General features: G+C 67.3%; 51 protein-coding genes and 1 pseudogene (2 of these 52 cut by a window edge). 31 read left to right on the top strand and 21 right to left on the bottom strand.

Translation table 11 applies throughout. The annotated features are described in order from the left end of the window. Both TV39_RS17095 and TV39_RS17090 read left to right on the top strand, forming a co-directional pair. Positions 1-88 carry the final stretch of a Gfo/Idh/MocA family protein gene (locus TV39_RS17095; protein ID WP_043483794.1) on the top strand. 1,115 nt of this gene lie to the left of the window's left edge, so 88 of the gene's 1,203 nt are visible here — the last part of the coding sequence; its start codon lies off the left edge, out of view; its stop codon occupies positions 86-88. Positions 89-102: 14 nt separating this feature from the next. Next, positions 103-1,122 (top strand): LacI family DNA-binding transcriptional regulator, encoded by a 1,020-nt coding sequence (locus tag TV39_RS17090; protein WP_043483951.1) that lies wholly within the window; start codon positions 103-105, stop codon positions 1,120-1,122. Positions 1,123-1,161: 39 nt separating this feature from the next. Here TV39_RS17090 and TV39_RS17085 read toward each other — a convergent pair whose 3' ends face one another. The 5 genes from TV39_RS17085 to acs form a co-directional block, all read right to left on the bottom strand. Next, entirely contained in the window at positions 1,162-1,953 is a 792-nt protein-coding gene (locus TV39_RS17085) for a DeoR/GlpR family DNA-binding transcription regulator (protein WP_043483792.1), read from the bottom strand. Between the two features lie 58 nt (positions 1,954-2,011). Further along, on the bottom strand, positions 2,012-2,926 hold the full coding sequence (locus tag TV39_RS17080) for a carbohydrate ABC transporter permease (protein WP_043483790.1): 915 nt from the start codon (positions 2,924-2,926) through the stop codon (positions 2,012-2,014). Next, positions 2,923-3,894 carry a carbohydrate ABC transporter permease gene (locus tag TV39_RS17075; protein ID WP_052500604.1) on the bottom strand — a complete coding sequence of 324 codons (972 nt, stop codon included), beginning with the start codon at positions 3,892-3,894 and terminating at the stop codon, positions 2,923-2,925. The genes TV39_RS17080 and TV39_RS17075 overlap by 4 nt, the downstream gene beginning before the upstream one ends. 120 nt (positions 3,895-4,014) lie before the next feature. Then, entirely contained in the window at positions 4,015-5,325 is a 1,311-nt protein-coding gene (locus TV39_RS17070) for an ABC transporter substrate-binding protein (RefSeq protein ID WP_043483788.1), read from the bottom strand. 225 nt (positions 5,326-5,550) lie between these two features. Beyond that, the gene (acs, locus tag TV39_RS17065; RefSeq protein ID WP_235347428.1) at positions 5,551-7,716 is read right to left on the bottom strand and encodes an acetate--CoA ligase; all 2,166 of its coding nucleotides are present in this window, start codon (positions 7,714-7,716) and stop codon (positions 5,551-5,553) included. 488 nt (positions 7,717-8,204) lie between these two features. On the opposite strand from acs, the gene TV39_RS22290 reads away from it, so the two are divergent. The 3 genes from TV39_RS22290 to TV39_RS17050 are packed head-to-tail and all read left to right on the top strand — an operon-like array spanning position 8,205 to position 11,216. Then, positions 8,205-9,698: an ABC transporter permease gene (locus TV39_RS22290; RefSeq protein ID WP_043483786.1), complete on the top strand. Its 1,494-nt coding sequence runs from the start codon at positions 8,205-8,207 to the stop codon at positions 9,696-9,698. A 49-nt stretch (positions 9,699-9,747) separates the two neighbouring features. Then, complete coding sequence (gene nth, locus TV39_RS17055) at positions 9,748-10,542, top strand: endonuclease III (RefSeq protein WP_043483782.1); 795 nt, start codon at positions 9,748-9,750, stop codon at positions 10,540-10,542. Next, positions 10,539-11,216: an NUDIX hydrolase gene (locus TV39_RS17050; protein WP_043483779.1), complete on the top strand. Its 678-nt coding sequence runs from the start codon at positions 10,539-10,541 to the stop codon at positions 11,214-11,216. The genes nth and TV39_RS17050 overlap by 4 nt, the downstream gene beginning before the upstream one ends. 90 nt (positions 11,217-11,306) lie before the next feature. Here TV39_RS17050 and TV39_RS17045 read toward each other — a convergent pair whose 3' ends face one another. Both TV39_RS17045 and TV39_RS17040 read right to left on the bottom strand, forming a co-directional pair. Next, positions 11,307-11,507, bottom strand: coding sequence for a YegP family protein (locus TV39_RS17045; RefSeq protein WP_052500603.1), 201 nt, complete (start codon positions 11,505-11,507; stop codon positions 11,307-11,309). A 161-nt stretch (positions 11,508-11,668) separates the two neighbouring features. Then, positions 11,669-13,375, bottom strand: a complete 1,707-nt coding sequence (locus TV39_RS17040) for a bifunctional 3'-5' exonuclease/DNA polymerase (protein ID WP_043483773.1) — start codon at positions 13,373-13,375, stop codon at positions 11,669-11,671. 287 nt (positions 13,376-13,662) lie between these two features. Between TV39_RS17040 and ssd the strand changes: the two genes are divergently transcribed. The 7 genes from ssd (at position 13,663) to TV39_RS17005 (ending at position 19,290) form a co-directional block, all read left to right on the top strand. Then, entirely contained in the window at positions 13,663-15,108 is a 1,446-nt protein-coding gene (gene ssd, locus TV39_RS17035) for a septum site-determining protein Ssd (protein WP_326942843.1), read from the top strand. Between the two features lie 23 nt (positions 15,109-15,131). Next, a complete protein-coding gene (locus TV39_RS17030) occupies positions 15,132-16,385 on the top strand; it encodes a TadA family conjugal transfer-associated ATPase (protein WP_043483771.1) in 1,254 nt (417 codons plus the stop codon). Next, positions 16,382-17,215, top strand: a complete 834-nt coding sequence (locus TV39_RS17025) for a hypothetical protein (RefSeq protein ID WP_043483769.1) — start codon at positions 16,382-16,384, stop codon at positions 17,213-17,215. The genes TV39_RS17030 and TV39_RS17025 overlap by 4 nt, the downstream gene beginning before the upstream one ends. Further along, entirely contained in the window at positions 17,212-17,829 is a 618-nt protein-coding gene (locus TV39_RS17020) for a type II secretion system F family protein (RefSeq protein ID WP_043483767.1), read from the top strand. The genes TV39_RS17025 and TV39_RS17020 overlap by 4 nt, the downstream gene beginning before the upstream one ends. Before the next feature lie 158 nt (positions 17,830-17,987). Then, the gene (locus TV39_RS17015; protein WP_043483765.1) at positions 17,988-18,281 is read left to right on the top strand and encodes a DUF4244 domain-containing protein; all 294 of its coding nucleotides are present in this window, start codon (positions 17,988-17,990) and stop codon (positions 18,279-18,281) included. 23 nt (positions 18,282-18,304) lie between these two features. Beyond that, positions 18,305-18,853 (top strand): TadE family type IV pilus minor pilin, encoded by a 549-nt coding sequence (locus tag TV39_RS17010; RefSeq protein WP_442853507.1) that lies wholly within the window; start codon positions 18,305-18,307, stop codon positions 18,851-18,853. Between the two features lie 59 nt (positions 18,854-18,912). After that, the gene (locus TV39_RS17005) at positions 18,913-19,290 is read left to right on the top strand and encodes an Rv3654c family TadE-like protein (protein ID WP_043483940.1); all 378 of its coding nucleotides are present in this window, start codon (positions 18,913-18,915) and stop codon (positions 19,288-19,290) included. Between the two features lie 75 nt (positions 19,291-19,365). Here TV39_RS17005 and TV39_RS17000 read toward each other — a convergent pair whose 3' ends face one another. Both TV39_RS17000 and TV39_RS16995 read right to left on the bottom strand, forming a co-directional pair. Further along, positions 19,366-21,795, bottom strand: coding sequence for a DEAD/DEAH box helicase (locus TV39_RS17000; RefSeq protein ID WP_043483763.1), 2,430 nt, complete (start codon positions 21,793-21,795; stop codon positions 19,366-19,368). A gap of 128 nt (positions 21,796-21,923) precedes the next feature. After that, the gene (locus TV39_RS16995) at positions 21,924-22,616 is read right to left on the bottom strand and encodes a GNAT family N-acetyltransferase (protein WP_043483762.1); all 693 of its coding nucleotides are present in this window, start codon (positions 22,614-22,616) and stop codon (positions 21,924-21,926) included. A gap of 152 nt (positions 22,617-22,768) precedes the next feature. Between TV39_RS16995 and trhO the strand changes: the two genes are divergently transcribed. Beyond that, on the top strand, positions 22,769-23,662 hold the full coding sequence (gene trhO, locus TV39_RS16990; protein WP_043483760.1) for an oxygen-dependent tRNA uridine(34) hydroxylase TrhO: 894 nt from the start codon (positions 22,769-22,771) through the stop codon (positions 23,660-23,662). Between the two features lie 17 nt (positions 23,663-23,679). On the opposite strand, the gene TV39_RS16985 is transcribed toward trhO, so the two are convergent. The 5 genes from TV39_RS16985 to TV39_RS16965 all read right to left on the bottom strand — a co-directional run bounded on the left by TV39_RS16985 (position 23,680) and on the right by TV39_RS16965 (position 27,522). Beyond that, complete coding sequence (locus TV39_RS16985) at positions 23,680-24,219, bottom strand: hypothetical protein (protein ID WP_043483758.1); 540 nt, start codon at positions 24,217-24,219, stop codon at positions 23,680-23,682. A gap of 73 nt (positions 24,220-24,292) precedes the next feature. Next, complete coding sequence (locus TV39_RS16980) at positions 24,293-24,859, bottom strand: hypothetical protein (RefSeq protein WP_043483755.1); 567 nt, start codon at positions 24,857-24,859, stop codon at positions 24,293-24,295. Next, complete coding sequence (locus TV39_RS16975; protein WP_144406450.1) at positions 24,859-25,746, bottom strand: hypothetical protein; 888 nt, start codon at positions 25,744-25,746, stop codon at positions 24,859-24,861. Before TV39_RS16975 ends, TV39_RS16980 begins: the two co-directional genes overlap by 1 nt. A 44-nt stretch (positions 25,747-25,790) precedes the next feature. Beyond that, a complete protein-coding gene (locus tag TV39_RS16970) occupies positions 25,791-26,252 on the bottom strand; it encodes a hypothetical protein (protein WP_043483749.1) in 462 nt (153 codons plus the stop codon). A gap of 88 nt (positions 26,253-26,340) precedes the next feature. Further along, entirely contained in the window at positions 26,341-27,522 is a 1,182-nt protein-coding gene (locus tag TV39_RS16965) for an NYN domain-containing protein (protein ID WP_043483938.1), read from the bottom strand. Between the two features lie 117 nt (positions 27,523-27,639). Here TV39_RS16965 and TV39_RS16960 point away from each other — a divergent pair, with 117 nt between their 5' ends. Then, positions 27,640-29,307, top strand: coding sequence for a DUF7059 domain-containing protein (locus TV39_RS16960; RefSeq protein WP_043483746.1), 1,668 nt, complete (start codon positions 27,640-27,642; stop codon positions 29,305-29,307). A gap of 57 nt (positions 29,308-29,364) precedes the next feature. Here the strand turns inward: TV39_RS16960 and TV39_RS22635 are convergent. Further along, positions 29,365-30,525, bottom strand: a pseudogene (locus tag TV39_RS22635) (MFS transporter); the annotation flags it as partial. 190 nt (positions 30,526-30,715) lie between these two features. On the opposite strand from TV39_RS22635, the gene TV39_RS16955 reads away from it, so the two are divergent. The 9 genes from TV39_RS16955 (at position 30,716) to proC (ending at position 41,152) form a co-directional block, all read left to right on the top strand. After that, the gene (locus TV39_RS16955; RefSeq protein WP_043483743.1) at positions 30,716-31,351 is read left to right on the top strand and encodes an ArsR/SmtB family transcription factor; all 636 of its coding nucleotides are present in this window, start codon (positions 30,716-30,718) and stop codon (positions 31,349-31,351) included. A 107-nt stretch (positions 31,352-31,458) separates the two neighbouring features. Continuing rightward, complete coding sequence (topA, locus tag TV39_RS16950) at positions 31,459-34,194, top strand: type I DNA topoisomerase (protein WP_043483740.1); 2,736 nt, start codon at positions 31,459-31,461, stop codon at positions 34,192-34,194. 135 nt (positions 34,195-34,329) lie between these two features. After that, positions 34,330-35,454, top strand: a complete 1,125-nt coding sequence (locus TV39_RS16945) for an endonuclease domain-containing protein (RefSeq protein ID WP_235347426.1) — start codon at positions 34,330-34,332, stop codon at positions 35,452-35,454. 119 nt (positions 35,455-35,573) lie between these two features. Next, entirely contained in the window at positions 35,574-36,047 is a 474-nt protein-coding gene (locus TV39_RS16940) for an SseB family protein (RefSeq protein WP_043483737.1), read from the top strand. A gap of 80 nt (positions 36,048-36,127) precedes the next feature. After that, positions 36,128-37,162: a Ppx/GppA phosphatase family protein gene (locus TV39_RS16935; RefSeq protein WP_043483734.1), complete on the top strand. Its 1,035-nt coding sequence runs from the start codon at positions 36,128-36,130 to the stop codon at positions 37,160-37,162. A 1-nt stretch (position 37,163) separates the two neighbouring features. Beyond that, the gene (locus tag TV39_RS16930) at positions 37,164-38,000 is read left to right on the top strand and encodes a sugar phosphate isomerase/epimerase family protein (RefSeq protein ID WP_043483730.1); all 837 of its coding nucleotides are present in this window, start codon (positions 37,164-37,166) and stop codon (positions 37,998-38,000) included. 114 nt (positions 38,001-38,114) lie between these two features. Further along, on the top strand, positions 38,115-38,456 hold the full coding sequence (locus TV39_RS16925) for a YciI family protein (protein WP_043483726.1): 342 nt from the start codon (positions 38,115-38,117) through the stop codon (positions 38,454-38,456). A gap of 18 nt (positions 38,457-38,474) precedes the next feature. Further along, positions 38,475-39,791, top strand: a complete 1,317-nt coding sequence (locus TV39_RS16920) for an RNA polymerase sigma factor (protein ID WP_043483723.1) — start codon at positions 38,475-38,477, stop codon at positions 39,789-39,791. A 527-nt stretch (positions 39,792-40,318) separates the two neighbouring features. Beyond that, a complete protein-coding gene (gene proC / locus TV39_RS16915; RefSeq protein ID WP_043483722.1) occupies positions 40,319-41,152 on the top strand; it encodes a pyrroline-5-carboxylate reductase in 834 nt (277 codons plus the stop codon). 50 nt (positions 41,153-41,202) lie between these two features. On the opposite strand, the gene TV39_RS16910 is transcribed toward proC, so the two are convergent. Together TV39_RS16910 and TV39_RS16905 are read right to left on the bottom strand one after the other, a co-directional pair. Beyond that, positions 41,203-41,841, bottom strand: a complete 639-nt coding sequence (locus tag TV39_RS16910) for a potassium channel family protein (RefSeq protein WP_198011609.1) — start codon at positions 41,839-41,841, stop codon at positions 41,203-41,205. Between the two features lie 40 nt (positions 41,842-41,881). Then, positions 41,882-43,315, bottom strand: a complete 1,434-nt coding sequence (locus TV39_RS16905; RefSeq protein ID WP_043483720.1) for a TrkH family potassium uptake protein — start codon at positions 43,313-43,315, stop codon at positions 41,882-41,884. A 104-nt stretch (positions 43,316-43,419) separates the two neighbouring features. Here TV39_RS16905 and TV39_RS16900 point away from each other — a divergent pair, with 104 nt between their 5' ends. Then, positions 43,420-44,643, top strand: a complete 1,224-nt coding sequence (locus TV39_RS16900; protein ID WP_043483718.1) for an acetoin utilization protein AcuC — start codon at positions 43,420-43,422, stop codon at positions 44,641-44,643. A gap of 39 nt (positions 44,644-44,682) precedes the next feature. Here the strand turns inward: TV39_RS16900 and TV39_RS16895 are convergent, their stop codons facing one another. Next, positions 44,683-45,177, bottom strand: coding sequence for a hypothetical protein (locus TV39_RS16895; RefSeq protein WP_043431000.1), 495 nt, complete (start codon positions 45,175-45,177; stop codon positions 44,683-44,685). 155 nt (positions 45,178-45,332) lie between these two features. Here TV39_RS16895 and TV39_RS16890 point away from each other — a divergent pair, with 155 nt between their 5' ends. Further along, positions 45,333-45,896 carry an ArsR/SmtB family transcription factor gene (locus TV39_RS16890; protein ID WP_043483933.1) on the top strand — a complete coding sequence of 188 codons (564 nt, stop codon included), beginning with the start codon at positions 45,333-45,335 and terminating at the stop codon, positions 45,894-45,896. A 102-nt stretch (positions 45,897-45,998) separates the two neighbouring features. Here the strand turns inward: TV39_RS16890 and TV39_RS16885 are convergent, their stop codons facing one another. Beyond that, positions 45,999-47,363, bottom strand: a complete 1,365-nt coding sequence (locus TV39_RS16885; protein ID WP_082049830.1) for an alpha-hydroxy acid oxidase — start codon at positions 47,361-47,363, stop codon at positions 45,999-46,001. 132 nt (positions 47,364-47,495) lie between these two features. Here TV39_RS16885 and TV39_RS16880 point away from each other — a divergent pair, with 132 nt between their 5' ends. Beyond that, entirely contained in the window at positions 47,496-48,203 is a 708-nt protein-coding gene (locus tag TV39_RS16880) for a FadR/GntR family transcriptional regulator (RefSeq protein ID WP_043483717.1), read from the top strand. 14 nt (positions 48,204-48,217) lie between these two features. Here TV39_RS16880 and TV39_RS16875 read toward each other — a convergent pair whose 3' ends face one another. Next, complete coding sequence (locus TV39_RS16875) at positions 48,218-50,716, bottom strand: beta-glucosidase family protein (protein ID WP_043483715.1); 2,499 nt, start codon at positions 50,714-50,716, stop codon at positions 48,218-48,220. Positions 50,717-50,941: 225 nt separating this feature from the next. On the opposite strand from TV39_RS16875, the gene TV39_RS16870 reads away from it, so the two are divergent. Next, a complete protein-coding gene (locus tag TV39_RS16870) occupies positions 50,942-51,532 on the top strand; it encodes a TetR/AcrR family transcriptional regulator (protein ID WP_043483714.1) in 591 nt (196 codons plus the stop codon). Positions 51,533-51,573: 41 nt separating this feature from the next. On the opposite strand, the gene TV39_RS16865 is transcribed toward TV39_RS16870, so the two are convergent. After that, on the bottom strand, positions 51,574-52,596 hold the full coding sequence (locus tag TV39_RS16865) for a LacI family DNA-binding transcriptional regulator (RefSeq protein WP_043483711.1): 1,023 nt from the start codon (positions 52,594-52,596) through the stop codon (positions 51,574-51,576). A gap of 202 nt (positions 52,597-52,798) precedes the next feature. Here TV39_RS16865 and TV39_RS16860 point away from each other — a divergent pair, with 202 nt between their 5' ends. The 4 genes in view from TV39_RS16860 to TV39_RS16845 are tightly spaced (at most 41 nt apart) and all read left to right on the top strand, a layout consistent with a single transcriptional unit that may run on beyond the window. Beyond that, positions 52,799-54,307: a Gfo/Idh/MocA family protein gene (locus tag TV39_RS16860; RefSeq protein WP_043483709.1), complete on the top strand. Its 1,509-nt coding sequence runs from the start codon at positions 52,799-52,801 to the stop codon at positions 54,305-54,307. Between the two features lie 30 nt (positions 54,308-54,337). Beyond that, positions 54,338-55,330 (top strand): NAD-dependent epimerase/dehydratase family protein, encoded by a 993-nt coding sequence (locus TV39_RS16855; protein WP_043483707.1) that lies wholly within the window; start codon positions 54,338-54,340, stop codon positions 55,328-55,330. Then, on the top strand, positions 55,327-56,232 hold the full coding sequence (locus TV39_RS16850; RefSeq protein WP_043483704.1) for a 5-dehydro-4-deoxyglucarate dehydratase: 906 nt from the start codon (positions 55,327-55,329) through the stop codon (positions 56,230-56,232). The genes TV39_RS16855 and TV39_RS16850 overlap by 4 nt, the downstream gene beginning before the upstream one ends. Before the next feature lie 41 nt (positions 56,233-56,273). Continuing rightward, positions 56,274-56,842 carry the 5' portion of a mandelate racemase/muconate lactonizing enzyme family protein gene (locus TV39_RS16845; protein WP_144406453.1) on the top strand. The gene runs 529 nt beyond the window's last position, so 569 of the gene's 1,098 nt are visible here — the first part of the coding sequence; its start codon is at positions 56,274-56,276; its stop codon lies beyond the right edge, outside the window.

Raw genomic sequence — 56,842 nt, 5'->3', positions numbered from 1 at the left:
TCCGGGAATCGTGGCCCATGCTTCGGCGCTGCAGGACGGCGCACGGCTGCCGATCCGCGATTTTGGCGCCGCTCCGCAGGGTGCATAGCTAGCATGTACTCCATGACCATTCCCGCAACGCACCCGCCCCGAGGCCCGGTAACCCGCAAGGATGTTGCCCGCTATGCGGGTGTGAGTACGGCGGTGGTCAGTTACGTTGTCAACGGCGGCCCGAAACGGGTCGCGCCGGCTACGGAAGCGAAGGTCCAGGACGCCATCCGCGTCCTGGGCTACCGCCCCAACGCCGCGGCACGGGCGCTGAAACTCGGGTCCAGCGAAACCATCGGCCTGATCATTCCGGACAACAGCAACCCGTTCTTCTCCTTGCTGGCGCACGCGGTGGAGGACGCTGCCGGCGAACTCGGCTACGCGTTGTTCCTGACCAACTCCGACGGCGACCTCGCCAAGGAACGCCGGCACATCCGCAACCTGGCCGCCCGCCAGGTGGACGGCGTGGTGCTCGCGAGCGTCCTCTCCGAACCCGACCTTGCGGATCTGGAATCGGCGGAGATCTCATCGGTCCTGCTCAGCCACAGCGAAAGGCCGGCGGGGGTCACGAGCGTCGGCGTGGACCTGGCTGCCGGCGCCCGCACCGCCGTCGAGCACCTTATCGGGCACGGCCACACCAACATCGGCCTGGCCATGGGCACCACCACGGCCAACGAGGCAGATGACCGTGAGCAGGGCTGGCTGCAGGCACTTGAGGCCGCAGGCCTGCCGGAGGGCCCGATCGCGCGCAGTGCCTTCACCCGGGATGGAGGCTACGCGGCGGGAAAACGCCTCCTGGCCTCGGGGCACCGGCCCACCGCTATCTTTGCGAGCTCCGACATGCAGGCCGTGGGCATCCTCCGGGCCCTCCATGAAGCCGGACTCTCCGCTCCGGAGGACATTGCGCTGGCCTCCTTCGACGGTTCAGTGGAGGCCGAATATTCGTGGCCCCCGCTGACCACGGTGGAACAGCCGGTGCGCGACATGGCGGAAGCCGCGGTGCGCGCGCTGGTTGGAGCGGGCCGCGGCGAGCCGCCCCGCCACCATGTCTTCCCCACGCGGCTGCTGGTCCGGCAGTCCTGCGGCTGCCCGTAGCGCCCGGGTCACCGGCCGTGAGCGGTGCCGGGCGCGCGGTTATCCCGCGTCGACGATCCGCAACCGGCTGACGCTCTCCTGCAGGATCCGGCGTGCGTCGGCGCTGAGGCCGGCATCGCTGATGACCTCGTCCGCCTCCTCGAACCCTGCAATGGTGCTCATGCCCTGGGTGCCCCACTTGGTGTGGTCGGCCACCACCACCACCTTGCGGGAAGCCGCCACGAACGCACGGTCCGTCTCGGCCTCCAGCAGGTTGGGCGTGGTGAAGCCGGCGTCGCGATCCATCCCGTGCACGCCCAGGAACAGCAGGTCCAGGTGCAGCTGCTTCAGCGCCGCCGTCGCAATCGGACCCACCAGGGCGTCCGACGGCGTGCGCTCTCCGCCGATCAGGATCACGGTGGAGCCGTAGCGCCCGGCCCCGGAGGATGAGCCGTGATGGAAGAGATCGGCGATGCGGATGGAATTGGTCACCACCGTGATGCGCGGCCCGTTGACGAGTTCCTTGGCCAGCGCCCATGTGGTGGTCCCGGCTCCCAGCCCTACGGCCATCCCCTCGTGGACCAGCGAAGCCGCTTCCAGGGCGATGGCCCTCTTCTCCGCCGTGAGCTGCGTTGACTTCTGCTCGAAGCCGGGTTCATGGGTGCTGGCATCGCCGGGGAGCTTGGCGCCGCCGTGGATCCTCTCCACCCGGCCGCCCTCCTCGAGCAGCTCGATGTCCCGCCGAACGGTCATGAGCGACACACCCAGCTGCTGGGCGAGGTCCGAGACGCGGACCACCCGCTCGCGCTGGACGGCGTCCACGATTGCCTGGTGGCGTGCTGCGGGGAGCATGGAGTTCCTTTCGGGCTGCGGCTGGGGGAGTGCTGTCCCCGTCAGCTTCCATCATGGTCTACCCCTTGCTGGAACCAAGAGTCAGCCCCGCAACAAACTGCCGCTGCAGGAGCAGGTAGATCACCAGGGTGGGGATGACCGTGATAACGGCGCCGGCGGCCAGGAGATTGTAGTTGTTCAGGAACTGGCCCTGGAGGTTGTTGATGGCTGTGGTGATCGGGAGCCGGTTGCCGCTCTGGATGAACAGCAGCGGCCAGAAGTAGTCGTTGTAGATGAAGATGACCTGCAAGGTGCCCAGCGCGGCGAACGCCGGCCGGCACAGCGGCAGGATGATCTCCCGGTACTGCCGCCAGATTCCGGCGCCGTCCACGAGGGCGGCTTCGGTGAGGTCGGCGGAGAGGGCCTTCATGTAGTTGGAGAGCACGAAGGTGCAGAACCCCATCTGGAAGGCCGTGTTGACGGCGATGACGATGATGTAGGTGTTCAGCATGTTGCCGGAGTCGCTGAACGAGTACGGCACCTCGAAGTGCTTGGCCATCTCGAACAACGGCGCTGCAAGGACCTGCGGCGGCAGCAGGTTGCCGGCCGTGAACATGATGAGCAGGGTGATGTTGAACTTCCAGCTCACCCGGCTCACGGCGAACGCCATCAGGGAGGCCAGGAACAGGGTCAGGAGCACGGCCGGAACGGTGATGATCACCGAGTTCCAGAAGTACGTCGCGAATCCGCCTTGTGTCCAGGCCTGGATGAAGTTATCGAAATTGAAGTCGCCCGCCAGGCTGAAGTAGCCGTGTTCGTTGGTGGACGCCACCGGGCGGAGCGCGGTGAAGACCGACCAGCCCAGCGGGATCAGCCACATGACGGCCATGACGGTGAGGAAAATATGTGTTCCGTAGTGGCGCTTGGGACGGCTGCCGGACCGGGGCGCGGCGGCCGTGTCTTTCGCGCCCGCGCGGACTGTTGCGGTGCTCATGCTTTGTTCTCCTTGCCAAAGGTGCGGCTGAGGTAGAAGACGATGGGGACGAGGGATATGACCAGCAGCACCACTGCCAGGGCCGAGCCGACGCCGATCACCTGGCCTTCGCCCACCAGGTTCTGGATCACCAGGGCACTGAGCATTTCCAGGCCGTTGGTGCCGCGGTTGATGACGTACACAACGTCGAAAGCGCGCAGCGATTCGATGATGGTGATGACCACGATCACGATGTTGATGGGCCGCATGGCCGGGAAAACCACCCGGAAGAACGTCTGGACGGCGCTCGCGCCGTCGATGGCGGCGGCTTCCTTCAGGCTGGGGTCCACGCCCTTGAGTCCGGCCAGGTAGAGGAGCATGACGTAGCCGGCATGCCGCCAGGTTGCTGCGATCATCGCGGCCCAGATGTTCACGGAGGAATCACCGAACCAGTCCACGGCCTGCGGCGTGCCGGCAGTACCCAGGAGGAAGTTCAGCAGGCCGTTGTCGCGCTGGTAGAAAAGTTGCCAGATGATGCCGATCAGGGCCAGCGACAGCATCACGGGGGCGAAGAAGATGCTCTGGTAGATCTTGCTGCCGCGGATGTTCTGGTCTAGCAGCACTGCCAGCAGCAGGCCCAGGGGCGTGGCGATGAGGGCCAGGAACAGGAGCCACAGCATGTTGTGCTGCACCGCCGGCCAGAACGGCGGGTAGTCCTGGGAAATAAATTGGTAGTTGTCCACGCCGGCGGGGCGGATGTCCCCAAGGTCAAGGCCGTTCCACCGGGTGAAGCTGAGGCCAACGGACATCAGCATGGGCAGCCATACCAGGGTCAGTTCGATCAGGGTGGGAATGCCCACCATCAGTGACAGGACCACTTTGTCCTGTCGGGACAGGCGGCGGACCCGGCCGCCTTTCGTCCGCTTCGCGGAATGGCCCTCAGGCTCCCGTGATTCCGGCGGAATCAGTTCTCTTGCAGTGCTGCTCATGGAAGTTTTCTCTCGATTGGTCCGGATTCCGGGAAGGAACGACGACGGCGGAAGGCTGTGCCGCCGTCGTCGTTCCTTCCTGGACGGTTGCCTGTGATACGCGGCCGGCGGGGGCCGGAACTACTGGGCGGCGTACAGCGTCTTGGCCTGTGCTTCGAGGTTTTTGACGTCCATCTTGCCGTCCTTGATGAAGCTCTGCAGGGCAGGGATCATCACGTTGTTGGCCATGGCCGGAAGGGCGTCGCGGTCGAAGAACTGGCTGATGTATTTTGCGTTCGCAATGGTGTCCGCGCACGTCTTGTTGAGCGGCGTGAACTTCGACGCGTCAGTGCCCTTTGCCGTGGCGATATTCGACGAATCCACCGCGGCGTAGGCGTCCTGGGCTTCGGCGGTTCCCAGGTATGCCATGAAGTCGCGGGCGGCCTTGTTCTGGCCGCCCTTCTTGGATAGCAGGAGGCCGTCGATGGGGGCTTCGACGGCGTCGCGGCCTTCCATCGCGATCTCCGGGAAGGCGAAGAATCCTATGTCCGCCAGGACGGCGGGATCGGTGAACTGCTGGGTCACGAAGGAACCCAGCAGGTACATGCCGGTCTTCTTGGCCTCCAGGGCCTTTGCTGCGTCCTGCCAGGTCTGGCCGAGGGCTGCCGGGTCCTGGAAGGGAAGGAGTTCGGACCACGTGTCAAAAACCTTGCTGACCTTCTGCTGGTCCCAGGATTCCTTGTGCGCGCAGAGGTCCACATGGAACTGGTAGCCGTTGAGCCGCATGTTGATGTAGTCAAAGGTGCCCATGGCGGGCCAGCCGTCCTTGTCGGCAAAGCCGATCGGAATGATGCCGTCGGCCTTCATCTTGGTGGCCAGGGCCTTGAGGGCGTCGAAGGTCTCCGGGACTTCGTAGCCCTTCTCCGCCCAGAGGCTCTTCCGGTAGAAGAAGCCCCACGGGTAGTTGTAGTTGGGGACGAAATACATCTTGCCGTCGGGTCCGGTGGAGGCCTTCTTCAGCGCCTCGGAGTAGTTGCCGCCGATGCTTTCCCAGACGTCGTCAATGGGCGCGAGCAGTCCCTTCTCCGCGTAATACTGCATGCGGTAGCCGGCAAACCACGTGAAGGTATCGTCCGGCGAACCCTGCAGGTAGGAATTGATCTTGTTCTGGAAATCGTTGTGCGGCACCACGTTGGTGGTGACTTTCTTGCCGGTCTTGGCGGTGAAGGCATCGGTGACGGCCTGGTACGCCCGCTTGGGGACATCGTCCGAGGATCCTGAACCGAAGGTGAGGCCGGGGGAGTCGGAACCCGTGGCCGACGGTCCGCTCCCGCCCGTACAGGCTGCGAGGAACGGAATGCCGGCCAGGCCTGCCGCGCCGACGCCGACGGTCTTGAGGATGGTCCGCCGGCTCGGATAAGCAGTTGCCGACGCATCAAACTGTGCTGCCATGTTCTCTCCCTTGAAAAAAGCTGCGTGTGAGGCACCTCACATGCTCTGACTATAACCTCTCAAAAGAGAACAGGAAAGAACGGGAAACAACATTTTGGGTGCATTCCGTGTTTGAAACGTCACAAAGCAGAACGGCCCCGCTTTTCCGCGCCGGAGCGGGGAAAAACGGGGCCTACTGTTGCCTGGAATCCGGGGTTTCCGGCGGTTGCTGCTTCCGGTCGACAGTTACTTTCTGAGCGACTGGGCGATCTGTGCCATCACGGTGTTGTCAGCCAAGGTGGTGGCGTCACCCACTTCGCGGCCTTCGGCGACGTCCTTGAGGAGGCGGCGCATGATCTTGCCGGAACGGGTCTTGGGCAGTTCAGGCACCACCAGGATGGTCTTGGGCTTGGCGATCGGGCCGATCTCCTTGCTCACGTGGTTGCGGAGTTCCTGGACGATTGCATCCCCGGAGTCCACGGCGTCCTCGCGGAGGATCACGAAGGCGACGACGGCCTGGCCGGTGGTTTCGTCGGCTGCGCCCACCACGGCGGCTTCCGCCACGGCGGGGTGGCTGACCAGGGCCGATTCGATCTCCGCCGTGGAAAGCCGGTGGCCGGAGATGTTCATGACGTCGTCCACGCGTCCCAGGAGCCAGACGTCGCCGTCGTCGTCCTTCTTGGCGCCGTCGCCCGCGAAGTACATGGTCTCGAACCGGGACCAGTAGGTTTCCTTGAAGCGTTCCGGGTCCCCCCAGATGCCGCGGAGCATGGCCGGCCAGGGTTCGCGGATGACCAGGAAGCCGCCGCGGCCGTTCGGCACGGATTCGCCGGCTTCGTCGACCACGTCCACTGCGATGCCGGGAAGCGGGACCTGGGCGGAGCCGGGCTTGGTGGCGGTGACTCCCGGCAGCGGGGCGATCATCTGGGCGCCGGTTTCGGTCTGCCACCAGGTGTCCACGATCGGGGCCGGGTTCTCCTTCTTTTCGCCGTTCTTTCCGGCGTTGGCGCCGATGACGTTCCGGTACCACATCCAGGCCTCGGGGTTGATGGGTTCGCCCACCGAGCCCAGGACCCGGATGGAGGAGAGGTCGAACTTGGCCGGGATTTCCTTACCCCACTTCATGAAGGTCCGGATCGCGGTGGGAGCGGTGTAGAGAATGGACACCTTGTACTTCTCGATGATTTCCCACCAGCGGCCCTGGTGCGGGGAGTCCGGGGTGCCTTCGTACATGACCTGGGTGGCGCCGTTGATCAGGGGGGCGTAGGCGACGTAGGAGTGGCCGGTGATCCAGCCGACGTCGGCCGTGCACCAGTACACGTCCGTTTCCGGATGCAGGTCGAAGACGGCCTTGTGGGTGTACGCGCCCTGGGCAAGGTAGCCGCCGGTGGTGTGCAGGATGCCCTTGGGCTTGCCCGTGGTGCCGGAGGTGTACAGGATGAACAGCGGGTGCTCGGAGTCATGGCCCACTGCGGTGTGCTCCGGCGAGGCCGCACCGACGGTGTCGGCCCACCAGTGGTCCCGGCCCTCGTGCCAGTCCACGTCCTGGCCGTTGCGCTTGACGACGACGACGTTCTCGACGGTGTGGCCGCTGCCGTCCCCTTCGTGGGACAGGGCGTCGTCCACCGCGTGCTTAAGTGAGCTGGGCTTGCCGCGGCGGTAGGTGCCGTCCGCGGTGACCACGAGCTTGGCTTCGGCGTCGTCGATCCGGGAGCGCAGGGCCTCGGCGGAGAAGCCGCCGAATACCACCGAGTGGATGGCGCCGATCCGTGCGCAGGCCAGCAGCGTGATGACCGCCTCGGGGATCATGGGCAGGTACACGGCCACACGGTCGCCCTTGGCCACGCCGAGGGATTCGAACGCGTTCGCGGCCTTCTTCACCTCTTCGGTGAGCTGCGCGTAGGTGTACGTGCGGGTGTCACCGGGCTCGCCCTCAAAGTAGATGGCCACCCGGTCGCCGTTGCCGGCCTCGACGTGCCGGTCCAGGGCGTTGTATGCGGCGTTGATCTCGCCGCCTACGAACCACTTTGCGAAGGGAGGGTTGGACCAGTCCAGCGTCTGGGTGAAGTCCTTGCTCCACGTCAGCAGTTCGCGGGCCTGCTTTGCCCAGAACGCGGGACGGTCGGCGTCGGCCTCTGCATAGTCAGCGGCCGTGACCACCGCATTCGCGGCGAATTCCGCTGACGGGGCGAACTTCCGGTCCTCCTGGGACAGATTTTCGAAGGCGTCGCCGTTCCCGCCCCGGGCGCCGTTGGCTGCGGCTCCGTTGGCTGAGGAGCCGTTCGCTGATGCGCCTCCGGCTGCCCCGGAGACGGCTTCGGCTCCGGAAATGGACGGGTTGGCCGGCACGTCGGTGTGTGCAGCGGTGGCCGTGGAGCTGGGTGTGTCCTGGGACATGGTGAACCTCATCATTCATCGATCTTTGCTGCGCGGGACGGACCGTCATCAGGCCACGGCCGGGCCGCGTGCGCGGCATCGGGCAGCGGCCGATCACGGCTGTACCGCAAAGAGCTGTTCCGAAATACACACTAATACCTGCCCCGCGGCCTGCGTGTGCCCCGTCACATAGTGAACCGTGAACGGCATTTATTAAGCGCCGAGTGGTTCCTGTACGGCGAGTACTGCGGCCTGGGGCACGGCCGATGGATACCGCGCGGACCTGTCCCGGAAGGTTGTGCACACCCCGCAAACAGGCGGGTGTGCTAGGCAAATTCTGCGGGTATTCCGCGAGTATTTCGCCTTGCCTGCCTCCGGCCCGTCAGCTAGTGATCAGGCAATCACTTGGCTAGGCTGAGATGGAGTTGTGACATCCGATGGAGGCGACAGGACCGCTTGCGGTCCGGTTTCTGCCTGCCGTTAGGAGGCGCCGTCCAGGGCGCCGCCATGCTAAGGAGAACAGAATGAACCAGCAAAGCCATGGACAGCACAAAGCCGTCCATCAGCATCCCGGTCAGGCGGCCGGCCCGGCGAATTCCGGCACGCCGGCAAGCGCCGACGGGTCCAAGCCCTCGGGAAGCAGGCTGACGGCACAGAAGAACGAAGCGGTCCTTGGCCCGTTCACCGTGCGGGACGTCACCGTCTTCGCATCGACGCTTCTTCTGTTTGTCGCCTCGCTGATCCCGATGTTCGCCTCCCGGTACAACCTGTGGAACCTGGGCAACCTCTTCTTCCTCGGCCTGGGGACCATCCTGCCCCTGATTGTGACCGCCCTCTTCGTGGCCCGCCGCTTGAGCCCCGAATCCAGGGTGCGGGTCGGGTCCCTGTCCATCGACCAGTTTGCCTCCGTGGTGGCCTCATTTGCGCTGGGCTTCTTCTTCCTGTCGGCCGCCCAGGAATTCATTCCGGTCATGCTGGTGGGACTGATCGGATCCGTGGGGCTTTTCGCGGCCACCGTGCTGGCACGCTTCATCCCCTTCTTCGCCGGCGACTTCCTGGACCGTGCCGAGGTTCCGGCGCATGTTGTGGCCCGTGAGTCCGCGGTGCCGTTCCGCAAGCCCAGCGCCCCGAAGGAGTCCAAGCCGGCGAAGGACCCGGGCTCCAGCGCGCTGGCCGGTTGGTCGAAGCGGCTGACGGCCGGTGCTGCGGCTGGCGGCGCGGGTGGCACCGGCGCCGCGCCTGGCACCGGCGCGGGTGGCACCGGCGCTGCGGCCGGTGGCGCGGGTGCTGCCGGAAGCCCGGTGCCAAGCGGCGACCGTCCTTACGCCGGGGCTTCGGCCGCCGACGCACCTCGTGCCGCAACCCCGCAGGGAACAGCCCGGCAGGAGCCGACGCAGCATGACGGTGTCAGGCAGGGTGACGCCGTGCCCGCAGCTGCCGCTGGCGCTGCCGCGTCCTCGGGCCATGCGGCCGGCAACAACGCTGCCGCCGCCACGGGGGCGGCGGCGGTAGGTGCTGCGGCTGCCAGCCGCGTCACCGACACGTCGCCCAGAACGCAGGCAGCCGACGTCGTTCCTTCTGCCGCAGAGCGGACGCAGGCCGCCGCGGCGGCTCCTTCCGCACCGGAGGCCACGCAGGCAGGGGCAGTTCCCGCCTCCGGCCGGGCGTCCGAGGCCGTGGCTCCTTCCGCAGCGGCCGCGGGTGCCGAGGCGTCAACCTCGGCTCCCGCTGAGACGATGCTGAACCCCCAGGTGAAGTCGCAAGAGCCCATCGGTGCCACTGTCGACCCCTACAGCCGGCCTGAGGAACACGAGGATCAGCCGGTCCACGAGGCGTTCTGGTTCGCCGTTGCCCAGCCGCGCACTGCCGTCGACGAGCGGACGGGCATGCCCGCTTTCGTGATCGAACCCGGCGGGTGGGTTCTTGCGCTGGAGGACCGGGGTCACGAATTCCTGGTCCAGCACACTGATGGCCGGGTGGGCGTGCTGCGCGACCTCAGTAACATCGAGCGCGGCTAGCGGGCCGCCGGTGGCCACTTTTTCCGGGACTCCGAAGCCGGGCAGCATCATGCCGCGGTCGTCCGGGGAATCACTGCTGGCGCTGAAGCGGCGCGCACGCAGGATCAACCGGGCGCTCGCGGAGCTGTACCCTTACGCGCATGCCGAGCTGGACTTCCGCAGCCCCTTTGAGCTCCTGGTGGCCACTGTGCTCTCGGCCCAGACCACCGATGTGGTGGTCAACCAGATCACGCCGACGCTGTTCACCCGCTATCCGGATGCCCGAAGCATGGCTGAAGCCGACCCCGCCGAGCTCGAAGTGATCCTCAAGCCCACAGGGTTCTTCCGGGCAAAGGCGAGGAACGTCATGGCTCTGTGCAACCGGCTGGTGGACGAGTACGACGGCGAAGTGCCGCCCCGGCTGCAGGACCTGGTAACGCTGCCCGGCGTGGGCCGGAAAACCGCCAACGTGGTGCTGGGCAACGCATTCGGCATCCCCGGAATCACCGTGGACACGCACTTCGGCCGGCTTGCCCGGCGCTTCGGTTGGACCGAATCGGACGATCCCGTCTGTGTTGAAGCCGACGTGGCAGAGCTGTTCGAACCGCGGGACTGGACCATGCTCTCGCACCGGGTGGTGTTTCATGGACGCCGCGTGTGCCATGCGCGGAAGCCCGCCTGCGGCGCGTGCGCGGTGGCTACATGGTGCCCCAGCTACGGGGCGGGGGAGACGGATCCGGAGAAGGCCCGCAAGCTGCTCAAATACGAGCTCGCACCCGGGCAGGAAGTGCTTCTGGCGCAGCTGCTGGCGGAAACACACCGGGCTGCGGAAATCCGGATGGAATCACAAAAGCGGGGGAAATGACCGCCCGCCAGGACCTCGCGGACCTTATTGCCGCCATCGAAGCCGGGAGCGGCCCGGCGCGCAATCCCTACTGGCGCGATCTCACCGTGGACAACGCCGTTGCCCGCAAGGCCGCCGTACTGATGCTGTTTGGTGCCCTCGATAACGTCCCGGCTGCTTCAGGAAAGCCGTTGGCCCCGGCTGACCTCGATGTCCTGCTGCTGGAACGCGCCCACACCTTGGACGATCACCCCGGCCAGGTGGCGTTTCCAGGCGGCGGGATCGATCCGGGCGAGACGCCCATTGAAGCAGCCCTTCGCGAAGCCGAAGAGGAAACCGGGCTGGACTCGGCCGGTGTGGAAGTACTGGGTGCCATGCCGCAGCTGGCCCTGCCCCGCGGGAATTTCCTGGTGACGCCCGTCCTGGCCTGGTGGCACTCGCCCTCGCCCGTCCGGGTGGTGGACTACGGCGAATCGGCCCAGGTTTTCCGGGTCCCCGTCCGGGACCTCCTGGACCCCGACAACCGGGTGATGGCCACGGTCAGCCGGGCCGGCCAGTCGTTCCTGAGCCCCGCCTTTGTGGTGAACAGGGTGGTGGTCTGGGGGTTCACCGGGATGATCCTGAACGAACTTTTCGATCACCTGGGCTGGTCCGTCCCCTGGGACCGGACGAGGTTGCACCAGATCGATGTGTGAGCGCCCGGTATAGCTTCCGGGGCGGGCATTACTCTCCGGGGGCGCCGGCGGCCCGTGCCGGTCACCGGTGACGGGCGCCGGGGTCAAGGGCTATCCGGAGGCCAGTTCCCTCCGGCCGCGGTTCACGACAAGCCCCGTGGCCGCGCTCTCACGGACGGCGTTGATGCCGGCGACGACTCCCTTGAGTGTTTTGAACCGTGGCGAAACCGCCACTACCGTGCCGTCGTCGGCCTTGAGCCGGAAGTAGAAAGCTTCTTCTTCGGCGTTGATAATTTCGAATGTTCCAGCCACTTTGTGCTGCCTCCCCAAGTCTCCATGCGTCATTGCATCGGCCGGTTCTGTATCGGGTGCTGCACTGCCACTGCTGCGAACCGGCTAATTGAGCCTAACCGGGAGGTGAGACGGTTCACAAAGCTACCCGCAGGTAGGTTACAGAGCGCGACTTACAGGGCCTACTTCGCCCTGTCGTAGGAGTCCACCACTGCCACGCTCACCGGGAATTCCACCGGAATCCGGCCGAACAGCAGTTCCTTGGCGGCCGCGGCGGCCTCCTCGATCGCCTGGATGCAGGCATCCACCGAGTCTTCAGGGCAGTGGACCATCACTTCGTCATGGAGGAAGAACACCAGCTCGCCGCCCGGTCCGCCGGCCGACCGCATGGCGCGGAGCCGCCGTCGTAATTCCGCCAGCCAGCAGGCAGCCCAGTCTGCCGCCGACCCCTGGACCACGAAGTTGCGCGTGAACCGCCCGCGGGAGCGCGCAACCGCGTCCGCCCTCCGCTGTTCCTCAGCGGTGGTGGATTTCTGGCTCTGCAGCCAGCGGGCCGACGGCGGCGGGCTGCTGCGGCCCAGCCTGGAGGTGACCGTTCCACCCCCTTCGCCCTCCCGGGCGGCCTGTTCCACGAAGCCGACGGCGCGGGGGTACGTGCGGGTCAGCTGCGGCATGAGGCGCCCGGACTCGCCGGTGGTGGCCCCGTAGATGGCACCGAGCAGTGCCACCTTTGCTTTGGCCCGGTCACCGCCGAATCCCTGTGCTGCGATGCCGGCGTAGAGGTCCTTGTCCCGGGCTGCTTCGGCCATTTTGGAGTCCTGGGCCAGGGCAACCAGGACCCGCGGCTCGAGTTGCGAGGCGTCAGCCACGATGAGTTTGTGGCCGGGATCGGCATGCACGGCGCCGCGGATCTGGCGCGGAATCTGCAGTGCACCGCCGCCGCGCGACGCCCATCGCCCGGAGACGACACCTCCCACCACATACTCAGGCCGGAAGCGGCCATGGTTCACCCAGGCGTCCAGCCAGGCCCAGCCGTTGGCCGCATGCAGCCGTGCCAGCTTCTTGTAGGCGAGGAGCGGTTCGATGGCCGGATGGCTGGACTCCTTCAGCTCCCATTGCCGGGTGGTCTTCACCTCGATGCCGTTCCGGTGCAGCGCGCGCATGAGTTCCTGCGGCGAATCCGGGTTGAGGCTTGGCGAGTTCAGGAGCCTGCGGAGCTCGGAGTTCAGCGCCTCGAGCTTCGCGGGCCGGTGGCCCAGGGGCGGGCGCGGTCCCAGGTAGTCCGCCAGGATCTGTTCGTGCAGTTCTTCCCGCCACGGCACACCGGTGTGCTGCATTTCCGCGGCGATCATGGCGCCGGCGGATTCAGCGGCGAGGAGCAGCTGGAGGCGCTGCCTGCGGTTCGCGTCCGTGCTCGCCTGGCCCAGTGCCTCCTGCTGGGCGGCGTACTCGGTGCGCAGCTCCTCCAGCGAATGTTTTGGTGCCCGGCTGAGTCCTGAGTCCTCGAAGAGCGCCCCCTGGTGTGCCGGCTGGGGTGGCGGCTGCAGGCTGCGGGGCGGCTGCTGCGAGTCGTCATCCTGGGTGAGTTTGTCCGCGTTCCGGGCGTAGGCAGTGTGGGCGGTGAACTCGGAATGGGCCAGGATGGCGCCGCAGAGCGTGAGGTCGTAGCAGCGTTCCAGCTCAACCCCCGCCGCCAGCAGCGCCGGGTACCAGTCCTGGGTCCGGTGCCAGATCCAGCGCGGGCGCCGCTTTTCGAGTTCACGTACGACGCCGGCCAGTTCGCCGGCGCTCACGAGGCGCGGTTTGGGGTTTGCCGGGTTAGGGGAGCCGTCTGCGACGAGTTCCTGGAGGGCTGCGCCGTCGGCGTGGGCGGACAGCAGCAGGTACATAGACCTAATTCTGCCCTGTGGAGTGACATGCCTGCGCCGCCGACTGGCCCATGGGCCTGTGGGCCTGTGGGCCTATGTGCCTGTGTGGCCGGGCGCAGGTGCGGGGCCGGCGCCAGGGCGGCTGGCGCCCTGGCGGCAGCGGGCCCGTGCGGACAGCTTCCGTCCGGGGCGGGGCCTTGGCAGGTCCGCTGGGGCACTGCCCCTCCACAGGCGCACGGGGCAGGAGGTTGTCCACATGGCTCGCCGGGGATCTGTCGGACGGGCCGGCGGATCGGCACAGTGGCAGGATGAGCAGGCAGCATCTTCAGGAACCCATGCCGGAACCGACGCCGAAAGTCACGCGGGATCTCGGCGGCCAGGCCCCCGTGAGGTCCTCCGGCGGAGGTGCCCGTCCGCCATCCGGACCGGCTTCAGGGCCTCCGGATCCGGCCACGGCGGCACGCCGTGCCGCGCGGGCTGCACCGCCGGGAGGTGCGGGCGCCGCGCGCGGAAGCCAGCCCCGGGAACGGAACGGGACTGACACGGAGGCGGGAGAACAGCAGACACGGGCGCGGCCGATGCGCGGCCGGCAGGCGCCCGGGCGGCAACCTGCTGCGGGCAGGCGGCCAGCCCAGGCCCGGACGGCAGACCGTGCCGGTACAGCCGCGAAGGGTACGCCGGCGGCGCGGGCTCCCGGCGCATGGCTTCCGGCCGAGTCGGCGGAAACGCTTCTGGTAACGGGCTTCGATTTCCTGCGCGGCGAGGTTGAACGGATCGTGGCCGCAGCCGGCGGCCAGCTTCGCGTCGCAGCCGATGCCACGGAAGCCGCCCCGTTCTGGGACACCGCAGCCGTAGTACTCGTGGGCAGCGATATCCGAGAGCTGCCGCCCCGCCGCCGGGCACCCGCCGTGCTCGTGGGCCTGGGCGGTGAGGGCGACAGCCTCTGGCACCTTGCCGCCGCCCTGGGTGCTGAACGCGTCGCGGTTCTCCCGGACGCGGCCGCGTGGCTGGCCGAATACCTCAGCCGTTCCCGGTCACCGGAAGCCGGCGGGCTCGTCCTGGGCGTGACAGGCGGGTGCGGGGGAGCCGGTGCCACCACCGCTGCGATCTGGATCGCCCAGGCTGCCGCGGAGTGGGGAGCGCGCGTCCTGTTGATCGACGGCGATCCCTGGGGCGGCGGCCTGGAACTCGCCCTGGCCGCCGAGGAATCACCCGGCCTTCGGTGGACAGACCTATCCGAGGCGAGCGGGAGCATCGATCCCGAGCAACTGTCCGACGCGCTGCCCGTCGCGGGCGGGTTCTCCTTCCTGTCCTGGCCAGGCAGCCGTGAACGCCAGAAAGGTGTGGAGGCGGCCACCGTGGGCGGTGTCCTCGATGCCGCCCGGCGGGGCTACGAACTGGTCCTCGTGGATATCGGCCGCGGAACGGAGCCGCTGCGGACGTTCGCTTGGGACTGCGACCGCATCCTGGTGGTGGCCCCCGCGCAGCTGAAGGCCGCCGTTTCTTCCGCCAGGCTGCTGCAGGAACTTCCGCCGGTGGACACGGCGCTGGTGATCAGGGGCAAAGCGGGGGCTGTCCTGGACGGGCCACTGATCGCGGAATCCGTGGGGCTGCCCCTGCAGGGACTAGTCCCGGAAGTAAAGGGCACGGCCAACGCCACGGAGCTCGGCCGCCTGTTGGAAACGGGACGCCGGCGCACCGTGCGCCGGTTCGCCGCTTCGGTTTTGGACCTCCTGGGTGGTGAGTTCCCGTGAGCACGCCTTCGCAACCGCCCGGGATGTCCCGGTTTCCGGGTCCCGCCGGAGGCCTAAGGCGGCGGCACAACAGTGCCTTGGACGCCGGGCTCCTCGAATCGGTCCGGGAATCGGTGATGGCAGATTCCGGTCCCGTGACTCCGTCCCGCGTGGCCGCGGCGGTCCAAGCCACGGGCAGACTCCTGGGCACCGCAGGGTCGCTGGCCGCCGTCGAACGGATCAGCGCCGAGCTCAACGGGTTGGGACCCCTGCAAGTGCTGACCAGGGATCCATCAGTGACGGACATCTTCGTCAACGCCCCGGACTCCGTCTGGCTGGACCGCGGAAACGGCCTGGAGCAGGCGGCGGTGTCATTCTCCTCTGAAAACGAAGTCCGTTCGTTGGCGGCCCGGCTCGTGGCGGCAGGCGGGCGGCGCCTTGACGATGGCTCCCCCTGCGTGGACGTCAGGCTCGAAGCCGGATACCGGATCCACGCGGTCCTGCCGCCTATCTCGACTGCCGGGACGCTTCTGAGCGTCCGGATCCGCCGTCACGAGGTGTTCACGCTGGACGAGCTCCGCGCCGGCGGCATGTTTGGCTCCTTGATCCAGGACGTGCTGGAACGCGTGGTTTCCCGGCGCCTGAGCTTCCTGATCAGTGGTGCCACCGGGTCGGGGAAGACCACCCTCCTCTCAACGCTGCTGGGTCTGAGCCAGCCCGGCGAACGGCTCGTCCTGATCGAGGACGCTTCGGAACTGAACCCTGTCCACCCGCACGTGGTGTCGCTTGAATCGAGGCATGGAAACCTCGAAGGCGGCGGTGCGGTGGACCTTGCCGAACTCGTCCGCCAAGCCCTCCGGATGAGGCCGGACCGTCTGGTGGTTGGGGAATGCCGCGGAGCCGAAGTCCGCGAACTGCTGACGGCCATGAACACCGGACACACCGGGGGCGGCGGAACCATCCACGCCAACACGGCCGCAGCCGTTCCTGCCCGGCTTACGGCGCTGGGGGCCCTCGCCGGAATGGGCCAGGACGCCATGCGTCTGCAGGTTGCCAGCGCCTTGGACGTCGTGGTGCATGTTGAGCGGTCCCGCGGGGTCCGCCAGGTGGCATGCATCGGCGTGGTTGAGGACGGCCACCTCGGACTGGAGGTCTCGGTCGCCGTGGCTGCGCACGGGGGTGCGGTCAGCCTGGGGCCCTCGTGGCCAAAGCTGGCCCGACGGCTGGGCATTGACGAATCCGGCGCTGCGGACCACGGTGCGGGACCGATGGGACCAGTGGCCGGGGGAGGCGAATGATGGTCCTGTTCGTTACAGCGCTGGCACTTGCTGCGTGGCTCGTTGCCCGGCCGCCCGGCGGCAGCTCAGTAAGGATCCGCAAAGCACTGAAAACCGGGCATCCCGAGTCGTGGGACAGGGGAGGTGCCCGAGGTTCGGGCAGCGGCACGGGCAAGGGCGGCCGGCGCGGCGCGTCAGGGGCCTGGCGCGCCATCTGGCCCGGAAAGTCGCGCCAGCCAGAGCATTGCGTGCCTATGACGGTGGTGGTCCAGCAATTGGCCGCCCTGCTCAAAGGAGGCCGAACACCGTCAAAGCTGTGGGATGAACTCTGGATGGTCTACGCCACGGACGGCCGATCAGGTGACGGACCCGCTGACGGACCGTCGCTCACCCCTGCGTCGTTGTCGATGCTGTCGGTGGCCCGGGCTGCCGCCATGCGAGGTTCTCCCGCAGCGGACGCCATCCGGGCGGCGTCCTCCGCCGCCTTCCGGGGAAGCAAAAGCCGCGAACGGCGAATCTGGGGCGATCTCGCGGCCTGTTTCGACATTGCGGCGGCGAGCGGCTGCCCGCTGGCGGACGTCCTGAGCCGCCTGGCGGCGCAGCTGGAAGTGGAGGACGACGCCGAAGCCGCCCGCCAGACCGCCCTGGCTGGGCCGAAGGCCACCGTCACCCTCCTGACCTGGCTTCCGCTGCTGGGTCTGGGGCTCGGAGCCGCCCTCGGCGTGGATCCGCTGTCCATCCTGCTTGGCACGCCGTTTGGGATGGCTGCGCTCGCCGCCGGCGTAGCGCTGACCGTGGCCGGCCGGATCTGGTCCGCCAGGCTGGTCCGCTCTGCCATCGGAACACCATGACGGCGGAATGGCTGCCGTCGGTGGTCATGGCACTTGTGCTGGCCGCTGCCTCCGCACTGGCCTTGACAGGACGCGGCAGCGCGCACAGGAGGTTTCTTCGGCGAAGTCGTATGCGGGTGGACAACGGAAGGAACGGCGACGACGCGCCAGCGGCTCGGCCGGATCTTCGGGCGGGGGACGGCCTGAGCGACACCGCCATGATGCTTGAACTGATCGGGGCCATGCTGGACGCCGGTTCGGGGATCGGCCGAGCCTTGGAACTCGTCGCGGATTCAGCCTCCCCGGAGTATCACGAATCGCTCCGGCCCGTGGTGGCCGCCCTGGCCATCGGGGCCGACTGGGAAACAGCGTGGCGCAGTTCCGAGTCCCGGACTCCGGAGCTGCTGGTCCTGCGGCAGGCCCTCGGCTTTGCCGCCCTGACGGGGGCGCCGTCGTCTGCCATTCTCTACGCCCAGGCAGCAAGGCTGCGACGCGAACGCTTCCGGGCAGCGGAAAAGCGTGCGGCCGCACTCGGCGTCAGGCTGGTTGTCCCGCTCGGGCTCTGCTCCCTGCCCGCTTTCGTCTGCCTTGGCGTGGTGCCCGTGCTGCTGGCGATGCTTCCGTCCGGAAGCTGACGGAGGGGTCCCGTGTGGGGACGTCGGAGTGTTCCTCCACAGCCCCGACTTTCCGGGCTTTTCCACTTAGCCGAACCTCGCACTTAATTCCTTCCGGCCGGGCCGGGAGAGTCGAACCAGCCGGCAAGTCAGCCGGAAACCAAATGAAAGGAACTGCCATGTCAATCACCTCCAACCACCGTCAGTATGCCCAGTCCGGAGCCGCCGCGCAGACCGGCCACGAGGACGCGGAAGTCCTGGAAATCTTCCCCGGCGCCCGGGACGCGGCGCCCGTCTCCGGCCGGACGCGCGGACGGCTCATGGGATCCGAGGTGGGAATGGCTACCGCGGAATACGCCATCGCCACCTTGGCGGCCGTGGGTTTCGCCGGGATCCTGGTGTTCATCCTTCGCAGTGACGAAGTCCGGGGTTTCCTGCTGAACCTCATCCGGACGGCGCTGGCGTTGCCATGACGCCAGCGGTGCGCCGGCAGCGGATGCCGGCGATGAAGGAGCCCGGCGGTCGGGGACACAGCTGGTCCGGGTCCAGCGGTTTGCGGTTGCCGGGCGCGGGATTGCGAGGTCCGGGTCCCAACGGTTCGGGGAAGGACCGTGGAGCTGTCACCGCGGAATTCGCGGTGGCGTTGCCGGCGGTCCTCCTTCTCCTTGCACTCCTGCTCGCGGGATCGGGGGCCGGGATTACCCAGCTGCGGCTCGAAGAAGCGGCACGGGCCGGGGCGAGGGCACTGGCGCGCGGGGAAGACCCCGGAGCCGTGGAAGGGATCGTCCGGCACCTCGCCGGGGCCTCGGCGTCATCGGTGGTCGTGGCTGAGGGTGAATGGCTCAGTGTCACGGTTTCAGACAGGGTCTCCGGTCCCGTCGGGTCCGTCGTGCCGTGGGCACTGTCAGCCCGGGCCCTGGCCCGGAGCGAGACTGCCCGGAGCCAAACCGCCGAGTCCGCAGGTGTCCCGCCGGCGGAGGCCTGGCCCGCACCGGCACGAGCCGGACAGGCGTGGGAACGGCGTCCGGAAGCCGCGGCCTCGTGAAGCCGCCGCGGCACCGAAAACCGGGCTATCCGGAACCGGGAATTGCGGCACCACGGCATGTGGCAGCGCGCGGACCGGAGGCCGGCGAGCGGGGGCGGACCAATGAACGTGGATCCGGAACGGTCCTTGCCGCCGGGCTCGGACTAGTGGTGATTGTAGCCATGGCGCTAGTGCTGCTCCTGGCCCAGTCCGCCGTAATGGCGTCCAGGGCGGCGTCGGCCGCCGACCTCGCCGCGCTGGCGGCAGCCGACGCGTTGCGGGGGATCAGCCAGGGCGTGCCGTGCTCCGTTGCGGCCGATGTTGCGGGCCGGCAAGGTGCGAAGATAACCAGTTGCTCGGAAGGGGGAAATGACACCGTGGAGGTCCGAACGGAGCTCCTGAACCGAAGCATGGTCGGCGCAGCCACCGGTCACGCACGGGCGGGTCCTCCTCCGTGACCGGGCACCCATGAGAGCCCTGCTGACCGGGCACCCATGAGAGCCCTGCTGACCGGTCACCCATGAGAGCCCTGCTCAGAACCGGGCGGCGTGCTCCGCCGGCCGGGCAGCCTCGGCGTGGGCACCCGTCGCCAGTTCAGCATGCGGCTGCTCGGCGGGCTGCTCGGTGGAGTCCTTCAGAAGTACGTCTATCAAGGTGATCGCCGCCGCCTTGTCCAGCGGGTTGTTCTTGTTGCCGCACTTGGGCGACTGGACACAGGACGGGCAGCCTGCGTCGCACTCGCAGGCCGCGATGGCGTCACGGGTCGCGGAAAGCCACACCTTGGCCTTGTCGAAGCCGCGTTCGGCAAAGCCCGCGCCGCCGGGGTGCCCGTCGTACACGAAGATCGTGGGCACCCCGGTGTCGGCGTGTATGGCGGTGGATACCCCGCCGATGTCCCAGCGGTCGCTGGAGGCGACGAGCGGGAGCAGCCCGATGGCGGCGTGTTCGGCCGCGTGCAGGGCGCCGGGGAACTGGGCTTCGATCAAGCCCGCCCCCGTCAGCGATCGGTTGTCCACCACAAACCAGACAGCCTTGGTGAACAGGTCCCTGGCGCCCAGCTCCAGCGGTTCCTCGCCCAGAATTTCATTCGAAATCAGTGCCTTGCGCTGGAAGGAAACCACCTGTGTTGTCACCTTCACGTCCCCGAAGTGCACGGCGACGTCGCCCCACTGGGCGGTCCGCTGCGTTTCCAGGACTTCGATCTGGGTCACGTCACGGGCAGTGGTGTAGTAATCGGGGTTGGCGCGGCGCACCATCACACAGTGGTCCGCCTCGTTCAGGTCCTCCACCACATAGCTGTCGCCCTGATGCACGTACACGGCGCCCGTGTGGGCCTGGTAATGCGTTTGCGGCGAGTCCATGGTGCCGAGCAGTGAGCCCGTCTCGGCGTCGACAATGCTTACCGGCCCGCCGCCGTCCGCCCTCAGGTTCACCATGGCCGCCGCGCTCTGCGGGTGGGTCCAGAACCAGCCGGCGGGACGTTTGCGCAGGTAACCCTGGGCGACGAGCTGGTCGAGGAGTTTCTCCGAGGTGGGGCCGAACAGATCAAGCTCCGTGTAACCCAGCGGCAGTTCAGCTGCGGCGGCACACAGGTGCGGCCCCAGCACATAGGGATTGGAGGGATCGAACACCGTGGCCTCAACGGACACGTCAAAGATGGCTTCCGGGTGGTTCACCAGGTAGGTGTCCAGCGGGTCATCGCTGGCCACGAAAGCAGCGATGGCGTCCTGGCCGGCGCGCCCCGCCCGGCCGATCTGCTGGAAGAGGGAAGCCCTGGTGCCGGGCCAGCCGGCAACCAGGACGGCGTCGAGCCCGGAGATGTCGATGCCGAGTTCAAGGGCGGAGGTGCTGGAGACGCCCAGGAGTTCCCCTGACCTCAGGGCCTTCTCCAGCGCCCGCCGCTCCTCGGGGAGGTAGCCGGAACGGTAGGCGGCAACACGCTGGGGCAGGCTGGGATCCACCTCGTCCAGGAGCCGCTTGGTGATCGCTGAGATGGTCTCGGCCCCGCGCCGGGACTTGATGAACGCGATGGTCCGGATCCGGGAGGAGACCAGGTTCGCCAGCAGGTCAGCGGTTTCGGCCACGGCGGTTCTGCGTTCCTTGGCACCGTTCTCGCCGCGTAGTTCAGTGAGGGCAGGTTCCCAGAAAGCCACGGTGGTGGAGCCGTGCGGTGAGGAATCCTCGGACACGGCCCGGACCGGCGCACCGATGAGCCTCCCGAAGGACGTTCCCGGCTCGGACGCAGTGGCCGATGCCGCGATGAACACCGGACCAGGCTGGGACGTGCTGGTGCTGTAATAGGCGCAGATTCGCCGCAACCGGCGCATCAGGTTGGCCACGTGGGATCCGAAGACGCCGCGGTAGCTGTGGGCTTCGTCCACGATCACGTATTTGAGCCGGCGGAAGAAGCTGGCCCACCAGGCGTGGTTGGGCAGGATGCCGAAGTGCAGCATATCGGGGTTGGCCAGAATGAGGTTTGCGTGGTCCCGGATCCAGCGCCGTGACGCCGGGTCGGTGTCGCCGTCGTACGTTTCGGCCCTGACAGTCGGGAGCCTGAGCGAGCGGACGGCGGCAAGCTGGTCGGCGGCCAGCGCCTTGGTGGGGGAGAGGTACAAGGCCACGGCGCCGTCGTCGTGGATCTTTCCCGGCTCCGAAAGTACCCGAAGTTCCGAGCGGTGGATCGCGTCCAGCGCAGGCAGCTGATACGCCAGCGACTTACCGGAGGCGGTGCCGGTGGCAATCACCACATGTTCCCCGCCGTGGGCAAGGTTCGCCGCCTGGATCTGGTGACGGTACGGCTCATGGATGCCTACGGAGCCGTAGGCGTTGATGAGATCGGGGTGGGCCCATTCCGGCCACGGCTCGTTTACGGCCTCCCGGGCGGGAATGGTGCGGACATGACGCAGCTGCTCCGGGTCCGGGCCACGGCCCAGCAGCGGAATCAGGGAGTCATGCGGGTTCACTTCAATATTGTTTCATCCGGGCTCAAATCGCCCGGCCTCTGGCAGCCCGGGCTCCAACAACTCCGGCGTGGCGAACCGGTCCAACCAACGGCGTCGGCCGAAGCGTGTTTCCGCCGGAGGGAGCGGTGTCAGCCGACGGAAAGGTCGGCGCCTTCGTCTGACGAGGACAGCATCAGCACGTGGCACAGGGTTGTCCAACCCAGGTGCGAGTACAGCTTCTGGCCGTCCAGGGAGGCCAGCAGCAGGCCGTTTTCCACATCGTGCTCGAACGCCTGCGCCGCCAAAGCCTTCATGATGAAACTCCCCAGCCCGCGCCGCTGATAGGCCGGTTCGGTGACAATCTTGTCGAACACGGCCGTGTGTCCCACCACGAACACGCGGCCGCTCGCAGCCACGGATTCGCCGGCGCGCACCACTGCATGGTGGACGCCGTCGTCCTTGGACGTGGTGAGCTGCAGGTCGTCATCGGAGAGCCACGGATCTTCGGAGTCCTGCGTCTCCATGTCCACGATCATCATGGTCTGCGAGGCGGAGGTGACGTTCAGGCCATGTTGCTGGGCCAGATAGGTGTACCGCGCGACGTCGTTGGTGAGCACGGTGAGGATCCTGGCCGGCGCTTCCGCCGTCTTCGCAGCCAGCTCGGCGAATTCGGTATCGGAGGGATCGTGGGCGAAATATTCCCATTCCTTGGTGGTGTCCGCGCGCAGCGCGGCCGGGAAGCGGCCTTCCGTTCGCGTCTCGTAGCCTCGGCAACCGGCCCATCCGGTCACCCAGATTTCCACGAGGCGGGTGATGTCTTCAACCATGGCGTCTGGGCTCATGTGATGAGAGTATTCCAGCCCTGCCCCAAGCAACAGGGGGTATGGCCCGGGAAGCAGGCTTGCTATTGAATTGTGATCGGAGCCGCTGGTAGAGGCCAAGGCCCCCGATTCAGCGTTTCAGCCGCTTTCGGTCAGCAAGTACCCTTAAATACGTGGCTTTGAACCGAATTGTGCTCTTTTACGGCTTTACTCCGATCGCCGACCCCGATGCCGTGCGCCTGTGGCAGCGCGCCCTCTGCGAAAAGCTGGGCCTTACCGGTCGCATCCTCATCTCCAAGGACGGCATCAACGCGACAGTCGGCGGCGAGCTGAAAGCCGTCAAGCAGTACGTGAAGACGACCCGCGAATACAAGGGCTTCCACGGCATTGACGTCAAGTGGTCCGACGGCGGAGCGGAGGACTTCCCCCGGCTCAGCGTCAAGGTACGGGACGAGATCGTTTCCTTCGGAGCCCCCGGCGAACTCAAGGTGGACGCCAATGGAGTGGTGGGCGGAGGCACCCATCTCAAGCCCGAGGAACTCCACCAGCTGGTCGATGCCAAGAAGGAAAACGGCGAGGACGTGGTGTTCTTCGACGGACGCAACGCGTTTGAAGCCCAGATCGGCAAGTTCAAGGACGCAATCGTCCCCGACGTTGCCACCACGCACGACTTCATCAAGGAACTCGAGTCCGGCAAATACGACTCCCTCAAGGACAAGCCGGTGGTCACCTACTGCACCGGCGGGATCCGCTGCGAGGTGCTTTCGAGCCTCATGGTGAACCGCGGCTTCAAGGAGGTCTACCAGCTCGACGGCGGCATTGTCCGCTACGGCGAGACCTTCAAGGACCAGGGCCTCTGGGAAGGGTCCCTGTACGTCTTCGACAAGCGCATGCACCTGGAATTCAGCGACGAAGCCAAGACGATCGGCGAGTGTGTCCGCTGTTCGGCCCCCACCAGCAAGTTCGAGAACTGTTCCAACCCGAGCTGCCGCACGCTCACGCTCTACTGCCAGGATTGCGCCTCCAGCCCGGAGACGCTCCGCTGCCCGGAAGGCTGCGCCGCATAAGTTCGGCATCGCGGTGTTCAGATCCGGCTGATCCGGTAGGCGAAGTTCGCTGCCGACTGGGCCGCCACTTCCACGCTGAGCACGGCGTCGTTGGACACATGGACCACGTTCACCCTTGACGTTCCGCACCGCAGGCTCAGGTCCACGAGGGAGAGTTCCCCGTTGCGTACCGTGAATGACACCCTGCGAGGGCTCTTGCAGGCCAGCGTCAGCGAGTACGTGCCGCTGGGCAGCTGCCCGGTGCTTTCCTGGCGTGTGGTGCCCGCCTTGAGCAGGCCGAAACCCGTGTGGAAGACCTGGCCGGCTGTCTCCGGGAGCACCCGCTCAACCCAGGCATCCAGTTCAGCGCCCGTTACGGGGAGGTTCCGCCGCGGGTCCTGCGGGAGCGCCGCGTCGGTGAAGGGCGGCGCCGTCGCGGTGGGCAGCGGCCCGCGGCCGTCGTCGTACACGTACTCACAACCGCTCAGCGCCGCTCCAGCGGCCAGCACACCGGAAAGCACGACGGCGGCCGCCGCGGCCGTACGCCGTGGCACCCTTGGTGCCTGCACGGTGTGCATACTCTGACTCTAGGCCCGCCGCCACCCCCAAACCAGAGGCGGCCGGACGCGCGGCGGCAGCCCCGGCCGGACGTCAGGGCGAGGGCTCCAGAATCCGAACCGCCCCCACTGCGGCTTTGTAGACTATGCCCTCGTCCGGACTCACGATATAGGCGGTTACCGGGCCCGTTCCCAACTCAACCTGCTGGGTGACCGGTTGCCCGCAGGGCACGTCCATGCCGTGGGAGCCCGGGGCGGATCCGCGGGACGTCACTACCAGTTGCGCCTGCTCCGCCCCCACGCAGACGGCCGTGACGGTATACGTGCCTGCCCCGGTCAGTACGCCTTTGTACGTCAGTCCGCCTCCGGCTCCGCCGTGCCCGCTGATGGCGCCGGCAGCCCCGCCCGCACCCACAGGGACATCCGCCAGCAGCAGTTCGACGGCGGCCATGTTGCGGTCCAATTCCGCTAAAAGTTCAGGATCCGTGGAAGGCAGCGGCAAGGGGCTTGCGCCACTGCTGCCCGTCGCGCCAGCGGAGCGGGACGGCTCCGGCCCGACGTCGTTCGCGTATTCGCAGCCGGCCAGGCTGGCGGCGACGAGGGCACCAAGCACGGCGCCGGCCACCAGGAACACCGCGCGTTTTGGCGCCCGGACCGCCACTACTGCCCGCCCCCAGTGGACGGCAGCAGGCTGTACGCAGCCCGGACCGGATCATGGGTGGCATCCACCCTCACCAGGACGCCGTCCGGTCCCACAGGAATATCCGCAGGAAAAGGCCTGCCGCACGTGAAGCCGCTGCCAGCGTGCAGATCGTCACCGTTGGGTTTGAATACCGTTATCTCGACGGCGCCAGTGCCTTCGCAGACAAAGGTGAGGGTCAGTGTTCCGGGAGACTCAACCGGCCCGGAACGATGCCACTGGCCCGGCACCGGATAGCCCCGCACCTCTCCGGGTTGCTCCGGACCGAGTTGTTCCGCGGCCCAGCCGTTGGCCGGACCCGCCGATGAACCCGGTACTTCAGGGTATGGTTCCAGCCGGACGCCGCTGGCGCCGAAGTGCGGGTCGGCGGCGGCCGCCACCCTTGCCGTGATCAGGCCGCCCTGGTGGGTGAGGCGCATGACCCGCCGTGTATGGCAGAGGATGTTTGACTCCTCGGCGTCGGCCCCGCCCAGGCGTACCTCGAGCTCTGCATACTGCGCGGCAACGCACGCAGCCGTCAGGAGATAGTCGCCGGCCGGAACATCGGCGCTCCACGCGGCCGCTGCCCCTGTTGCGGTGAGGTATGGAAGCTCATCGGTTCCCGGCGGACCCAGAAGCCGCCTCATCTGTTCGTCGTTGGCCTGTTCAGGTGGAACCGCGGGAGAGTTCGATGCAACCCCGGAGTCCGGGTGTCCCGGGCCGGCGTTCGACGGCGGCGCCGACGCAGCAACGCCCGGCGGACCGCCGTCGTCCGCGTATTCACAGCCGCCCAGCGACGCCGCGAGCAGGCCCAGAGCCGGCACAACTGCGGCGACGCCCTTCATCCGCTTCCCCCAGAGAGCTGACATGTCCCTGAGCATACGCACCTCCGCAGACGGTGCAAGTCACAGAGCTAGCTGCCGGCGGCCAGATGATAGGCGTAAATCAGCGGAGCATCCACGCTGGAGGCGCTGACCTGCACGGCGCCGGCGGCGGGCACGGTTATTTTGGCGCTCTCCCGGCTGCCGTTGCAGGCGGCCCCGGCCTCGGCGAGCTTCGTGCCGCCGGCCGTGACGGTGAAGAAGGCCTTGCCGCCGCCGTCGCACGTCATGGTGAGGGTGTACACGCCGGCCGGAACGTCGGCCGCGTCCTTGACCAGCGGCTCGCGGTTGAGGATCTTACCGGCATCCTCGAGCACCGTTCCGCTGGCCGTCGGCAGCGCGGTGGCCTTCCAGGCCGGGACGTCGGCATTCTCGATGGAAACCGCAGATGAGCACGCCGAGGCGGCCACCACAAGGCAGGCGCCCACGGACGCCGCGCCGACGATGCGCCTCAGTGCAGGCAGTCGTTGCGGCCCGGAAGAACGTGAAAGCATACCTCCAACTTACCCGCTGAAAAGGGCGGCCCGGTCCCGCGGGCGGTCCCGGCAGGGGCCGCCGCAGCACGTTCTCGCGGTGCTGTTCTTACACAAGCTCATCGAGGCGGCGCCAGAACGCCGCACGGATGGCCTTCCGGATGTCCTGGAGGTCCGTCTTCGCTTCGCCGATCTTCGCGGCACAGTCCTTGATCAGGACCCGGTCAATCGTCGGCGGCAGCAGCGGACGCTCGGCGAGGAGTTCGTTGAGTTCCCGCTGGCTGACGCTCCCGTGCCAGTTGTCCGCAAGACTCACAGCCACTGCTTCGGCGCTTTCCACCAGATCGAACCAGGGGCTTTGCGCGGGGGGTGCTCCGGTGGCGGTGGAATACACCGGTTCCCGGCGCACAACGCCGGCTGCCGGCACCGGACGCAGGTCCTGCTGCACCCGCCGGGGGCCAGGCGTCGGCACCGGCCTGCCGGATGATCCCGCCGGGGCGGCAGCGGCGGCGGCGGCAGCTGCGGGCTCTGCAGGAACGGGAGATCCGGCAGCCTCAGAAACGGACCCCGCCGCAGAACCTGCCGCGGTAGCCGCGTCGGCACCCCGGGCGGGAAAAACACCCGGCCCGGGAACAGGCCGCGTGCCGGGAACGTGGGCCGCACCGTTGCCGGAAATACTGACTTCAGCAGGCCCGGTTTCGGAGGAAACGGCGGCGAAGGCGGCAAGCTCAGCCACCGGCGCCGACTTCGCAAAGCAACGGTCCAGGAGCGTCTGCGGAAGCGTGGCGATATCGTCAACCTGCAACGCCAGATGCTCCGCCACCGCGGTAACCCCCAGCCGGTGGCCCTGGTTCTCGATCCCCAGCAGCACCACCTTCATACCGAGGTCCTGCGCCGCTTCCACCGCCTCGGCGAGGTCGTCGTCGCCGGAGAGAAGGTAGGCGACATCGGCCGACCGGTTCCGCGCCACCCCCACGAGGTCCAGCCCGAGCTTAAGGTCCACGCCTTTTTGCTCGCCGTTGTAGGACATGCGCCCCAGCCGAACCTTCACCCCCGGCAGCAGGCCGATCCGCTTGTGTTCGTCGCTGAACACGCCGTCCTTGGCGGCGTCATACCAGTACATCCTCAGCAGATCCCGGCTGTCGCGCTCGCTGACAAATTCCTGGATACCGTCCACCAGGCTCTTGTACTGGACGGAAAAGGCAGAGCGCAGCGAGTTCCCGGTGACCCGCAGCCCGCCCGTTGCCAGAAGGAAACCTGCGTCAACGAAGATCACACTTTTGCGGCTCATGCTCAGAAGCATAGGTGGTACTGCCGACAATCCCGCCCCGGGCGGCGCGGAACGGGGCGAACCCGGCCTGAAGGGCGCAGCCCCGAACCATAGACTTGCACAGTGACTGAAACAGCTATGGACTTCACGGCCGGCAACACCTCCGACGCCCCCCGCAGCGACCTCCCGGAGCTGCTGGCCGCCCTCGCCGCGGACCTGCGCGGCGTCGGGTTCACCGTGGATGGAGTGGCCGGGCTCCTCGGCGACTCCGCCTATTCCGCCCTCAGCCGTGACCAGATCATCCCCTCCTTGATCGCCACCGAAAAAGCCGCCAAGGGTGACCCGGACGCGGCGGCGCTTGCCGCCGTCGTACGCCTGTGGCTGCTGGCGGTGCCACAGCGCGCCGAAGTGCTCGACGCCGCCCTCCCGGGGATCCGTACCGAGGGCCTCCTCACGCTGGGACTCGTGGAACCTTCCACGGCGGCGGAAGACGGCGCGGATCCTGCGTGGGGAACCGTCAGGGCGAAGGCGGATCTGCGGCCTTACGGCTGGGGCGGCGACACCGCAACAGACGCGGACGAGGCAGGTGCGGACAGTAGCGGGGGCACCGACCTGTGGGTGGCCAGCGACCTCGCGGCGCACCAGCAGCCCGGCGTTCTGCGCCACGACCACGTGCTGGGAATCGGGCAGGCCTCCACCACTCTGGTGCAGACCACGATCCGCCGGCATGTGTCGAAAGCACTGGACCTGGGTACCGGCTGCGGCATCCAGACCTTCCACCTGTTGCAGCATTCGGACCACGTGACAGCCACGGACATCTCCGCCAGGGCGCTTGCCTTTACCCGGTTCAACCTGCTCCTGAACGCCGAAGCGCTCCGTGTCGACCCGGCCCGGCCGGAGGACCGCGTGAGCCTGCGCCTGGGCTCGCTGCTGGAACCCCTGGCAGGGGAGACCTTTGACCTGGTGGTGTCCAACCCGCCGTTCGTCATCACGCCGCGGAGCCCGGGGGAGGCCGCGGCGGACCAGTTCACCTACCGTGACGGCGGCCTTCCCGGCGACGACATTGTTGCGTCATTGGTCCGGGACCTGCCATCCGTCCTTGCCCCGGCCGGAACAGCCCAACTATTGGGTAACTGGGAGGTCGCCGCGGGAACGTCATGGCAGGAAAGGCCGCAAAGCTGGGCCGGAACGGACGTGGATGCCTGGTTCATCCAGCGCGAACTGGTGGGGCCGGAACAATACGCCGAAACGTGGCTGCAGGACGCCTCCGAGTCCCGCGACCGCCGGCACTACCAGGACGCCTACGCCGCCTACCTGGACGACTTTGCCTCGCGAAACGTGGCGGGGATCGGATTCGGCATGATCTTCCTTCGGCGGCCCGCTGCCGGCGCCCGGCCGGTCATCAGCCGGTTCGAGGAGATCACCTATCCGATCGAGCAGCCCATCGGCCCGCACCTGGGAGCAGCGGTGGAGCGGGCCGACTGGCTGGCGGCCAACGATCTGGCCGCCGCCCACCTGCTTGTGGCCGAGGACGTCACGGAGGAGCGCCACCAGCGCCCGGGGGCGGAACATCCCGGCGTGATCCTGTTGCGCCAGGGCGCGGGGCTCCGGCGCACCAACCTGCTGAGCACCGAGCTGGCCGGTTTCGTGTCAGCGTGCGACGGCGATCTGTCCGCCGGGCAGATCATCGGTGCCCTGGACGCGCTGCTGGGCGGGGGCGACGGATTCGACGGCCAGGCGTTCCGGGACGGTCTCCTCGCCGAAGTCCGGAACCTGGTCCGCGACGGGTTCCTCCTCCCGGCCTGACCCGGCAACGGCAGGCTCGGCTGCAGCACCCCGGCCCGCGTGCGGGCGGGCAGGGTCCTCCGGGCCGTCTCCTGAGCCGAAGCGCCACAGCACGGTGATGGCGATGGCCAGGGACACCACCGCGCCGGTGCCGCCGATCAGCAGAAAGCCCGTCCGGACGGGCAGCAAGGCCCCCAGCAGTCCGCCGAAGGCCAATGCGGCAATGGTGATGGCGCGGGTCAGGCCTCCGATCATGGACATCGCCTGGCCGCGGCCTTCCTCGGGCATCCGGAGGATCACGATGGCCCCGAAACAGGCGTTGAGGACGCCGCAGGAAACACCCATCCCGGTGTAGGCGACGAACATGATGTCCACGGTGGGTACCAGCCCGATGACTGCGAGCACTGCGGACGTCAGCGCCATTGATCCCAGCAGGATGCGGAGCCGCGCCCGGGGTGTTTTGATCAGGCCGGCGAGGGCGGCTCCGGCCGCCATTCCCAAAGCAAAAGCGGCAACGAGCAGGCCGTACTGCGTTTCGGAGGCGCCCATTTCGCCGCGAACGAGGAACACTTCGAGGACGTTGGTTGCCTCTCCCACGGCAATGAAGAACAGTGCGCCGAGGACCAGTGCCCAGACGAGGCTGTCCCGCCGGATGAGGCGGAGCCCGTCCATCAGGGCAGGCTGCTTCCGGCCGGCACGCTCGGCGGCAGTGCCCCTCCGGGTGCGGATCAGGAAGGCGCCCGCCCCCATCAGGACGTAGCAGGCGCTCGCCACGGAAAACACCAGTATTGAGCCGCCCCAGCCACTCAGCAGGCCACCCGCCGCGGGTCCGGCCATTCCGGCGATCATGATTGTTGCCTGCATGGTCCCGACAGCGCGGGGTGTGCGCTCTTCACCGACGATCCGGGGCAACAGGGCCTGGAACGTTGGTCCGGCCACCGCCTGGCAGGCGTTCAGCACAAGAGTCAGCAGGAAGAGCGCGGGAAAATAGTTATCCAGGAAGTGCATGCTCAGGCCCATGCCCGCCACGGCGGCGGCACTTCCAGCGGAAGCCGCCGTCGCGAGCGTCCGGGAATCGCGCGTGTCCGCCAGCCTCCCGGCCCACGGGGCAAGGACCACCAGCGGCAAGGCGGAACACAGAAGGTAGGCGGCCACCACCCAGGAACCGGCAAAGGCAATCGTGCCGGCCGCCGCGGCGGCCTGCAGATGCAACATCACGCTGACCACAACTGCACCCATACCGGCGGCAGCCATGAAGCGGGCGCTGCTGGCTAACAGGAAATCCCGGTTTCGCCAGAGTGCTGGATTTACTTGTAATAAGGCAGGCGATGGCCTGGCCGTGTCCCCCATGTCCGCGAAACTACTCCCCGGCTGGCGCGGATGTCAAGCGTTTCTTTCAGAGTTGCCGGATGGCCGATAGAATGGGGACGTGAACGCAGAAACTCCGGAGCCGGAGCCGGCCGCGCCAGAGGCTGCCAAACGCAGGATGCGGCCGGAGAAGAAGGTGGAGATCACCGATCCCAAGGCCATCCGCGCGCTTGCCCACGCGGCACGCCTGGAAGTGATCTCGGAACTGTATTCCACACAGGTCAGCCGGACGGCCACGGAGCTTGCCACGCAGACGGGCCTGACGCCGAGTGCCATGAGCTATCACCTGCGGGCCCTGCAGAAGTGGGGCATCGTGGAGCCGGCCGCCACAGCGGGAGACGCGCGGGAACGTCGATGGCGTGCCGCCGGGACGGACTTCACCATTAACTCAGGCGGCGGCGTGGCCAGTCCCGAGTTCGCCGTTCTGGACCTCGAGCTGGACGCCTTCCGGCGCAGGGTCGACGCGTACGCCGGGGTCCGCGACGAGCGCAGGAAAAACAACGAATCGACCGAGGCGCCCGGGGTGGTGGTGCTGTCCAGCACCCTGCTGTACCTGACCCCGGCGCAGCAGTCGGAGCTGACTGCGAAGGTGTTCGGGCTGCTCAAGGAATACGAGCTTGAGGATCCGGACCAGGTCCCCGAGGGTGCGGAACGCATGGCCACAATGTGGTCCCTGATTCCGGACGATCGTAAGTGATGCACGGCACCCGTTTTCCACATGAATGCGCATCATCCTCCAAAATATGGTGAACTAGGCGAGTATGGGCCCATCTGCCCGAGCCAACCTTTTTCTGTAGGAGCACCGTGCCAAGTAAGGCCAAAACCGGCAAGAAACTCGTGATTGTGGAGTCTCCGGCCAAGAGCAAGACCATCGCCAAGTACCTGGGCGAGGGCTTCATCGTTGAGGCCTCCATCGGTCACATCCGTGATCTGCCGCAGCCGTCCGAGCTCCCCGCCGAACTCAAGAAAACCTCCATCGGCAAGTTCGCCGTCGACATCGAACACGACTTCAAGCCGTACTACGTGGTGTCCCCGGACAAGAAGAAGAAGGTGACTGAGCTCAAGGCTGCGCTCAAGGACGCTGACGCCCTCTATCTCGCAACCGATGGGGACCGCGAAGGCGAAGCCATCGCGTGGCACCTGCTGGAAGTGCTCAAGCCCAAGGTCCCCGTGTACCGGATGACGTTCGGCGAAATCACCAAGGAAGCCATCCAGCGCGCCATGGGCAACCTGCGCGATGTCGACCAGGACCTCGTGGATGCCCAGGAAACCCGACGCGTTCTGGACCGCCTCTACGGCTACGAAATTTCCCCGGTGCTGTGGCGCAAGGTGGCCCGGGGCCTGTCCGCCGGCCGCGTCCAGTCCGTGGTCACCCGCATGGTGGTGGACCGCGAACGCGAACGCATGGCGTTCAAGGCCGCGTCCTACTGGGACCTCACCGGCCAGTTCGGTGCAGGCAACGGCGCTACGTCGTCATTCAAGGCGAAGCTCGCCGCCGTGGACGGCGCCAAGGTGGCCAGCGGCCGGGACTTCAACGACGACGGCGAACTCACCTCGCGCAACGTCACGCACCTGAATGAGGAACTCGCCACGTCGCTGGCAGCGGGGCTGCAGAACGCGGAATTCCGTGTCCGCTCCGTCGACACCAAGCCGTACACCCGCCGTCCGGCCGCTCCGTTCACCACCTCCACCCTGCAGCAGGAGGCGGGCCGCAAGCTGCGGTTCTCCTCCAAGAGCACCATGCAGGTGGCCCAGCGCCTCTACGAAAACGGCTACATCACCTATATGCGTACGGACTCGTCCGCACTGAGCGACGAAGCTGTGACGGCTGCCCGACGCCAGGCCTCGGAGCTCTACGGCCCCGAGTACGTGCCGCAGTCACCCCGGGTTTACACCGGAAAGGCAGCGAACGCGCAGGAAGCCCACGAAGCCATCCGTCCCGCCGGTGACTCCTTCCGCACCCCGGCGCAGGTGGCCAAGCAACTCTCGGGTGACGAATTCCGGCTCTATGAGCTCATCTGGAAGCGCACCGTTGCCTCCCAGATGGGCGATGCCAAGGGCTCCACCGCCACCATCCGCCTCGGCGCGGTGGCCGCGGACGGCCGCGATGCAGAGTTCTCGGCTTCCGGCACCGTCATCACCTTCCCCGGCTTCCTCGCCGCCTACGAAGAAGGCAAGGACGAGAGCCGCGGAGACGACGACTCCGAGGAAGCACGCCGGCTTCCCAACGTGGCCAAGGACGATGCGCTCACTGCCTCGGAGATCGTCGCCGTCGGCCATGAGACCTCGCCGCCGCCGCGCTACACGGAAGCCTCCCTGACGGCAGAGCTGGAAAAGAAGGGCATCGGACGCCCGTCCACCTACGCCTCCACCATTTCCACCATCCAGGACCGCGGCTACGTGCGTAAGCAGGGGTCCGCGCTGGTCCCCAGCTGGATCGCCTTCTCCGTGATCCGGCTGCTCGAGCAGCACTTCCATGACTACGTGGACTACGAGTTCACGGCCGACATGGAGGGCGACCTGGACAAGATCGCCAACGGCCAGGCCGTGGGCGCTGCCTGGCTCAAGCACTTCTATTACGGCGAAGATTCCGATCCCGGCCTGTTGAGCATCGTGAACAACCTTGGCGAAATCGACGCCAAGGAAATCAACTCCGTGCCGATCGCCGAGGGCATTACCCTGCGCGTGGGCAAGTTCGGTCCGTACCTGGAGAGCTCGGTCCCCACGATCGATCCCAAGACCGGCGAGGTGGTGGAGTCCGCCCGCGCCAACGTCCCCGAGGACCTGGCCCCGGACGAGCTGACCCCGGCCAAGGCCCTTGAGCTGATGGAGACGGCGGCGCCGGAGGAACGTGTCCTCGGCGAAGACCCGCACACGGGCCACACGATCGTGGCCAAGAACGGCCGCTACGGTGCCTACGTCACGGAAATCATTCCGGAAATGACGGACGAGCAGCTGGCCAACCAGCCCGTGGAGTACTACAAGAACGGCAAGCCCAAGCCGCCGAAGAAGCCTGTCAAGGCCAAGCCGCGCACCGGTTCGCTGTTCGCCTCGATGAGCGTGGACTCGGTCAGCCTCGACGAGGCGCTGCAGCTGATGAGCCTGCCGCGCGCGCTCGGCGAGGACGCCGAAGGCAACGTCATCACCGTGCAGAACGGCCGCTTCGGCCCGTACCTGAAGAAGGGCACGGACTCGCGTTCCATCGGCTCCGAAGAGGAAATCTTCACGATCACGCTGGAGCAAGCTCTGGAGATCTACTCCCAGCCCAAGCAGCGCGGTGCCCGTGCGGCCGTCCCGCCGCTGGCCGAGTTCGGACCGGACCCCGTTTCGGAGAAGAACATCGTGGTGAAGGAAGGCCGCTTCGGCCCGTACATCACCGACGGCATCACCAACATCACTGTCCCGCGCTCCACCTCGCTCGAGGAACTGACGCGCGAACAGGCTGTGGAACTCCTGGCGGAGAAGCGCGCCAAGGGCCCGGCCAAGCGTCCGGCAGCGCGCAAGGCCCCGGCGAAGAAGAAAGCTGTCGCTAAGAAGTAGTCCTTCGAGACCGCGGGTGCGGGCCGGGGGCTGCGTTACCGAACGCAGCCCCCGGCCCGCACCCGCGTCCGGCAGTTTTCCACATGGCCCGGGCGGGCGCTTTCAAGCTGTCCGCCGCCGGTGGAAGCTGATGGAATGACCAGTCAGGCAAACACCCGCCCGCATGAAGCAACGGATCCGCTCGCTGACATCTGGGCCGAAATCGTGACCTCGCAGGCGGATGGCCGGGTCTCGCGGAACTCACCCGCGGCCGTCATAGTGCCTCCCATGCCGGAGGTGACGGGTCCACCTTCCGGCTCCAGCCGCGCAGTGTCTCTTTCCCTGGCGCCTGATCACGCCGTCGCCGCATTTCCGCTCCCCAAAGGCGAAATCATGTGGCGCACTGACGAGCTACTTGCGCAGGGGCTCAGCAAGCGGCGAATCAATGAACACCTCCGGGCAGGCTCCCTTGTCAGGGTCCGCACGGGCGTCATGGCCCGCGGAAGTTTCTGGAATGGCCTCTCGGACGGCGACAGGGAGCGGGCCCGACTTGCCGCGTACAGCAAGCGGACCCTGCCGGCCTCGGCTGACGGGCTGACGTTCAGCCACACGTCCGCAGCGCGCCTGCATCGGCTGTATCTGTGGCGAGCCGACAACCTGATACACGTAACCATTCCGTACCATGCCGCCCGGGGCTCGCACGCCGCCGACGTCAGGGCCCATTCGAGTCCTCTTCTGCCCGGCGACCGCCTAGAGATAGATGGCCTGCCCGTGACTTGCTTGCACCGGACCGTGCTGGACTGCGCCCTGATGCTCAACTACCGGCAGGCCCTGATCCTCCTCGATCATGGGCTGCGGATCGGATGCGAGAAACAGCGACTTGAATCGGCCTGCGCCGAACTGACAGGAGTCCGGGGTGTTGCCGGCTTTCGCAGGGCACTGGCATTTGCCAACCCTCTGTCAGAGTCGCCCGGCGAGTCACTGACGAGGGACGTCATTGCGCGGCTGAGGTTCCCCGCGCCTGTGCTTCAGTTTCCGGTTCAAACAGTCCGCGGCACCTACCGATTCGACTTTGCGTGGCCGGATCTTCGGGCCGCCCTGGAATTCGATGGAAAGTCAAAGTACTTCGACTACAAACCGACGGCGCAGGTGATTTACGAAGAGCGTGAGCGGGAGAAGCTGTTGACCGAACTCGGGTGGCGGATCCTGCGCATCGGCTGGAAGGACCTGTTCGACGAGCGGAGCCTGAAAGTGCGCCTGCTCCGGCTCCTGAGTGGCTGAGATCGCGGGTGCGGACCGGGGGCTCCGTGCCGGCACCCAGCCCCCGGCCCGCAGCAGCGAAGTCGGATCCCGGCAAGGAGGAATTGCGCCCCGCCCGGCAAACGTGGTCGAGTAGAGACATGACTGAACAGCCTGCACCCGCGGAAATCCAGCCACTGAACGACCTCGAAGAGAAGCTCGCCACAGGTGACCAGCCGGATGCCAACCCGGTGGACGTCATCCTGTCCTTCCTCAACAACGAGGTCTACATCATCAGCTCCGACGCGCTTGAGGGCGAGGACGCCCAGGTGGAACCCCTGGTGCTGTCCAACGCCGAAGGCAAGCCCGTGCTGGCCGTGTTCTCACACCCGAGCCGGGTGGACCAGCAGTTCCTCGACGCCGCCCCCAACGTCCTGGGCACCCAGGGAGCCGCCATCATCGGCAACCTCGGTGATGAGCTCGGCATGGTGATCAACCCCGGCAGCGCCTTCGGCTTCGAAATCGATCCCGAAGGCGTGGCCAACATCCGGCGCGACTTCAAGCGTGCCGACCAGCCCGCGGACCAGCCCGCGGACCAGCCCGCAGAGGGTTCCGGCGCCGCGGCAGCCGAGTAACTCCGGCGTCATTCCGACTCGAACCGGCAAGCCGCCGACGCAGTTGCGCCGGCGGCTTGCCATCGGTGAATAATGGCAGAATGCGTCTAGGCGTCCTCGACATCGGTTCAAACACTGTCCATCTGCTCCTGGTCGACGCGCACCCCGGCGCGCGGCCGGTTCCTTTCGCTTCGCATAAACGCCCGCTCTCCCTGGTGCAGTTCCTCGATGCCGAGGGAAACATCAACGACGCCGGCCAGCACGAACTCATCGAATTCGTCCTGGAAGCGTGGGAGTTCGCGGCCAAACACAAGGCCCAGGACCTGCTGGCCTTTTGCACCTCGGCCATCCGCGAAGCCACCAACGGGCCCGCGGTGCTGGCCCGGGTCAAGCACGAAACCACCGTGACGCTCCAGGAACTCACCGGCAGCGAAGAAGCATCCATGACGTTCTTTGCCGTCCGGCGCTGGTACGGCTGGGGCGCCGGACCCATCCTGAACCTTGACATCGGCGGCGGCTCCTTCGAAATGGCATTGGGCCAGGACGAGCTCCCTGAGCTGGCCACGTCCGTACCGCTGGGCGCGAGCCGCCTCACCCGGGACTGGCTGCACGAGGACCCGCCCACCGCGAAGAGCGTCAAGGAGCTCCGGCGCTATATCCGGGCAACCCTCAAACCTGCGGTTCGAAGTTTCAACGAGCTTGGCAGGGCCAACGTGGTGGCGGGAACGTCCAAGACCTTCCGTTCGCTGGCCCGGATAGCCGGGGCGGCCCCGAGCGGGGCCGGGCCGTACGTCAAGCGCGAACTGGGCGCCACGGATCTTGGCATCTGGGCGCAGAGGATTTCAGCCATGAAGACCGAAGACCGGCTGCACCTGCCCGGTGTCTCCGAGGCCCGCGCCAACCAGCTCCTCGCGGGAGCACTCGTGGCCGAGGCGGCCCTGGAACTTTTCGAATTCAAGAAGGTCAAGATCTGTCCCTGGGCGCTTCGCGAAGGACTGATCCTCCGCAGGCTGGACCAGCTGATCTTTGAAGGCCCCTTGGAACCGGCACACCAGGCGCTGCTGCCTCCGGTCGCGGCCACGCTCGCCGGCACAGGCACAGGCTCAACCACCGACGCCGGCGGGAGGGATGACTGAGATGAGCGCCGACGTCGAACGTTTGCCAGAAGAAAACCGCGTGATCCCGGTGGCGCTGTCCAGCGCCTCCGTCTACCCCCTGAGCGTGCACGATGCCTTCGCTGTGGCGCAGGACCTTGGTTTTGACGGCGTGGAGGTGATGGTCACCAACAACACCACCAGCCAGAGCCCGCACTCCCTGCTGGAGCTCAGCCACCGCTACCGCCAGCCGATCGTCTCCATTCATGCGCCCACGCTGCTGCTGACCCAGAAGGTCTGGGGATCGGCCTGGAACAAGATCGAAATGTCGTGCCGGATGGCCCGCGAGGTGGGCTGCGGCACCGTGGTGGTGCATCCGCCGTTCCGCTGGCAGAACAACTACGCGGAGAACTTCCCGGCCGGCATTCGCCAGCTCGCCGACATGTACCAGGTGCGGATCGCCGTCGAAAACATGTACCCTTGGCGCGTGCGGGGCCGGGAGACGGTAGCCTACCTGCCGCACTGGGACCCGTTGGGCCAGGATTACGACGACGTCACGTGGGACTTCTCGCACGCCGCCACTGCGGGAGCCAACAGCGTTGAGGCGATCAAGGCCCTCGGCAGCAAGCTCAGGCACATCCACCTCACGGACGGCACCGGTTCCGGACGGGACGAGCACCTGATTCCCGGCCGCGGCAACCAGGGCTGCGCGGAAGCGCTGCAGCACCTGGCCGGCAGCGGGTTCGACGGCGTGGTGGTGGCGGAAATCTCCACCCGGAGGGCGAAGTTCGCGGGGGAGCGCGAACTGTGGCTTAACGAAACCCTAAAGTTCGCGCGCCAGCACCTGAGCCACCCGCTGGTCGGGGCACGGGAGGCGTAGCAGGATGTTCCGCGGAACGGACGCGGCGGAGGGTGTCGATACGGGCGGGAGCCGTTCGTATAGAAGGTGAGAGGCCGGCACCGGGCCGGCCCAATCCTCAAGGAGGAAAGCCAAATGTCACAGTACCTGCTCAGCATCTACCAGCCTGACGGTCCCGTGCCGGATCCGGAGTTCCTGGAGCCCATCATGCGCGGCCTGGAAGGCCTTAACCAGGAGATGAAGGCGGCCGGCGCCTGGGTGTTTGCCGCCGGACTCCATCCCGCGGATACCGCCACCGTCCTGCGGCCGCAGGGACACGACGTGCTCATCACGGACGGGCCCTTCACCGAAGGCAAGGAGCACCTGGGCGGCTTCACCGTCATCGACGTGGACGACCTCGACGCCGCCCTGGGCTGGGCCCGCCGGCTGGCGGAGATCGTGACGTTGCCGGTCGAAGTCCGACCGTTCCTGCACTAGGTGTTCGGAGACGGCCGGATGACGGGGCGCGGTTCCGCTTCAGGGGTGCCCGCTGCGGAGGGGGCCGTTTCGGGGGATTCCACCGGCGAGATGGCCCGGATCTTCCGCCGGGAGTACGGCCGCGCCGTGGCGGTCCTGGTCCGGGTCTTCGGCAGCATTGACCTCGCCGAGGATGCGGTCCAGGACGCTTTCACGGCGGCGGTGCACCGCTGGCCGTCCACCGGCGTCCCGCCCAGCCCGGCCGGATGGATTATCACCACTGCGCGCAACCGGGCCATCGACCGGCTCCGGCGGGATGCCGCCCGCAACGACAAATATGCCCAGGCCGCCATCCTTGGCTACCGGACCGGGGACGCTTCGGGCGCGGCGCCCGAGGACCTGTTGATGGATGAGCCGGGGGAGGAGGACGGGATGCGCGATGACACGCTGCGGCTCATCTTCACCTGCTGCCACCCCGCCTTGGGAACCCCGGCCCGTGTGGCACTGACGCTCCGCCTCCTGGGCGGGCTGAGTACGGCGGAAATAGCCCGCGCCTTCATGGTGTCGGAAAAGACCATGGCACAGCGGCTGGTCCGGGCCAAGGCCAAAATACGGGACGCCCGGATTCCCTACCGCGTGCCCCGCGGCGCCGAGCTGCCGGAGCGGCTGGCGGCCGTGCTCGCCGTCGTCTACCTCATCTTCAACGAGGGCTACAGCGCGAGCTCAGGCGAGGCACTGGTCCGGGACGATCTCTGTTCGGAGGCCGTCCGGCTTGCCCGGCTCCTGGTGACGCTGATGCCGGATGAACCCGAAGCCCAAGGGCTTCTGGCGCTGATGCTGCTGATTGAGTCGCGGCACGCAGCCAGAATGACGCCCGACGGCGGTCTGGTGCTGTTGGCGGACCAGGACAGACAGCTCTGGGACACGGACCTGATCCTCGAGGGCCAGTCCATTGTGCGCCAGTGCCTTCGCCGGAACCGGCCGGGACCGTACCAGCTCCAGGCCGCCATCAACGCGGTCCACAGCGATTCCCCGTCGGCCACGGAAACGGACTGGGAACAGATCCTGCGGCTGTACGACCAGCTCCTGCAGGCGTCGCCCGGGCCCGTGGTTGCGCTCAACCGGGCGGTGGCCGTTGCCGAGGTGCACGGCCCCGAGGCAGCCCTCAGCCTGGTGGACGAACTTGAGTTGGGAGGCTACGGGGTGTTCCACTCCGTGCGGGCTGATCTGCTCCGGCGCCTGGGCCGCTATCCGGAAGCCGGGGAGGAATACCGGGAGGCCCTTGGGCTGGCAGGCAACGCGGCTGAGCGCCGGTTCCTGAAAGGCCGGCTGCTTGAGCTGCCGGCGGCGGACTAGCCGGCCGAGTTAACGAGAAACCGAGTTAACGAGAAAACGCCGGGCGGTCCTGCCGAAGGAATTGGGGGAACCCTTCCGCAGCCGCCCGGCGCCGCGCCGGTTCCGAAGAACCGGCTGTTATCACTCGCACCTGTGAAGCACTTTCCAAGCTACAGACGGACTATGGGTGTTTCGGGGAATTTCCCTGTGCGTTGGCTGGCAATACGTGCCCCGGCGGGGACTTAAGCTGGCGGCGACTTAAAAGAGAAAGCACCGGCGGCCTCGCAGGAAAATGGGGGAAACCTGCTGCAGACCACCGGTGCCGGGCAAACATCCCCATGCTTGCCTCATCACTCGCACCCTCAATGAGGTAATAACTACGTTAGGGGCCGAGCTTGTGAGGAAGCTGCGGCGAACATGTGAGCCAGCTGTGAATGGGGCCGGGGCTGTTCCCCGTCCGCGGCCACGGCTCCGCTGGAGGGCGCGTTGCGCACTGGCACGGCGGCCGCCGGATGCGACAACGCGCGCCGAACTGCAATGATGGACCAATGAGCAACCGAATCGCATTCCTTGGCTGTGGATCCATGAACGAGGCCGTCATGAGCGGCATGCTGGAGGCCGGAACGGACCCGGCGGACGTGGTGGCCACTGTCCGGCGCGCGGAGCGTGCTGCAGAACTTGCCCAGCGCCACCCCGGCATCACGGCCATCGCCGGAGAAGAGGAGCCGGAAAACAACAAGCAGGCGGCCACCGGATCCGACGTCGTGATTCTTGGCGTCAAGCCCGTAGGCATTGCAGACCTCGCGCGGGAAATCAGCGATTCGCTGTCCCCGAAAACCATCGTTATCAGCGTTGCCGCCGCTGTATCCATCGCGCAACTGGAAGCCGCGCTGCCGGCCGGTCAACCGGTGATCCGCACCATGCCGAACACGCCCGCCAAGCTGGGCCGCGGCGTCGTGTCCGTCTCGCCGGGAGCGAACTGCTCGGCCGAACAGCTGCAGTTGGCCAAGGACATCCTCAAGGGTGCCGGGACCGTGGTGGAGGTGCCCGAAGAACAGGTGGATGCGCTGTCCGCCATCAGTGGATCCGGTCCGGCGTACGTGTTCTACCTGGCGGAGGCGATGGCTGCCGCCGGCGTCGAGCTCGGTCTGGATCCCGAGTTGTCGCTGCTGCTGGCACGGGAAACGGTTGCCGGAGGCGGCCTGATGCTGGCCGAACCCGGAGCGGACCCCACCGCCCTGCGCAAGGCCGTGACCAGCCCGAACGGCACCACCGAACGCGCCATTGCAACGTTCGATGAACGGGGCCTGCCCGCGATCATCGCCGACGGCGCCCGCGCCGCGGCGGCCCGCGCAGCCGAAATCACGAAGCAACTGGGCTAAGGGCCTGACGGCCCGCTGGCTTACCGCCCGCTGGGTAGCGGCCCGCCAGGTTACGGGCGGGCGGCGAACCGTTCCAGCAGGTCCACGTGGCCGGACACGATCAGCATGTCCCGGGAGGAAACCTTGGTTTCGGGCCGGGCATAGGTGAAGTCTTCGCCCGGCGACTTCACGCCGACAATGGTCACGCCGTACTTGGACCGGACCTTGGACTCGTCCAGGGTGAAGCCCACAGTTTCGCGCGGCGGGTACATCTTGACGATCGCGAAGTCGTCGTCGAACTCGATGAAGTCCAGCATGCGGCCGGAGACCAGGTGCGCGGCGCGGACACCGGCGTCGGCCTCGGGGTAGATCACGTGGTTGGCGCCGATCCTGGTGAGGATCTTGCCGTGCGAGGGCGTGATCGCCTTGACCCAGAGGTGTTCGATGCCGAGGTCCACCAGGTTCACGGTGATCAGCACCGAGGATTCGATGGACGTACCCACCCCCACCACCGCGGAGCTGAACTCCTGCGCCCCGAGCTGCCGGAGCGCGTCGATGTTGGTGGCGTCGGCTTCGACGACGTGCGTGAGCACGGGAGCCCATTTCTGCACCAGGTTGCGGTCGCGTTCGATCGCCAGGACCTCGCGGCCCTGCTTGACCAGCTGTTCGGCGGTGGACGAGCCAAAGCGGCCCAGCCCGATCACCAGCACGGGGGCATTGTGGGCGGGGCGGTTGACAGCGCCTGAGGGATTAGCCAATGATGGGCCTCTCTTCCGGGTAGTGGTACAGCTGGCTGCGCTGGCGCAGCGCCAGGGCAGCGGCAAGGGTCACGGTTCCCACGCGGCCGGCGAACATCAGCGCGGTCAGGACATAAACGCCCGACGGCGGCAGTTCGGCACTGAGGTTGGTGCTGAGGCCCACGGTGGCGAAGGCGGAAATGGTCTCGAACAGCACCCGGTCGAGGGGCGCCCCGCTGATGTGCAGGAGCATAAAGGCCGAAACGGACACCAGGGTTGCGCCTGCGACGATCACCGAGATGGCCACCCGCATGGTTCCCTGTGGAATGGTGCGGCCGTAGACTTTCACATCCGCGTCGCCGCGGGCCTCCGCCGCGATGGCCAGGAACATGACGGCGATGGTGGTCACCTTGATGCCGCCGGCAGTGGAGGCTGAACCGCCGCCCGCGAACATGAGGGCGTCAGTGAGGAGCATGGTGGTGGATTCCATGTGGTTCTGGTCCACCAGGTTGAAGCCGCCGGACCGGGTCATCACGGAGGCGAAGAGGGAATGCGCGATCTTGTCGCCGACGTCCATGGAACCGATGGTCCGCATGTTTTCCCACTCCATCAGACCCCACAGCACTGTTCCCGCCGCCAGGAGGATGAAGGACACCTGGATGGTCAGCTTGGTGTGGAGGTTCCACTTCTTCCAGTTCAGCCCGTTCTGCTGCAGCACCATCACCACGGGAAAGCCAAGGCTGCCCAGGAAGACGCCGAGCATCAGCGGGACAAGGATCCACAGGTCCGTCTCATACGGGACGATGCCGTCCGAGTGCGGTGTGAAACCGGCGTTGTTGAAAGCCGAGATCGCGTAGAAGACGCCGTGCCACACCGACTGGCCGAAGCTTTCGCCCAGCAAGAGGAAGCGGGGAACGAGGGCCAGTGCAAGGCAGCCTTCGATGATCACGGACGTGGTGATGACGATCCGCAGCAGGGTGCCCACTTCGCCAAGGCGCCCTGCGTTGTTCATGGCTTCCTGGGCAATGAGCTTGCCGCGCACGCCGAGCTTCTTGCTGACCATAAGCGCAAGCAGCGAGGCCAGGGTCAGAGTGCCCAGGCCGCCGACGAAAATACCGACCAGGATCACCAGCTGGCCGAAAAAGGACCAGTGCACAGCGGTGGACACCACGGTGAGGCCCGTGACGCAGACGGCGGACACCGCAGTGAACAGGGCCTGGTGCAGCGGCGTGAAGTCGCCGGTGGCGGACGACGCCGGCATGGACAGCAGCCCCGTGAATAAAAGGATGACAACACCGAACGCTGTCAGCGCCAGCCGCGCCGGCGACGTGTTGGCGATGTTGTCGATAAAGTCGCGGATACCCGTGAAGATCCACAGGCCCTCACGCTCCGGCATGCCGGGGTGCCAGTTAGCCGGGCTCTTGGACCTCGGCTGGCTTTGCGTCATGTGCGGCTTTTCCTCGGTTGAAACTGCTTCCTTCAGTAGTAAACCACTATATTCCGCGCCATGACCGGGAAATGAGGTCCCCCGGCTCAGGTAGCCTGTCCTTGATGACATTCGTGCCCGGACTCGCTCAATCCGCACTGCCAACGATGGTGGTGTGGGACATGGCCATGACCGCCTATAACTTCGGCCACGGGCACCCGATGGCACCCGAGCGCATGGAGCTCACTGCCCGGCTCTCCCGCAGCCTGGGCCTGCTGGACCTGGCGCACGTCACCGTGGCCGCCCCGGACGTGGCCGGCGACGACGAACTGTGCACCGTCCACAGCCCCGAATTCGTGGCGGCGGTCCGGCGCGTCAGCCTCAACCCGGACGTCCCCGACCTGGAGCGGGGCCTGGGCACAGAGGACGACCCCGCATTCGCCGGCATGCATGAGGCCAGCGCCCGCCTTGCCGGCGGTTCACTGATGGCGGCCCGCGCGATCCTGGACGGCAGCGCGGTCCGGGCGGTCAACTTCGGCGGCGGCATGCACCACGCCGCCAAGGAGCGGGCCAGCGGTTTTTGCATCTACAACGATGCCGCCCTGGCCATCCAGAAACTGCTCGACGGCGGCGTGCAGCGTGTGGCATATATCGACGTCGACGCCCACCACGGCGACGGAACGCAGAGCATCTTCTGGGACGATCCGCGGGTCCTCACCATTTCCCTGCACGAGACCGGACTGACACTGTTCCCCGGCACGGGCTTCGCCAACGAGATCGGCGGCCCCAACGCCCAGGGCAGCGCCGTCAATGTTGCCCTTCCGGCGGGAACGGGCGACGCCGGCTGGCTGCGGGCTTTCCATGCCGTGGTTCCGCAGCTGATCGGCGCCTTCGAACCCGAAGTGATTGTGAGCCAGCACGGCTGCGACTCGCACCGGCTTGATCCCCTCACGCACCTCAACATCAGCGTGGACGGCCAGCGTGAAGCGGCCACCGCCGTCGGGAATCTCGCAGCGCGTTACTGTGGCAACCGGTGGATAGCTACCGGCGGAGGCGGCTACAACGTGATCACCGTGGTGCCGCGGTCCTGGAGCCACCTGATTGCCGTCGCGGCCGGCAGGCCGGTGCCGCTCCGGACGCCCGTTCCCGAGGACTGGCGGCAGTACGTCAAGGACAAGTACGGGGCCCTCTACGGTGTGCCGGCGCCTGAATTCATGGGCGACGACGTCGATCTGTGGTGGCGCTCCTGGGAAGTCGGTTTCGACCCCAACGACGAGGTGGACCGCACGGTAATGGCCACGCGCAAGGAAGTGTTTCCGCTCTACGGCCTGGACCCCTGGTTCGATTAACCCCTGGTTCGGCTAGCAGCCCCCGTCCGGGCCGTTCGACTACGTGAGCGGCTTTTCCGTCTGGAACACCACCCCGGCGGCGCCGATCAGCCAGCCCAGCAGCGACAGTGCGAAGGCGCCGATGAGGTCCGTTGACGCCGTTCCCTTGACCAGCCAGAGCAGCAGGACCAGCAGCCCCACCGCGAGGTAGACCACCACTGCGGCCACTATGCGCCCGGACAGCCGGGCCGTGACCTCGGCCGGGTTGAAGGCAGCGGTGGCGCCCGCTTGGCCGGGTTTCAGGTCACGGCGGGCTTCCTCGTCGCGCCGGACTTCGGCAATGGTGAACCCCAGGGCCGAGGCGGTCAGGGAGCTCAGGGACGTGGCCAGCACGCCCGCCGCGGTAACCAGGGCTCCGTTGAGGGGCGGCGCGACCGTCCTTCCGTCCGGCACCCAGAACCCGACGCGCAGCAGCACGGATCCCCAGACCGCTACGAACAGGCCCAAAAACACAAAAGCGATGATGTTGAACAGCTGCTGGCGCAGGAAATCCATGGCCACCCACCCCTCATGTTTGAGCGGCCGCAGCCGGACAGCCCGGGGCAACCGTGAGTCCGTTGTAGCACCGCCGCCGGTGCGGGGCAATGGCCGTTGTGCACGGGAGGAAATAGTGGATGCCATCCGGCGTATATGTCGCTAGGGTGGATCACATGGTGACAGACGACGTATTTGCCGTCATTGCTGAGGCAACCCGGCGTGACATTCTGGTATCCCTCCGCTCGGGGGACAAAGCAGTGGGGGAGCTGGTCGAGGAACTGGACGCCAGCCAGCCCACCATCTCTAAACATTTGAAAGTGCTCCGCGAGGCCGATCTTGTCAGCATGCGCGCCCAGGGCCAGAAGCGCTACTACGCGCTGAACCCCAAACCGCTTGCCGGCGTCGCCAGCTGGCTGGAGACGTTCGACGTCGGGCCGCGGGCCGCCGTCGTCAGCTCACCGGCAGCGCAGATCCTGGAGGAAAAACCGGTGCAGATGGCGGAAACCGCAGGTGCCGCGCCGTCGCCGCTGGCCGCCGCTGCGGGTGCCGCCCGGCCGGCTGCGGCAGTGGTGCCGGGCGCCTCGGAAGGCGGGCAGCTGAGCCCTGCCGTGGCGATTCCGGTAGCCACGGCAGGGGATGACTCCGTCCCGCAGCAGATCGGCCGCACCGTGGGCCGGGCCGCCACCAAGGCTGCGGACCTCATCGCCAACCTGCCAAAGTTCGGCCGCAAGAAGTAGCCAGACACCCAACTGACTCGCAGTTAACGCTGTGAAAACCCGTTTTGGGAGCGTTAACTGCCAGTCAGTTGGGCGAGGCGGCTGGTGGCCGGGCGTGGCAGGTTACCTGCCGAGGATCCGGACGTGGTCCGGGGTGAGCTCGGAGAGCTTGCTGACGCCCAGCAGGGCCATGGTGCGGGTCATGTCCTTTTCAAGGATCTGGAGGGCGCGGTCCACGCCGGCCCGGCCGCCGGCCATGAGGCCGTACAAGTACGCGCGGCCGATCAGGGTGAAGTCGGCGCCCTGGGCCAGCGCGGCAATGATGTCGGCGCCGCTCATGATGCCTGTGTCCAGGATGATGGCTGCGTCGGAGTGGTCCTTGGTAAAGGCTTCCTTGACGCCGGGCAGCAGGTGGAACGGGATGGGCGCACGGTCCAGCTGGCGTCCGCCGTGGTTGGAGAGCACCACGCCGTCGGCGCCGTGGTCCACCACCTTGCGGGCGTCCTCCACGGTCTGGATGCCCTTGACCACCAGCTTGCCCTTCCAGGTTTCGCGCAGCCAGTCCAGGTCCTCGAACGTCAAGGTGGGGTCGAACATGGAGTTGATCAGGTCCGCCACGGTGCCGGTGTAGCGCGAGAGCGACGCAAACGTCAGCGGCTCGTGGGTGAGGAAATTGAACCACCAGGCCGGGCGGTAGGACGCATCCAGCACGGTCTTGATGGTCAGTGCCGGCGGGATGGTCATGCCGTTGCGGACGTCGCGGAGGCGGGCACCGGCGACGGCGGTGTCCACGGTGACCATCAGGGTGTCGTTGCCTGCCTTGGCGGCGCGCTCGATGAGTTCGAGCGAGCGGTCGCGGTCCGTCCACAGGTACAGCTGGAACCAGTTCCGCCCGTTGGGCGCGGCCTCGGCAACGTCCTCGATGGACGCGGTGCCCATGGTGGAGAGCGTGTAGGGAATGCCGGCGGCTTCAGCGGCCTGCGACCCGGCGTACTCGCCTTCGGACTGCATCATCCGGGTAAAGCCGGTGGGCGCGATGCCGACAGGCAGGCGGGAGGGCTTGCCCAGGATGTCGGTGCCCAGGTCGATGCTGGAGACGTTCCGGAGGATGCCCGGCCGGAACTCGATGTCCAGGAAGGCCTCACGGGCACGGCGCAGCGTGATCTCGGCTTCGGCGGCGCCGTCGGTGTAGTCGAAGGGCGCCTGCGGGGTGCGGCGCTTGGCCATGTCCCGCAGTTCCCAGATGGTGCTGGCGCGCTGCAGCTTCGCGGCACGGCTGAACTCCGGCTTCTTGAACTGCATCAGCGGCGCCAGGTCTGAGTACTTGGGCACGCGGCGCTTGAGCGCGGCGGGGATTGCAGCGGCGGCCCGGTTTACGGCCCCGGTCAGGGACGCGCCGGGCGCGGCGCCGGCGGCCGTGGCCGGCACGTCCGTTGTGTCGGGGGCCGGGGTGGCCTCGGGGTTGCTGGGCTGGATGGTGTGCGTCATTGCTGCCTCCGGGGCATCGTGCTGGTGTGGCTCTGGACAGGTGGCTCTGGGCGGGTCGCTCTAGACGGGCGGCTCTGTGGTCTAACCACACTCTAGAGGATGTGGTCCAACCACATCAAGTACCATTGGCCCATGCGTACCCATCAATTGGTCCTGCAGTGGATCGAGAACCAGCTCTCCAGCGGCGAACTGGCCCTGGGCGGCCGCCTGCCGGCGGAGCGGATGCTGGCCGAACAACTGCAGGTGTCGCGCACCTCGGTCCGTGAAGCGATCCGGGTCCTGGAGGCCATGGGTGTTGTCCGTGCCGGGGTGGGCTCCGGTCCGGACGCCGGCACGGTGGTCATCGCGGACCCGACGGCCGCGCTCGGTTCGGCGCTGCGCCTGCATGTGGCCACCTCGCACCTGCCTGTGGCGGACATTGTGCAGACGCGCGTCCTGCTTGAATCCTGGGCCGTTGCCCGGGCCCGCACCGACTCCCCGGCGCTGGCAGAGGCCGCCGGGCTGATGGAAAAGATGGAGGCGTGCCACGATACCGACGAATTCCTGGCCCTCGACGTACGCTTCCACCTGGCCCTCGCCGAAGCCGCCGGCAACGCCGTGGTCAGCGCCATGATGGGCTCCCTGCGGGAAGCGATCCAAAGCTACGCCGGCAAACTCACCGCAAACCTTCCGGACTGGGAGGCCACCGCCGCCCGACTCCGCGCCGAACACCGCGAAATCCTGGCGGCCATCAACAACCACGACGGCGGCAGGGCAGCCGGTCTTGTGGCAGCCCACATCGAGGGGTACTACAAAGAAGCCGGGCTGGATCCGAGGGATTCGGACCCGGCCCGGCAGTAACCCGGAGAGGTGGCTCAGCGCAGTTCTATCCCCAGCACCTGGAAATCGTCGGCCGCGTGGCGGCCCACCAGCAGGCGGAACGTGCCCTGCTCGAACTGCCAGCCGCCGTCGTAATGCCCGAAGGCCTTCGCCGGAATCCGCACTTCTACGCTGTCCGTTCCGGCCGGTGCCAGGTGCGTCCCGGCGTAGCCGGCAAGCCAGCGGACCGGGCGCTCCACGGCGGACTCCGCGCGGTCAAGGTACACCTGGACCACTTCGCGGCCCGTCCGCGTGCCGGTGTTCCGAACCGGAACGTGCACCACAACGTCCTGGCCGGCCGGAACCGACTGCGGCGCGTGCGCGGTGCCCAGCTCGAATGTGGTGTAGCCCAGGCCGAAGCCGAAGGGGAGGGCAGGGGCGGCTCCGCCTGCGGCCTGCTGCTTGAGCCAGGCCCGGTAGCCCACATGGATGCCCTCGGAGTAGGCCACCTTGCCGTCAACCGGCGTGGTGTTGAGGACGGGGACATCCTCCAGCGCGGCGGGCCAGGTGGTGGGCAGGCGCCCGCCCGGTTCCTCGTTGCCCAGCAGGATGTCGGCGATGGCGGTGCCGAATTCCTGGCCGCCGAACCAGCCGAGCAGGACGGCGCCCACCTTGTCCAGCCACGGCATGAGGACGGGCGAGCCCGAGTTCACCACCACCACGGTGCGCGGGTTCACCGCGGCCACGGCCTCCACCAGCTGGTTCTGGAAACCGGGCAGATCCAGGTCCCTGCGGTCGAAACCTTCGGACTCGATGGCCGCGTTGGTGCCCACCACCACCACCGCCACGTCGGCTGCCCGGGCAGCTTCGACAGCGGCGTCGATTTCCGCCTGCGGATCCGCAACCACGGTTTCCTCACCCAGCAGGATGGCGGTGAACGGGATCACTTGCTGCTTCGGCAGCTGGTATTCGGCTTCGATCCGCACGCTCTGGCAGGACGTGGTTTCGATGACGTGGACGGTCCTGGGCGGATCGAACAGCGCGGCGCCCAGGACGTCCGTGTCATCCTCGATCTCGCCGTTGAACACCTCGTCGCCGTCAAGGGCGAGCCGGATTTGGCCCACTGTCCCGACGCCGAGGTGGTGGACGCCCGCTGTGTCGGCGGTCCAGTCCGCTTCCATGCGGATGGAGGCAGCGCCGTCGGGAATTCCGATGCCGAACCAGATCAGGTGCGAGGCAAGACGGTCTTCGCCGGAAATCTCCGAGCCGTCCCCGGCAAGGAACGTGACCCGCATTCCGGGCACGCCGGACACCGGGTTGCGGAGCGAGGTGCGGGGGAACGCCTGCAGTCCCTCGGCCACCTTGGCGCCGCGCACATAGGTGACGTCGACGTCGTCGGGCAGTGCCTTCCGCAGCCCCTGCAGCGGCGAGACGGTGTACTTGGGCATCACCGTGGCGCTGCCGCCGCCCTGGGTGCGCGCCTCCTCGGCGTTGTGGCCGATCACCGCTACGCTGCCGAGCTTCGTGGCGTCCAGCGGCAGGATGCCGCCTTCGTTGCGGACCAGCACGGCGCCGCGGACAGCCACTTCACGGGCGACGGCGGCGCCGTTCAGCGGGGCGGGAAATTCCGTCACGGCGGGCGTGAATCCCTCGAGGGAACCCACGCGGGCCGCCAGCCGCAGGATGCGGGTGACCTTTTCCAGGATGGCGTCCCGGCTGACCCGGCCGTCCTCGACGGCGGCCAGCAGCTTGGGGCCCCAGTGGCCCACCGGCCCCGGCATTTCCAGGTCCTGGTGCGCGTTTGCGGCTTCGACGGACCGGACACCCGTCCAGTCCGACACCACCACGCCGTCGAATCCCCATTCCGTGGACAGCGGGGTTTCGAGCAGCTTGTTTTCGCTCGCCGTGGTGCCGTTGATGGAGTTGTAGGAGCTCATCACCAGCCACGCGCGGGCCTCGGTGATGGCGTCCTCGAAGGCTGCCAGGTACAGTTCGCGCAGCGGACGCTCGTCAACCACGGAGTCAGCGGTGAAGCGGTCGGTCTCGGCCTCGTTGGCCAGGTAGTGCTTGGGCGTGGCGCCGACACCCATGGACTGCACGCCGGCAACATACCCGGCGGCCATGGTTGCCGTCAGGCGCGGGTCCTCGCTCATGCATTCGAAGTGGCGGCCGCCCAGGGGGGAGCGGTGCAGGTTGATGGTGGGGCCGAGGACCGCGTGCACGCCCTTGCGGCGCGCCTCCTGGCCCAGGACCTGGCCGTAACGGCGTGCCGTTTCGACGCTCCAGGTGGCGGACAGGGCGGACGACGACGGCAGGGAGACGGAGTCGTGGCGCTCATCGAAGTCTTCGCCGCGGACGCCGGACGGCCCGTCAGACAGGACCACGCGGCTCAGCCCGATTTCGGGGATGGAGTGGGTGGCCCAGACGTCCGCTCCGGTCAGCAGCCGGACCTGCTGTTCCAGGGTGAGGCTTTGGGCGAGTTCGCGGATCCGGGCTTCGGCGTCCGGGGAATCCGACGCCGGGGCCAGTACGGCCGGTGAGAGTGCGGGGTTCATTTACTTGACTCCTTTGGCGCCTCGGCTATAGGGGTGGTGCTGGTTGAAGTGCTGCTGAGCGAAGTTCCTCTGGCCGGAGAAGCCGGGGAATCCTGGGGAATGGTCTTGACGGCCACATTGCCTCCTGACGAAAAGTGACCCTCCGTTGGGTCCTGACAATGATGGTAGCGACAAAAACCAAGTCTGACTAGATTTTTGTGGAAAGACGTGAAATACACTGACTCAATGTCAACGTCGAAGCCACGCGGCCAGTACGCAAAGGGAGCGGAACGCCGCGAACAGATAATCCAGACGGCCACGGACGTTTTTGCCACGGAAGGCTTCGAGGGCACGGCGCTCAAACGCGTAGCCGAGCTGGTGGGGGTGAAGGAAGCCACCCTGTTCCATTACTTTCGCGGCAAGCAGGAATTGCTGACGGCGGTGCTCGCCGAGCGGGACCGGCGGAGCCTGGCCGCCGGTGAACACGAGGAAGTGGGCCTGCGGCTGCTGGTACCTGTTGCCGAACGCAACCGGAAGGAGCCCGGGCTCACCACGCTTTATGCGGTGGCTTCGGCCACGGCGAATGACCCGGCGCACGATTCACACCCGTACTTCCAGGAACGCTACGCCATGCTGGTGGAGGAGCTGGCCGAGGACATTGGCCGCCGCCAGGAGGCCGGCGAAGTGCGCCGGGATGTGCCCGCGCAAAAGCTGGCGCGGCTGGTTGTGGCCACCTTTGACGGCCTCCAGCTGCAGTGGCTCTACGACAAAAACGTTGACATGGCGGACGGCCTGACACAACTGGTCGACGTGCTGCTTGCGCCGCCCGCGGACTAGGCCGCCGCCCGCGGCCTGAATCCGCGGCCTGGGCCGGAAGCCTAGCCCTTCGCCGCACCCGTGCTGCCGCGGACTTCGAGCCGCGGCTGGAACACCGTTGGTCCTTCGGCCACCGCGTCGGAGGGGACATGCCGGATCAGGTCCCGCATCCGGTGCCACGCCTGCTGGCCCAGCTCGGTGATGGGAACCGCCGCCGTCGTGAGGGTGGGGGTGGTGTAGCGGGCAAAGGGGATGTCGTCGAAGCCGGTGACGGAAATGTCCTCCGGGACCCTGACGCCGCGCTCGTGGAGCCCGCTCAGGAGGCCCATGGCCACGAGGTCGTTGAAGGCCAGGATGCCGGTGGCGCCGCTGGCAACGACCGCGTCCACCGACTGGTGCCCCGCCTCGAAGGTGGAGCCGCCGTCGAGCATCGTGAGTTCAATCTCCGGGTGGGCCGTCATGAACTTTTTCAGGCCCACGAGGCGCAGGCCGTTCGACGCACTCCGGGCCGGTCCGGCCAGGAAGGCGAGGCGTGTGTGGCCCAGGTCCACGAGGTGTTCGGCCAGTTCCTGGATGCCCTGGCCGTAGTCCACCATCAGGCTGGGCGTGTGCGTGTCCACGGTGGTGCGGTTGATCAGCACCATGGGCTGGAGTGACGGCGCGAGCTCTTCCAGTTCGGCGTCGCCCATGCGCGGTGCGCAGAGCACCAGTCCGTCGCAGCGCCGGCGGGCCTCGCCGGCAAGGATGGCTTCCTCGCTGGACACTTCGGAGGAGTCGGCGATCAGAACCCGGTAGCCATCCTGTGCGGCGGCCATGCTGAGGCCGCGGAGGATGGCCTGGAAGGTGGGGTTGGAGAGGTCCGGCACCACAATGCCGATGGTGTCCGTCTTTCCCAGCGCCAGGCTGCGTCCCACCGGGTTCGGCTGGTAGTTCAGTTCCGTGGCTGCGGCCCGGACGCGCGCGGCGATGGCGGGGTCGACAGTGAAGTTGCCGTTCATGACGCGCGATACGGTCGCGTGCGAAACGCCGGCCTTGAGGGCGACGTCGGCAATGCCGATTCGCCGGGTGGTGGCTCTCCTGCCCAAAGTGGCCCCTTTCCGGGCTTCTCCGACTCCTTCGCCGTCTTCCGCTACGGGCATTCCCGGTCGGGGCGATGGTTGACGTGACCGCCAGAGTCTTGATACAAAGCTTATAACGTTCTGAGAAAACGCTTTCTCATCATTCTCACCGCACCACCACCGGCCGTCAAGCGGCCGGATTCCTGCCTTCCGAAAGGGTTACACCGCAATGGGCACCACAGCCAACACCGTCAATCCGGGCGGCACCGTCGCCGCCGATGACACAACTGTCGCCGCTTCCGCCCCCGCCAGCGCTGTCCGCCCCGCCGGGGCAGCAGACGCAAGCGCCGCCGCTAGCCCGGTCCGTAAAGCGCGGATCGTCCTGATCGGCACGGGCGGCCGTTCGGAGATGTACATCCGCGCGATCTTCGGCAAGCACTCGGACACCGCCGAACTGGTGGCCTTCTCCGACGTCAACCCCGGCCGCGTGGAGTTCTACCAGAAGCTCATCCAGGAACTCGGCGCTCCCGGCCCGGTTGCTGCCTTCGATCCCGCCGATCTGACCGCCTTCATCCGGGACAACGACATTGACCGCGTTGTGGTGACCACACCCGACTACACCCACGCCGACTACATCGTGGAAGGACTGGAAGCCGGTGCCGACGTCGTGGTGGAAAAGCCGCTGACCATCGATGCAGAAGGCTGCCGCCGGATCACCAGGGCCGTCGAAGAAACTGGCCGGAATGTTGTGGTCACCTTCAACTACCGCTACTCGCCCCGCAACAGCGCCCTGAAGGAAATCATCCAGAGCGGCGTGATCGGCAAGGTCACGTCCATCGACTTCAGCTGGGTCCTGGACACCGTCCACGGCGCTGACTACTTCCGCCGCTGGCACCGCGAAAAGAAGAACTCCGGCGGCCTGCTGATCCACAAGGCATCCCACCACTTCGACCTGGTCAACTGGTGGATCGACGACGTCCCGGAGCGCGTTTTCGCCTCGGGCGGCCTGAAGTTCTACGGCGACAAGAACGCCGCCGAACGCGGCCTCGGCCCGCGTCCGGAGCGGGGAACGCCCGACGCCGGTGCTTCCGCCGCCGGAACAGGCGGCGCCGAAAAGGACCCCTTCGCACTGGACCTGCGCGAAGACGAACGCCTCAAGGCGCTCTTCCTGGACAACGAACACTTCGACGGCTACCGCCGCGACCAGGACGTCTTCACGGCCGGCATCACCATCGAGGACAACCTGGCGCTGGTGGTGGACTACCAGGGCGGCCCCGTCCTCAGCTACTCGCTGAACGCCCACAGCCCGTGGGAAGGCTACCGCGTGGCAGTCAACGGCACCGAAGGCCGGGCGGAACTTGAAGTGGTTGAACGCGCAGCCGTCCTGCACAGCACCGACAGGAAGACCGTGGTGGACCCGTCCGCGACGCCCGTCGAGGAAGAGGACGCTGTGCGCCGCAACGGCGAACGCCTGGTGGTCCAGCGGCACTGGGAGCCGGCCTACGAAGTCCCCATCGTCAATGGCGAAGGCGGCCACGGGGGCGGCGACGAACTCCTCCTGTCCGATCTCTTCAACGGCCCCGGCGAAGACCCCCTGGGGCGGCCCTCCGGCTACCTGGACGGGCTTCGCTCCGTGTCGGTCGGCATCGCGGGCAATGCGTCCCTGGAATCCGGGCTTCCGGTCCGCACCACGGACCTGGGGCTCGGCGCCGACCTTCGCCGGAACCCCGTGACCTGAGCCCACAGACCGAGTAAGGATCCCACCACCATGAGCAGGATTTTTGTCACCGGCGGCTCCGGCCGGCTGGGGCGCAGCGTCGTTGCCGGCCTGGCCGGCGCAGGCCACCATGTCATCTCCGTTGACCGCGACGCCGTTCCCGCCGCCCAGCTGCCCGACGGCGTCGAGCAGCGCACTGCCGACCTCCTGGCACCGGGGGAGGCGGAACGCCTCCTGCGCGAAACCGAGCCCGACGCCGTCGTCCACCTCGCGGCGATCGCCGTACCGTTCAGCGCGCCGGAAGACGTCATCTTCAGCACCAACACGAGACTGGCGTACGCCGTCATCAGCGCGGCAACGGAACTGCGCATCGGCAAGATCGTCACGGCAAGCAGCCCCACGGTGCTGGGCTACGGTTCACCGGCGGGCTGGCTGCCGGAGAGCTTCCCGGTGGACGAGCAAACCACCCCGCGGCCCTGGAACGCCTATGCGCTGTCCAAGCTCATCGCCGAACAGACCGTGCAGATGTTCGCCGCAGCCCAGGGGGATGCCATCCGCTACGCGGCCTTCCGGCCCTGCTACGTGATCTCGCCCGAGGAGTGGGCGGGCGCGCCCACCCAGCAGGGTCACACCGTCCGCGAACGGCTGGACGATCCCGCCTTGTCCGCGCCGGCACTCTTCAACTACGTGGATGCGCGTGACGTGGCGGACTTCCTGGACGTGCTGCTGGCCAGGATGGACACCATCCCCAACGGCCAGACCTTCTTCGTGGGAGCCGCCGACGCACTGGCCACCGCACCGCTTGCCGACCTGATGCCCCGGTTCCTGCCCGGCAGTTCGGAGCTTGCCGCCGGACTCACGGGCACCAGCCCGGCATTTTCGATCACCAAGGCCCGCGAGCTGCTCGGCTGGGAACCCAAACGCAGCTGGCGGACCGAACTTGCACCACCGCTCACCGCCCCATCCCCCAGCAGACCATCCCTCAACGACGAGACACCTGCCGTGCTGGTCACGGCCGGCACAGGATCCAAGGAGACCCCATGAAATTCGACGGCGTACTGTTCTTCCCCGTCACGCCCTTCACACCGGAAGGGACCGTGGATGTGGACATCCTCAAGGAGCACATCACCTCCCGCCTGCCGTATGGGCCGGGCGGCGTGTTCCCGGCCTGCGGCACCGGCGAGTTCCACTCACTGAGCATTGGCGAGGTGCGCACCGTGGTGGCCGCCGCCGTCGAAGCCGTAGCGGGCCAGGTGCCGGTGGTTGCCGGTGCCGGCGGGCCGCTGGGCCACGCGCTCGAGGCCGCCCGCGTCGCCGAGGAAGCGGGAGCGGACGCCCTGCTGGTCCTCCCGCCGTACCTCGTGACCGGCCCCACCGACGGCCTGGTGGCCTACATCGAAGCGATAGCCGCGGCCAGCAGCCTGCCGGTGATCGTCTACCACCGCGGGAACGCCAAGTACACAGCCGCGTCCATGACCCGTCTGGCCGCCAACCCCAAGGTGATCGGTTTCAAGGACGGGCTGGGCGATGTTGGCCTGGCCCAGGAGATCGTCAGCGCCATCAACGCCAGCGGACGCGAGGACTTCCTGCTCTTCAACGGCCTCCTCACCGCGGAACTGACCCAGGGCGCCTACCGCGGCCTGGGCATCCCGCTCTATTCCTCGGCCGCGTTCGCCATGGCACCGGAAATCGCCAAGGCCTACTATGACGCCTACACCTCCGGGGACGAGGACCGGCGGCACGCGCTGCTGGAAGACTTCTACGCCCCGCTGGTCCGGCTCCGCGACCAGACCCCGGGTTTCGGCGTCTCGCTGATCAAGGCCGGGCTGCGCCTGGGCGGCCTGCCGGTTGGTCCGGTGCGTGCTCCGCTGGTTGACCCCACCGAGGAACAGCTCGTCCAGCTCAAGTCCATCCTGGCCAAGGGCTACGAGCTGGCCGGCCACTAATGGTTGCCGCCGTGGAAGAAGTGGAAACGGCAGTGCGGACCATGCCCCGGATCACCGGGCTGTCGAGCCGCCTCCTGACGGTTCCGCTCCTGCGCAGCTGGGGTGCGGAGGCACCGGAAAACCATGTGATCGTCACCGAAGTCCGGACGGACGACGGCGGCACCGGGCACGGGTTCTCCTGGACCCCCACCATCGGCCCGCAGGCGGTCAAGGCCCTCCTGGACTTCGACGTCGCGCCTTTCATCACCGGGCTCGAAGCGAACCCCGAGGGAGTGTGGGACCAGCTGTGGAAGAGGCTGCACGAAGCCGGCGGCGGGGGTCTGACCACCATCGCCATGGCCGGTGCGGACCTTGCCCTGTGGGACCTGCAGGCGCGCCGGGCCGGAACCTCGGTCACCGGGCTGCTGGGCCAGCGCCAGGATTCCGTGGAGGTGTACGGCTCCGGCGTGAACCTGCACTACTCCCTCGGGGAGCTCGTGGCGCAGGTGGAACGCTGGGTGGCTGCCGGGCACAACGCGGTCAAGATCAAGGTGGGCAAGCCGGACATCCGGGAAGACTCCGAACGCGTGGCCGCTGTCCGGAAGGTGCTGGGCCCGGACCGGAAGCTCAT

The organism is Arthrobacter sp. SPG23 (assembly GCF_000876655.1).
Lineage (GTDB): Bacteria > Actinomycetota > Actinomycetes > Actinomycetales > Micrococcaceae > Arthrobacter.
The sequence above is the reverse complement of the archived record's forward strand: the minus strand, read 5'-3'. Positions and strand labels throughout refer to the sequence as shown.

Coding starts and splice junctions, on each gene's coding strand:
- TV39_RS17090 (WP_043483951.1), top strand. CDS start 103: ATGACCATTCCCGCAACGCACCCGCCCCGAGGCCCGGTAACCCGCAAG.
- TV39_RS17085 (WP_043483792.1), bottom strand. CDS start 1,953: ATGCTCCCCGCAGCACGCCACCAGGCAATCGTGGACGCCGTCCAGCGC.
- TV39_RS17080 (WP_043483790.1), bottom strand. CDS start 2,926: ATGAGCACCGCAACAGTCCGCGCGGGCGCGAAAGACACGGCCGCCGCG.
- TV39_RS17075 (WP_052500604.1), bottom strand. CDS start 3,894: ATGAGCAGCACTGCAAGAGAACTGATTCCGCCGGAATCACGGGAGCCT.
- TV39_RS17070 (WP_043483788.1), bottom strand. CDS start 5,325: ATGGCAGCACAGTTTGATGCGTCGGCAACTGCTTATCCGAGCCGGCGG.
- acs (WP_235347428.1), bottom strand. CDS start 7,716: ATGATGAGGTTCACCATGTCCCAGGACACACCCAGCTCCACGGCCACC.
- TV39_RS22290 (WP_043483786.1), top strand. CDS start 8,205: ATGAACCAGCAAAGCCATGGACAGCACAAAGCCGTCCATCAGCATCCC.
- nth (WP_043483782.1), top strand. CDS start 9,748: ATGCCGCGGTCGTCCGGGGAATCACTGCTGGCGCTGAAGCGGCGCGCA.
- TV39_RS17050 (WP_043483779.1), top strand. CDS start 10,539: ATGACCGCCCGCCAGGACCTCGCGGACCTTATTGCCGCCATCGAAGCC.
- TV39_RS17040 (WP_043483773.1), bottom strand. CDS start 13,375: ATGTACCTGCTGCTGTCCGCCCACGCCGACGGCGCAGCCCTCCAGGAA.
- ssd (WP_326942843.1), top strand. CDS start 13,663: ATGAGCAGGCAGCATCTTCAGGAACCCATGCCGGAACCGACGCCGAAA.
- TV39_RS17030 (WP_043483771.1), top strand. CDS start 15,132: ATGTCCCGGTTTCCGGGTCCCGCCGGAGGCCTAAGGCGGCGGCACAAC.
- TV39_RS17025 (WP_043483769.1), top strand. CDS start 16,382: ATGATGGTCCTGTTCGTTACAGCGCTGGCACTTGCTGCGTGGCTCGTT.
- TV39_RS17020 (WP_043483767.1), top strand. CDS start 17,212: ATGACGGCGGAATGGCTGCCGTCGGTGGTCATGGCACTTGTGCTGGCC.
- TV39_RS17015 (WP_043483765.1), top strand. CDS start 17,988: ATGTCAATCACCTCCAACCACCGTCAGTATGCCCAGTCCGGAGCCGCC.
- TV39_RS17010 (WP_442853507.1), top strand. CDS start 18,305: ATGCCGGCGATGAAGGAGCCCGGCGGTCGGGGACACAGCTGGTCCGGG.
- TV39_RS16995 (WP_043483762.1), bottom strand. CDS start 22,616: ATGAGCCCAGACGCCATGGTTGAAGACATCACCCGCCTCGTGGAAATC.
- TV39_RS16985 (WP_043483758.1), bottom strand. CDS start 24,219: ATGCACACCGTGCAGGCACCAAGGGTGCCACGGCGTACGGCCGCGGCG.
- TV39_RS16975 (WP_144406450.1), bottom strand. CDS start 25,746: ATGTCAGCTCTCTGGGGGAAGCGGATGAAGGGCGTCGCCGCAGTTGTG.
- TV39_RS16970 (WP_043483749.1), bottom strand. CDS start 26,252: ATGCTTTCACGTTCTTCCGGGCCGCAACGACTGCCTGCACTGAGGCGC.
- TV39_RS16965 (WP_043483938.1), bottom strand. CDS start 27,522: ATGAGCCGCAAAAGTGTGATCTTCGTTGACGCAGGTTTCCTTCTGGCA.
- TV39_RS16960 (WP_043483746.1), top strand. CDS start 27,640: ATGGACTTCACGGCCGGCAACACCTCCGACGCCCCCCGCAGCGACCTC.
- TV39_RS16945 (WP_235347426.1), top strand. CDS start 34,330: ATGACCAGTCAGGCAAACACCCGCCCGCATGAAGCAACGGATCCGCTC.
- TV39_RS16940 (WP_043483737.1), top strand. CDS start 35,574: ATGACTGAACAGCCTGCACCCGCGGAAATCCAGCCACTGAACGACCTC.
- TV39_RS16935 (WP_043483734.1), top strand. CDS start 36,128: ATGCGTCTAGGCGTCCTCGACATCGGTTCAAACACTGTCCATCTGCTC.
- TV39_RS16930 (WP_043483730.1), top strand. CDS start 37,164: ATGAGCGCCGACGTCGAACGTTTGCCAGAAGAAAACCGCGTGATCCCG.
- TV39_RS16925 (WP_043483726.1), top strand. CDS start 38,115: ATGTCACAGTACCTGCTCAGCATCTACCAGCCTGACGGTCCCGTGCCG.
- TV39_RS16920 (WP_043483723.1), top strand. CDS start 38,475: ATGACGGGGCGCGGTTCCGCTTCAGGGGTGCCCGCTGCGGAGGGGGCC.
- proC (WP_043483722.1), top strand. CDS start 40,319: ATGAGCAACCGAATCGCATTCCTTGGCTGTGGATCCATGAACGAGGCC.
- TV39_RS16905 (WP_043483720.1), bottom strand. CDS start 43,315: ATGACGCAAAGCCAGCCGAGGTCCAAGAGCCCGGCTAACTGGCACCCC.
- TV39_RS16900 (WP_043483718.1), top strand. CDS start 43,420: ATGACATTCGTGCCCGGACTCGCTCAATCCGCACTGCCAACGATGGTG.
- TV39_RS16895 (WP_043431000.1), bottom strand. CDS start 45,177: ATGGATTTCCTGCGCCAGCAGCTGTTCAACATCATCGCTTTTGTGTTT.
- TV39_RS16890 (WP_043483933.1), top strand. CDS start 45,333: ATGGTGACAGACGACGTATTTGCCGTCATTGCTGAGGCAACCCGGCGT.
- TV39_RS16885 (WP_082049830.1), bottom strand. CDS start 47,363: ATGACGCACACCATCCAGCCCAGCAACCCCGAGGCCACCCCGGCCCCC.
- TV39_RS16880 (WP_043483717.1), top strand. CDS start 47,496: ATGCGTACCCATCAATTGGTCCTGCAGTGGATCGAGAACCAGCTCTCC.
- TV39_RS16875 (WP_043483715.1), bottom strand. CDS start 50,716: ATGAACCCCGCACTCTCACCGGCCGTACTGGCCCCGGCGTCGGATTCC.
- TV39_RS16870 (WP_043483714.1), top strand. CDS start 50,942: ATGTCAACGTCGAAGCCACGCGGCCAGTACGCAAAGGGAGCGGAACGC.
- TV39_RS16860 (WP_043483709.1), top strand. CDS start 52,799: ATGGGCACCACAGCCAACACCGTCAATCCGGGCGGCACCGTCGCCGCC.
- TV39_RS16855 (WP_043483707.1), top strand. CDS start 54,338: ATGAGCAGGATTTTTGTCACCGGCGGCTCCGGCCGGCTGGGGCGCAGC.
- TV39_RS16850 (WP_043483704.1), top strand. CDS start 55,327: ATGAAATTCGACGGCGTACTGTTCTTCCCCGTCACGCCCTTCACACCG.